Origin of the sequence: Staphylococcus sp. GDY8P120P (assembly GCF_017892065.1) — a bacterium.
Taxonomy (GTDB): Bacteria; Bacillota; Bacilli; order Staphylococcales; family Staphylococcaceae; genus Staphylococcus; species Staphylococcus nepalensis.
In genome coordinates, this window is record NZ_JAESKI010000030.1 from 1 (window position 1) to 46,155 (window position 46,155).

Consider the following 46,155-nt stretch of genomic DNA (forward strand, 5'->3'; position numbering starts at 1 on the left):
CAAGAGTAGGACGTTGCCAGGTAATTATTTAATGGAGGATTAGCTCAGCTGGGAGAGCATCTGCCTTACAAGCAGGGGGTCGGCGGTTCGAACCCGTCATCCTCCACCATTTCAAATAAGCCGGCCTAGCTCAACTGGTAGAGCAACTGACTTGTAATCAGTAGGTTGGGGGTTCAAGTCCTCTGGCCGGCACCATCTTTAGAGCCATTAGCTCAGTTGGTAGAGCATCTGACTTTTAATCAGAGGGTCAGTGGTTCGAGACCACTATGGCTCACCATTCAAGAATAACGCGGGTGTGGCGGAATTGGCAGACGCACTAGACTTAGGATCTAGCGCCTTACGGCGTGGGGGTTCGACTCCCTTCACCCGCATATGCAGAAGTAGTTCAGCGGTAGAATACGACCTTGCCAAGGTCGGGGTCGCGGGTTCGAATCCCGTCTTCTGCTCCATTATATTGCCGGGGTGGCGGAACTGGCAGACGCACAGGACTTAAAATCCTGCGATGAGAGATCATCGTACCGGTTCGATTCCGGTCCTCGGCACCATGTTTTAATTAAGCGCCCGTAGCTCAACTGGATAGAGTGCTTGACTACGGATCAAGAGGTTATGGGTTCGACTCCTATCGGGCGCGTAATTTGGAATACTTCATCCTATGAAAACGGGAAGTAGCTCAGCTTGGTAGAGCACTTGGTTTGGGACCAAGGGGTCGTAGGTTCGAATCCTGTCTTCCCGATACTTACTAAATTTAACATGGGGGCTTAGCTCAGATGGGAGAGCGCCTGCTTTGCACGCAGGAGGTCAGCGGTTCGATCCCGCTAGTCTCCACCATATATTAATACAAACTAAATTACAACGGCGGTGTAGCTCAGCTGGCTAGAGCGTACGGTTCATACCCGTGAGGTCGTGGGTTCGATTCCCTCCACCGCCACTATTATTAGTTGTAAATTATACTTAGGACCTTTAGCTCAGTTGGTCAGAGCTAACGGCTCATAACCGTTCGGTCGCAGGTTCGAATCCTGCAAGGTCCATATAATTTTGGAGGAATACCCAAGTCCGGCTGAAGGGATCGGTCTTGAAAACCGACAGGGGCTTAACGGCCCGCGGGGGTTCGAATCCCTCTTCCTCCGCCATTTTTATAACAATTTAATAAGTTTAATTTACGCATATTTTTGGAGGAATACCCAAGTTCGGCTGAAGGGATCGGTCTTGAAAACCGACAGGAGCTTAACGGCTCGCGGGGGTTCGAATCCCTCTTCCTCCGCCATTAATATCATTACCGCGGGATGGAGCAGTTCGGTAGCTCGTCGGGCTCATAACCCGAAGGTCGGTGGTTCGAATCCGCCTCCCGCAATTTACATTTAAAATGGTCTCGTAGTGTAGCGGTTAACACGCCTGCCTGTCACGCAGGAGATCGCGGGTTCGATTCCCGTCGAGACCGCCATTAATATTTATTATGGTTCAGTAGCTCAGTTGGTAGAGCAATGGATTGAAGCTCCATGTGTCGGCAGTTCGATTCTGTCCTGAACCATTTTATACAAGCCGGCCTAGCTCAACTGGTAGAGCAACTGACTTGTAATCAGTAGGTTGGGGGTTCAAGTCCTCTGGCCGGCACCATCTTTATGGAGGGGTAGCGAAGTGGCTAAACGCGGCGGACTGTAAATCCGCTCCTTCGGGTTCGGCAGTTCGAATCTGCCCCCCTCCACCATGTAATTTAATAGGGGTATAGTTCAACGGTAGAATAAAGGTCTCCAAAACCTTCGATGTGGGTTCGATTCCTACTACCCCTGCCATGGCGGTTGTGGCGAAGTGGTTAACGCATCGGATTGTGGTTCCGACACGCGTGGGTTCGATTCCCATCAACCGCCCTTATTATTAATGGGCTATAGCCAAGCGGTAAGGCAACGGACTTTGACTCCGTCATTCGTTGGTTCGAATCCAGCTAGCCCAGTTTCTATTGGCGGCATAGCCAAGTGGTAAGGCAGAGGTCTGCAAAACCTTTATCACCGGTTCAAATCCGGTTGCCGCCTCCATGAATATGCGGGAGTAGTTCAACTCTTAGAACACATTCCTTCCCGGAATGAGATATAGGTGCAAGTCCTATCTTCCGCTCCATTTAATTTAATATTCTTGCGGGAGTAGTTCAACTCTTAGAATACATTCCTTCCCGGAATGAGATATAGGTGCAAGTCCTATCTTCCGCTCCATTTAATTTAATTTTTTGCGGGAGTAGTTCAACTCTTAGAATACATTCCTTCCCGGAATGAGATATAGGTGCAAGTCCTATCTTCCGCTCCATTTTCACTTCCGTGTTTGGAAGTTTTTTGTCTATAATATTGAGCCAGCGTGGCGGAATTGGCAGACGCGCGGGACTCAAAATCCCGTTCCTTTTTTGGAGTGTCGGTTCGATCCCGACCGCTGGTATACTGATATTTAAATAAATATTTTGAACCCTAGTTATACTAGGGTTCTTTTTTTACTTCAAATTGTTTAAATTTAACATGAACTGGTTTCTCTTAATAATTATGCTTTTGGTGAAGGTTAAAGTTTTTAACGTGGTTTTTATACTTCGTAATACTCATTTATTCCAACATTTTATTATACTTATAGCTAATTAAATATTTATATTGAAAGCTTATTAAACTATAATTTATTATTTTTTGTTATTTAACTACTCACCGTAAGTATATTATAAAAACGAGGTATTTCTTCGTATTATATATAGCTTCAAGATTGTGATGATGTAACATTTGCTATTGTTAGCTATATATTTTATAAAGTGGCATCCCGGTATTTCTTTTAGCTAATTTGATTCATGTTTAAATTATTTTAATTTCTGATGTGGGTGTTAGTGGATATTATTTGTAGTTTATATTGTAGTTTTGTCTGAAATATAATATTATTAGTCTAATGTTATATATGGAGGATACATAAATGGTACAATCAAAGACAATTAAGCCTACAGGAAAAGCTTTTATTGGTAATATTTTGCAAGCTGTTGGTGCTGGGGTAGTCATAGCGTTAATACCTAATGCACTTTTAGGTGAATTATTAAAGTTTTTTAAGGAAGAAAATCAACTATTAGAAATGATATATCAATTGGTTGTTTTAATACAATCATTTATGGCATTTATTATAGGTGTTTTAGCAGCGCATCAATTTAAATTTAATGGCGCTGGTGCGACTATGATTGGTGTTTCTGCAATGTTGGGCAGTGGAGCAGTGAAAATGACAACGGAGGGGTTCACACTCAACGGGATAGGAGATATTATAAATACTATTTTAGTTGTTATTATTGCCTGCTCATTGTATTTATTGTTACAAAATAAATTGGGTTCTCTTGAAATGATTTTACTTCCTGTTATTATACCAGTTATAAGTGGCGTTATAGGGTTATTTACGTTAGACTATGTTTCCAATGTCACTAAGGGGATTGGTCATATTGTCAGTGCTTTTACAGAATTTAATCCATTAATAATGTCAATTTTAATATGTGTTACATATGCTTTATTGATGGTTACACCAATATCTGTCGTTGCCATAGCAACAGCAATAAGCTTATCAGGTTTAGGTAGCGGAGCAGCAAATATGGGTATCGTAGCAGCATGTGTGACATTCTTATTTGGTTCAATTAGAGTGAATGGCGCAGGTGTGAACTTAGTATTAATTATTGGAGCAGCTAAAATGATGATTCCTGTATATTTCAAACATCTAATTATTGCAATACCATTAGCCATTAATGGTGTCATCGGAGGATTCATTGCTTATTTTATTGGAATTAAAGGTACGCCAATGTCTGCTGGTTTTGGTTATACTGGTTTAGTTGGACCAATCAATGCTTTTAACCGTATGGATGGAGATCCAACGATGAATATTATATTATTAGTGTTTGGTTATTTTATAATTCCATTTGTTGCTGCATTTTTTGTACATGAAATATGCAAAAAAATGATTCGTAAATATACAGATGAAATATATAAGTTTGAAATACCTAAACAATAAGTTAAGAGTGAAAATCATAAAGCGTGAAAGTTAATATATGAGTGTTTTGATTAGTATTTATAAATAGTAGTGTGAGTCATCGAATTGATATATTCGGTGACTCACATTTTTAATATGCAATATTTATGCATATATTAGAGGTTAATCATTTGGATTATAACTTTATATGGAAGGAATGAAATAATGTATTGAATATTTTTACGTAATTATGTATAATAATTAATGTTATGGAAAGGAGATCACTAGATGAAACAACTACTGAAAGTGCTTATTATATTTTCTTTACTTATAAGTACATTAATTATTTACATAAATCCTGAAATAAATGCTGAAGCAAACGACCAATGGGAAAAGATTAAAGAACGCGGTGAATTACGTGTCGGGTTATCAGCTGATTATGCACCGTATGAATTTGAGCATAATGTAAACGGCAAAACAAAATACGCTGGTATTGATATTGATATTGCCAAAAAAATTGCGAAAGATAATAACTTAAAATTGAAAATTGTAAATATGCAATTTGATAGTTTGTTAGGTGCTATTAAGACAGGAAAAATTGACATTATTATATCAGGTATGACACCTACACCAGAGCGGTTAAAAGAAGTTGATTTTTCTAATGCTTATATGACGGTAGATCAAAAAATGATTATTAAAAAATCAGAAGCTGATCGTTTTAAAACGATAAGTGATTTTGCTAATAAAAAAATTGGTGTCCAAAAACAAACACAACAAGAAAAAATAGCACAAAACGAAATTGAAAATGCACAAATTCAATCATTAACTAGAGTTCCTGAAGTTATCATGTCATTAAAAAGCGGTAAAGTAAATGGAATGGTTATTGAAGGACCTGTAGCAGAAGCTTATTTAAAACAAAATAAAGATTTAACATTTGCAGATGATGTTAAATTTGAAGAAGGGAGAAAAAATACAGCAATTGCGCTACCCAAAAATTCTCCAGTCTTAATGGATAAATTAAATAGTTCTATCAAAGATGTAAAAGATAAAAATTTATTAGACGATTATAAAGATTCAGCTGCTGAAGCTATGCAAAAAGATGAAGGTAACTTCTTTACGAAATATGGTAATTTTTTCTTGAAAGGTATTAAAAATACAATCCTAATTTCGATAGTAGGTGTAGTTCTAGGTGCTGTATTTGGAGCGTTTATCGCATTATTGAAATTAAGTAAAATTAAAATATTAAGATGGATTTCATCGGCGTACATTGAATTTTTAAGAGGTACACCATTATTAGTACAAGTCTTCCTAGTTTATTTTGGTACTACAGCAGTACTCGGGTTAGATATATCTGCTTTAATATGTGGTATGATAGCGCTCGTTATAAACTGTTCAGCTTATATTGCTGAAATAATAAGAGCAGGGATCAATGCAGTTGATAAAGGGCAAACTGAAGCAGCTAGAAGCTTAGGACTAACTTATGGTCAAACGATGAAATCAGTTATTTTACCACAAGCTGTGAAAAATATATTACCAGCTTTAGGTAATGAATTTGTGACTGTAATTAAAGAATCTTCAATTGTATCTGTAATAGGCGTTAGTGAAATTATGTTTAATGCACAAGTTGTGCAAGGTGCTTCATTTGATCCATTCACTCCACTTATTGTAGCTGCAGTATTATACTTTATACTTACATTTACTTTATCAAGAGTGATGAATTTCTTCGAAGGGAGATTGAAAGTTAGTGATTAATATTAAAAATTTATATAAAGCATTTGGGAAGAATGAAGTATTAAAAGGCATAGATTTGAAAGTGGAAAAGGGAGAAGTTGTTGCAATTATTGGCCCGTCTGGAAGTGGTAAAAGTACACTTTTGCGTTGTATGAATTTATTAGAAACACCTTCAAGTGGTGAAGTAATATTTAAAGATAATCATTTAACAAATGAAAAAACAAAATTAGAAACCTTAAGACAACAAATGGGAATGGTTTTTCAGAACTTTAATTTGTTTCCTCATAAAAAAGTAATTGATAACATTATGCTAGCACCTAGTTTATTGAAAAAAGGTAGTCAAAGTAAATTAAGAAAAGAAGCGAATATTTTATTAAAAAAAGTAGGCTTAGAAGATAAAGCTGATGCTTATCCGTCACAACTATCTGGAGGACAAAAGCAAAGAGTGGCAATTGCAAGGGCGCTTGCGATGAATCCAGAAGTTTTACTATTTGATGAACCTACGTCAGCACTTGACCCAGAAGTGGTCGGTGATGTATTAAAAGTAATGAAAGATTTAGCAAAAGAAGGCATGACTATGGCGGTAGTAACACATGAAATGAATTTTGCTAAAGATGTAAGTGATAAAGTCGTTTTCATGGCTGATGGTGTAATCGTAGAAGCTGGTAAGCCACAAGATATTTTTGAACAACCCAAGCACGATAGAACCAAAAATTTCTTAGCACGTGTCTTGTAAATATATTGTATTTAAGCAAGTTGATTATGAACGTAGTACACTACAATTCATTTAAATCAGCTTGTTTTTTTAATAAAAATTTGAAATTTGTTTCAGTGAATTCTCTTAATAACACTGAATGTGTTAAACTATAGAATGTATGTTTTTAAGGTGGGGTGTATTAAATGAATATAGATCAATTGAAACAAGATGTCATAGACTATGCCCATTCAATTGGAATTGATAGTATAGGCTTTACAACTGCTGATCCATTTGATGAATTAAAGCAAAAATTAGTGGATTATCATGCAAAGGGTTACGCATCAGGCTTTGAAGAATCAGATATTGGTTTACGAACTGAACCCAAATTATCGTTACCAACGGCAAGATCAATTATTGCTATTGCTGTTGGTTATCCTAATAAATTGAAAGGTGCACCTAGGAGTGTACGTGGAGATAGAAGAGGCATGTTTGCGAGGGCTTCATGGGGTCAAGATTATCATACAATCATGAGAAAACGTTTGGACCAATTGGCTGAATATTTAGAAGCTAGAGTACCTAATGTAGAAATAAAATCTATGGTTGATACAGGAGTATTGTCTGACCGCGCTGTTGCTGAACGCGCAGGATTAGGTTACGTAGGGAGAAACGGTTTTGTTATAAATCCAGATCTTGGTACATGGACATATTTAGGTGAAATGTTAGTAAGTGTTCCTTTCCCGCCAGATGACCCACTTATCGATAGTTGTGGTGATTGTACTATATGTGTGGACCGTTGTCCTACTGGAGCACTTGTTGGTGATGGACAGTTAAATAGTCAAAAGTGTATTAGTTTTTTAACTCAAACAAAAGGTTACTTAGCCGATGAATACCGATATAAAATTGGTAATCGTCTTTATGGGTGCGATACCTGCCAACAAGTTTGTCCAAGAAACCGTGGAATTAATACCCAACATGATGATATTGTTTTAGAACCTGAGGTTTTAAAACCAAGATTAGTGCCATTATTACAAATGAGTAATAAAGAATTTAAAAATACTTATGGCCATTTGGCTGGTGCTTGGAGAGGTAAAAAACCAATTCAAAGAAATGCAATATTGGCGTTAGCGCACTTTAAAGAAGAAACAGCTATACCTGAATTACAGGAAGTGGCTTTGAATGATCCTAGGCCGATGATTAGAGGAACAGCTTATTGGGCTATTGGACAAATTCAAGGAGAAGTTGCAAGACCTTTTATAGATGCACACTATGATAATGAATTAGAAGAAGTCCAACACGAGATGTTAAAAGGGCTAGATATGAGGAGAGAATAAAAGAATGACGAACCACATCGTATTATTTCAACCACAAATCCCTGGCAATACAGGAAGTATTGCCAGAACATGCGCTGGCACATATACACATTTACATCTAATAAAACCATTAGGATTTAGTACAGATGATAAAATGTTGAAGAGAGCAGGCCTAGATTATTGGAATTCTGTAAATATCAATTATTATGAAAATATAGAAGAATTTTTTGCAACAACAAATGGTAATTATTATCTATTGACGAAGTTTGGTAAAAAAACATATTCTGATTTTGACTTTACTGATGAAGCACAAGATCACTATTTTATCTTCGGTAGAGAAACAACGGGGTTACCAGATTGGGTGAAAGATAAATATCAAGACACAGCGCTAAGAATCCCGATGAACGATAATATTAGGTCATTAAATCTCTCTAATACAGCTTCTTTGCTTATATACGAAGCTTTGAGACAACAAAATTTTCCTAGCTTATATTAAATTACATATTAATCAATGAAAATCTAGCTAAACATTTGTATAATATTGGTAAGACTTATAGTCAAGCTTTGAAATTTTGGTTGGTTTTTTAAAAGTTATATAGTTTATGAGAATTGCTTCAGGGGTATTATTATAAATAATGCTAGAACGCGTGTTAAAAGAAAAAGAGGAGTGTAATTACTATGGCAATGAACTTTAAAGTTTTAGAAAATGAAAGAATCGTAGCAGAATATGCTGCTGATATTTTAAGAAAACAATTTAACAATAATCCAACAACTATTGCTGGTGTGCACCTTTCTAATGATAATGCACCAGTATTAGATGAACTAAAGAAAAATATAGATAATAATGCTGTAGATTTTAGTCAAATTAATATATTAGACTATGACAGTAATAAGTCATATTTTGAAGCATTAGGTGTACCAGAAGGCCAAATTTACGGTATTTCTTATGGCGAAGACACAGAATCATTTATAAGTGACAAGATTAAAACTAAAGAAAATAAAGGTAAATTGATTACGCAAATACTTTCTATTGATACAAATAGTCGACTTAATGTAAGTATTAATCATGGTCTGTTTTCTGCAAGAGAAGTTATATTGGTCATTACTGGTAGTGAGAAAAAAGATATTGTTCATAAATTATACGAAGAAAATGGTAAGACTTCATTTGAACCCGCTGATTTAAAAGCGCATCGCATGGTTAATGTTATTTTGGATGAAGCAGCTGCAGAAGGTCTGCCAGAAGATGTTCGTCACTATTTCACTGCACGTTTTGCATAAAATAAAAATGTGAGGTGTGTATAATGAGAAATGATAGTACTAAAAACCAATTAAATCATGATACTGAAGTAGAAAATGAAATGGTTGATGGTTTTGAAGATGTTGTAGAGTTAGGTAAAGAAATGGAACAAATTTCTGAAGAAAACGACGAAGATAAGCTAGATAAAGCACATGATGCAAGCGTGCGTTCAGATTTAGATGATTAATGATTAATCTGAAAATTGGATTATTGAAGCGAGCATACAAAATCAAAGTTTAGTTTTTGATTTTTATCTCGTTTCTTTTTTATTATATACTCGTTTGAGTTCTATTTAAGCATAATTAAAAGAAAACTGTTAAAAACAATGCCACGTGAAAAATGATTATGTTATTATTAAGTCATTATTTGATTTAAGGAGCAATTATACATATGTTAAGTAACTATTGGAAATATCTTATGATTAGTGCAATCATTGTAAATTTAATTTCTATTAAAGGTTTTCCGATGGCTATAGGAGCCATTTATCTACCTATATTATTTAAGATTATTCAATTACAGATAAATTTATCGCGTGGTCTTGTGGATAAAGTGAATGCCTCAACTTTTGTAAAAAGCAACCAGACAGGAATCATTATTAGTGTATTATGTTGTGTTGTTGTAACCGTGTTACTATTCAAACCTTTAGGTGACTTTTATAATAGTCTAACTGGCTTTTTAGGTTTTCTTATAACTATAAGTCCAGTCACAATGGTTATTGGAACAATTCTGTTGATCCTGACTGCTATAGGTATTATACAAGCAGCAAAAATTAAATTTAAAAATATAAATATTACAAAAGAATAATAATATAATACGTGAAATGCGACCAGAAATTATTTTTGAATTTCTGGTTTTTTATATCGATTAAAATGATAATTCATTCTTTTTTAATTTTTAAATCAATAACTACACGCTTATTTTACAGTAATGAAAACGCTATATTAAAGAGATTGCCCAGTTAAATTGATTAATGCTATACTAAAGTCAAATACACATTGAAGGGGAGAATTTTAAATGTCAGTTAGAATTGAACATGATACATTTGGTGAAATTGAAGTACCTGCAGATAAATACTGGGGCGCCCAAACAGAAAGAAGTAAACGAAACTTCCCAGTTGGCAAAGAACGTATGCCAATTGAAGTTGTTTATGGTTTTGCGCAATTAAAAAGAGGTGCAGCTTTAGCCAATCACGAATTAGGAAAGCTAAGTGACGCAAAAAAAGATGCCATTACATATGCATGTGACCGTATTTTAAATAAAGAATTAGATGAGCATTTTCCATTAGTTGTTTGGCAAACAGGAAGCGGCACTCAAAGTAATATGAATGTTAATGAAGTTGTTAGCTATGTAGCTAACGAATATCTAAAAGAACAAGGAAGCGATGAATCAATCCATCCTAATGATGATGTGAATAAATCACAAAGTTCAAATGATACATTCCCGACTGCTATGCATTTTGCTTTATATAATGAAATTGAGAAGAAACTTGAACCTGCTTTAAAAATATTACGTAATACATTCAAAGAAAAAGAAGAAAAATTTAATGACGTTATTAAAATAGGCCGTACGCATTTACAAGATGCTACACCGATACGTTTAGGACAAGAAATAAGCGGTTGGCGCTATATGTTAGATAAATGTGAAACATTGTTGAATGAATCCAAAGCACATATTTTAAATTTAGCTATTGGTGGCACTACGGTAGGTACAGGCATCAACGCTCATCCAGATTTTGGCGATAAAGTTGCTAAATTCATTTCAAAAAATACAGGATATCCATTTGTATCGTCTGAAAATAAATTTCACGCATTAACTGCTCATGATGAAGTAGTTCAATTACATGGTTCTCTTAAAGCGCTTGCAACTGACTTAATGAAAATTGCCAACGATGTTAGATGGTTAGCGTCAGGCCCACGTGCAGGACTTGCAGAAATTTCAATACCTGAAAATGAACCAGGCTCTTCTATCATGCCAGGTAAAGTAAACCCGACACAATGTGAAATGCTAACTATGGTAGCTGTACAAGTCATGGGCAATGACACTGCAGTAGGCATAGGTAGTTCGCAAGGGAACTTTGAGTTGAATGTGTATAAACCTGTCATCTTGCATAACACATTACAGTCTATTTATTTATTAGCTGATGGTATGCAAACATTTAATGATAATTGCGCAATAGGTATTGAACCAATTGAAGCCAATATCGATAACTATTTAAATCAATCATTAATGCTAGTAACAGCGTTAAACCCTCATATTGGATATGAAAAAGCTGCAAGTATTGCAAAAAAGGCACATCGTGAGGGCTTAACCTTAAAAGAATCTGCAATTCAATCAGGTTATCTAACAGAAGCACAATTTGATGAGTGGATTAAACCTGAAGATATGGTTGAACCTAAATAATATCGAGTAATAAAAGAGTGAATAAAAAATCAACTTTTAAAGGACGCTGTTTTTAGAAGGGGCTGGAAGACTAGGAAAATGAATCTAGTTAAGTGCATGACATGGGCTAAAGTTTATATACACATATTACTAAATTGATCAATTGAAAAATAATACTTTTATAGCTTGTTATTATTTTATTTTATGTCTAATCATTTATTGTGAATATTATGTACGAGGCTGAAACGTATTTACGTTTCAGCCTCGCTTTAAATACTATTTAAATGTCGTCATCTAAGCTGACGGAAATCATTTTTTGTGTTAATGGATGAATAAATTCAATTTTATAACTGTTTAACTGAAGTTGTCTTAAAGTTGAATCACCATATAGTGGGTCACCGATAACAGGGTGGCCCATTTCTGCTAAATGGACACGAATTTGATGTGTTCTTCCAGTGTCTAATTTTAAATCTACTTCACAGACATTTTCTTTTATCATCTTCGACGATAAAATATGCGTAATAGCTGTTTGACCTGTAGAAGAGACCCGACGTTTATTTGAATGAAATTTATCTTTGCCTATAGGCATGTCGATGGTTTGAGACTTAATAGGTAATAAACTATGTACGTGTGCTTTATAAATTCGATCAATTTGATTTTCTTCTAGCATACGGTCTAGTATCTTTTTCATCAATGGGTTTTTTGCAACAATTAACAAGCCAACTGTCTCTTGGTCTAAGCGATGTATTGGTTCAACATAATCGCTTTTTATTGTATATATGACATGATTCATTAATGTATTGCTTTCTTTTAAATCGTTAGGATGTGTTTTGACACCCTTAGGCTTCATAACAATTGCTAAATCATTATCCTCATAATAAATTTGTGCGAATCGATAACTTGGTAAATAATTGCTTTTTTCATCAGGCGTAGGGATATAAATATCGTCATCTGTTTTTACTTGTGACATGAGTTTGGCTTCTAAGCCATTAATTGTGATGTCTTTTGACATATTTAAATTGTGTAAGTCTTTTTTAGGTAATTGTAATTGCTGGAATATTTCTTTTAATGTTAATTGATTATATTTTTCTGGGATTTGAAATTTCATAATATCCTCCTCTATGATCAATTATTATCATACCATAAACATTACACTAAACATATGAGTCGTTGAGATTGATTTAATCATTTTTATTGTTAATTATCTAAAATGAAACACAATTGTTTACCTATTTTTAAATTTCTTAACAAGATTGTATAATGTATGTAAACAGGGTTGTTAAAGTTAAAGAATGGACTGGTTAAATGGAAAAACCGACTAGATTAGCATTATTGAAAGAAATTGCTGAGTTTTTAAATGAAGAAACAGAAACATATAGTATGTTACAAGGTGCTTTAAAATCATTAATTGATGGCAGTGAATTTACGACAGGATGGATTTTCTTCATTGATGAAGTAGGTCAACATGAGCTTGTATCATATATCAATTTGCCTGGTGCGTTAGAAAAAAATAATTGTCAGTATATGCGTGAAGGTACTTGTTGGTGCGTACAGGCTTATCAGAATAAAAAGTTAACAAAGGCTTCAAATATTATTAATTGCTCCCGTATTAATTTAGCAAATCGCGCTTATCATGAAGAAACAGATGGAGTTACACATCATGCTACAGTGCCATTGAGATCAGGTGAAGAACAATTTGGTTTACTCAATGTAGCAACACCACATACCAAAAGATATAGTGAAGAAAATTTGGAATTACTAGAGTCTGTTGCGTTACAAATTGGTTCTGCTATAAAAAGAATCCTTTTAACGAATCAAGAAAAAGAAGCTGCACGCATAAGCGAACGTAATAGGTTAGCTAGAGACTTACATGATTCAGTTAATCAGATGCTTTTTTCTGTGAAATTGACAGCCCATGCTGCTCTAGGAATGACGCAAGAAGAAGTGTCGCGTAAAGCTTTTCAAGTTATTGAAGATACGAGTCAACAAGCTGTCAACGAAATGCGAGCGTTAATTTGGCAATTAAAACCTGTTGGGTTAGAACAAGGTTTAGTTAATGCACTAAAACAATATAGTGAATTGTTACAATTAGAGCTATTGGTTAAAGTAGAGGGTTTAATTAAATTGCCTAATTTAATTGAAGAAAATGTTTACAGGATTGTCCAAGAAGCAATCAATAACACTAAAAAACATGGTGACACTACTCAAGTTAAATTAAACTTAATTCAAAAATTAGATTATCTGTACGTTACCATTGTTGATTTTGGGAAAGGTTTTGACGCTACTCATCCAAATTCATATCATTCTCATGGCATAAATAATATGAAGCAACGCTCAAAGCAGATAAATGGTAAATTAATGATTGAATCCCAACCCAGCAAAGGTACGCAAATTTATATAACAATACCATTATAAAGTTTCGAAAGGAAGGTCAAGATGCATCGAATCATTTTAGTAGACGATCACCATATAGTAAGACAAGGCTTAGAATTTCTACTATCTACAGTAGAAGATATAGAAGTTGTGAAAGGCTTCTCAGATGGTAAGTCTTTTTTAAGATATATTGAAGCGCATGATTTGCCTGATATTGTCTTGTTAGATTTAGTTATGCCAGTTATGAATGGTATTGAAATTACAGAAATAATGAAAGAAAAATATCCTGATGTGAAAATACTAGTATTAACGAGCTATGTAGATGACGAACACGTCATTTCTGCTATTGATAAGGGCGCTGATGGTTATGAAATGAAAGATGTTGAGCCAGAACAATTGATCAAAACAATTAAAAGCGTATTAGCAGGCGAAAAAATTATTCATCCCCAAGCACAAAGTGTCATTGAATCTATGAGCGATAAACCACATTACACCAATAAGCTATCAAAACGAGAGTCTGAAGTCCTTACTGAAATGGCAAAGGGAAAAACAAATAAAGAAATTGCTGAAACATTATTTGTGTCTGAAAAAACAGTTAAAACACATGTTAGTCATATTTTTGCTAAATTACAAGTGAGTGATCGGACGCAAGCTGCGATTTATGCAATGCAAAACAACCTTATATGAACTCATTGAGTAAGGAAGCCAGAACGCTATGCTTTTAAATGTTGTTATCCACTAGATAGAGGGGTTAGGCTTGAAAACGAATGATATAATCCTATTGTTATATCTTATTAAATCGCAATAGGACTATATTTAGGGCTAATACATAAGTTGGGCGTAAATTTCTAAAGTAATAGTCTAATCAAAACACAAGGCGCTCTAATCTTTTTAAACATTCCTATTTACTTTTGTTTTAAAATGTATAATTTTACTATATAATATAGCTAATAAACAATAAGGGGATGTTGTTATGAAAACCAAAAACTTGTCGTTAAAAATCGTGATAGCGCTTATTTTAGGCATAACCATTGGCTCAATTTTTAATATGTTTGCGCAATCAGGATTTGTTGTCAATGTTGATAAGTATGTCTTTAATGTCATTGGTCAAATATTTTTAAATTTAATATTCATGCTAGTCGTACCTGTTGTATTTGTTTCGATCGTATTAGGTGTAGTCGGTGTAGGGGACCCAAAATTACTTGGTGGTATAGGGTTAAAGACAATTACTTTCTTTTTAACTACGACAGCTATCGCTATTATTATTGGTATTGTTTTAGCTTCAGTTTTACAACCCGGTGAAGGGAAATCAGATCTATTAAATAGTGATGATGTATCAAGTTATCAAAAAACATTAGATAAAGAAGATAATGCTCAAAGCTCTGCAGCTAATCAAACATTTGATCAAACATTGATTAACCTTTTTCCTAAAAATCCATTACAAGCCATGAGTGAAGAAAATATGTTGCAAATTATAACATTTGCAATATTTATAGGGATTGGTTTAATTATGGTCGGTTCCAAAGCTCAAGCGGTACACCGGCTATTTGAACAAACTAATGAAGTTTTAATGTATATTGTGACTATGATTATGAGTGTATTTGCGCCAATCGGTACATTTGGGCTTGTTGCACATGCATTTACGGGAGCTGGGTTTGGTGCGATTCAACAACTTGGCATGTATTTCTTTATTGTGCTCCTGGCACTATTTATACATTTCTTCGTTGTATATGGATCAGCAGTTAAGTTTATCGCCAAAACTAGTCCACTGAGATTCTTTAAAGGGTTTTTACCAGCTATTACATTAGGTTTTAGTGCATCTAGCTCTACCGCCACTTTACCAGTATCACTAAAATGTACTAAAAACATGGGTGTTCGACCAGAAGTAGCTTCTTTTGTTCAACCGTTAGGAGCAACAATCAATATGGACGGTACGGCCATTATGCAAGGTGTAGCAACCATATTCATTGCACAAATTTCAGGTGTAGATTTGTCGTTGATGCAAATTATAACAGTTGTTGTTATTGCAGTGGTTGCGTCCATTGGTACTGCAGGTGTGCCAGGCGTTGGATTGATTATGTTAGCTATGGTATTAAATGCAGTGGGCTTAAATCCAGCAGCAATTGGTATTATCTTAGGTATTGATAGATTATTAGATATGACAAGAACTTCAGTCAATATTACGGGTGATGCAGCTTGCGCCCTTATCATTTCAAAATCAGAAGATAAGAAATTAGCTGCAAAACGTGACAATTAATATAGGACCTTTAATAGGGATAGAAAGAGCAATTACGTTTTATGTTATTTAAATTTAATATGTCAACAACCAATGATTCAATTTGTATTTTTACTATAATTATTTTGTTTGTGAATATCACATCATGTATATATAATTTTAAAGAGATTAATCGTAATGTCTGAAATACCCCTCTTATCGATCCCAATTAGTCGATGAGAGGGGTATTTATGGTTATTATAGTTATTCGATAGTAGTGTCGTTATAATTAATAGTAAGATGTCATTTGGCATGCGAACTAATTGGCTACCATCTATACATACGAATAATTGAAAATATAGAAAATCATAAATGATAATATGGAAATTTAAAAATTTTCATAAGAATTCTTTTACAAGAAAGATGTCATAAACAGATTTTTAGTTAATGAGAAGTAAGTACGTTATACAATTCTGCAAACTTTTTACCATCTTTTCTTGGGACTTGATCAAATATCCACGGCTCGCCATATGACTCCACAATCGTTAGCCTAAACGGTGTTAAAGATAAACCAAATTTAACATTTTGGATTTCTTCAAAGGAAAACAAGCTTTTGATTTCATGATTTTCTAGAATACCGTTAGCTTTAAAAGTGATCTTATCATTATATAATGTCAAAATTCCTGGAATTATTTGAGCTTGAATAAATTTCATTGACGCATATGTAGAAATCAGTTTTGTTGAAGATGGATTGTTCAAAATGATGCCTCCTCAAATCCTTTTTAAACAATATATCATTATACATAACAAGAGACAATTCTATTTAGATTTGTATGTTTTAGACGTTATAAAAAGAGCAGAGAACGAAATCAAAGTAATTAAGATGATTTTGTTCTCTACTGTTCAAATAGTATGTTTTTATATCATTATCATTTTGAGTAACTTTATATAGGTGTGTTAGTTTTGCAGTTAAATTTATATGTTTAGCATTATCCATGTGTTTGATATCTAATAAAACTAAATCAGTATACGCTAATAAATACGTCAAGATGTTTATTAAAAGCCACTGTATCATTTGCTGTACCAGCTGATGTATCGATACATGTATGAATATCTTGTTCTTTTAATAACTAGAATAGGGTGGTTAAGAATTTTTATTTGCAATAATGGTTCGCCACCACTAACTGTAACGCCGCCTCCATATGCATCAAAGTATGGTTTGAATGGCGTTATTTCATTAACCATTTCATCTACGGTGACTTCTCTAGTGAAATTTTTTTATGTCCAAGTATCTGGATTATGACTGTATAAACATCTAAGTAAACACCCTTGCGTGAATAAAATATATCGCAGTCCCAGGCCATCAACCGTGCCTAGACTTTCAATTGAACGTAAATGTGCTTTAACCATACGAATGCCACCCTTTGGTGGCATTCGTATGGTTTCTCAGTTTGGACACCGACAATAGTCTCTAAACCTTTATTTAGATAGCCGGCATCATGAACGATAATTGTTGATGGTACTTTTGTATCTATACCCCACATTCCACCGCGTTCACGCACTTCTCTTGATAATTGCATGACTTGATCCCAGAGTTTCATTGTTGCTTCAGTAGGACCTTCTAAAAATTGGTCACCACCTGTATATAATGTCTAATTTAGTTAGATATATTCTGTAACATTCACTTGGCACTTGCAGCGACCTTGTTTATAATTATATCATGCAGTTGATTTTGTGTAGTTTTTTTTAACATGCGACTATCTCCATATTATATGTTAAATACTTCACAATAATTATATCATTTAGTTTGTTGAAAAAATTACAATATTTTTGAATAATTTTAATCTGAAATTGAAAGCTTTAGGAATCTGTATTGAAAAATAACGCACATATGGTGTAATTTAACCCTGTTATATAACAGAGGCAAAGCAAATAATAAAAAGAGATACTGAATTTTTGGGATCCATCAATTCAGCATCTCTTTCTTGATTATGAAAGGCATTGATTTATATTGAAGCTAACAGCGTTAAATGATTAAGTGAAAACAACCGTCTTATGATTTGCTGTTACGATGACCTTGTGTAATACATGATATTCTACAGCTTGTGCTAATACGCTAGATTCAACATGACGGCCAATTTTTCTTAAATCTTGTACGTTATAGCGATGATTAATACGTATTACATCTTGGTCAATAATAGGGCCTTCATCTAAATCAGAAGTGACATAATGACTTGTTGCGCCTACAAGTTTAACACCGCGATGCCATGCTTGTTTATAAGGATTTGCGCCTATAAATGAAGGCAAGAAAGAATGGTGTATATTAATAATCTGATTTGGATAATGATTGACAAAATGATCGGATAGAATCTGCATATATTTTGCTAATACAATAAGTTCTACATGATTTTCAGAACAAATTTTTAATATCTTATTTTCTACAACCTCTTTGTCTTCAGTGTTTGGTACGTAATAAAAAGGTATATTTAATGTCTCTGCAAATTGTCTGTTATTTTCGTGATTACTAACCACACAAACAATTTCTGCTGGTAGCTCATTCCTATTGACCCTCAATAGTATTTCATTAAAGGCATGATCTTCCTTTGAAACGAAAAGGCCAATTTTTGTTTTATGTTGGTTATCAAATAAATTATAATTTATTTGATGTTTAGTTAAAGTGTTTTCTAAATCATCTTTTAATGATTCTATTTTTTCAAATTCTAATCTCAAATATAATTGACCTTCAGCATTCTGTGAATCATCATATTCTGTAAAGTGATCTAAATGCAAAATATTAGATTGGTGTTGAGCAATTACATCTGTAATTAATGCAGTAATGCCCACTTTATCTGAACAGGTTGCGAGTAGTATATATTTATCTGTCATCTTTAAGCACCTCGATTTTTTAAGTAACCCAGATTATAATGAAAATTCTGAATAATGTAAATGAATTTTGTTAAAGAAAATTTTCAAGACAAAGTATATGCTAAAAAGAGAAAAATAAGATATAATTGTAAATAGTGTTTTTATATCAAAAGGGTAATAAGTAAAAAAAATAATCACATTTCCTACTTATTATGCGCTTACAACTAAAGTGATATAAGTGTTTAAATTTATTATAGGATATAAGATTGATTATTTTGATAATTGCGCAAATAACAAAAAACAATGAAAATATCATTTCACTCTTTTATTTTTTTGAGAATTGTATTAAGATGTAATTTGTGTTTCAAGAAGCGTGTATTATTGCAATTTCTTGTGTCCGGATAAAATATTCTTTTATGAAAGGTAGATTAAAGTAATGGATAGACAAAGTTTTACAGATTTAATTCAAACAAAATTTAAAATGGTGCGTATTGAAGCGGGTTACACGCAAGATACAATGGCACAGACAATCGGTCTTTCAAAAAAGACATTAGTACAAATTGAAAAAGAGAGAGTATTGCCAAACTGGACAACATGCGTGTCAATTTGTGCATTGTTTAGAGATTCAGATGTACTAAATAGTACTTTTGGATGCGATCCATTAGAAATGGTTCAAACAATTTCCCGTAATCATTGTGCATACCCTAACCATTCTACAACGAGTGATATTTACTGGAGTACAGTTGATACTCGTAACGGATATATTTTACAAAGTAATAAAGTAAGTGATATCTACCGCGTGCTAAACCAAGAAACTCAACCTATATTTGGAACTTCTAAATTAAGAGAAGCGGAGACATATTTCGGTAGAGTATCTAAAGAAGAATTAATGCACGTATAAGTGAATCTATTTTGTGATAGGAGAATCATTATTTATATAATTATGTAACATGGTTTAATTGTATATGAATGGTTTAGTCACTAAAATTGATAAAAACTGGTACATCAATTGATTTTAGAATTATTTATTATATTTACAGTAGGGAACTAGAGATATTACCCACTTATTTTAAGTTTTTATAAACGATGTCTTCGTTTATAAAGGCTGATATAGTGCTTATACAAGCGTTTTAACGTTTATATCCTTTTTATAGTCATTCATAATGAGATGAAATAAAAAATTTTCAAAGTGGTGCTTTGTCCCACTCGGGAAATCAACAACTGTTCACTAAATTGCTTCGTACCAAGTTTAAAAAATATACAGCAACGCCAGAGCGATAAATTGGGATCAATAAAATTTTTGATTTCTAAATCGCTCTTTTTTATTTTTAAATTTAATATAAACAAAATGGAACTATAACTTAGTGTTTTAATGAAATAAATGGTTATGGACAATAAAATTTCATTTGAGAAATTAACGCATATGCTACACATATGTACTATTTATGTTATACAATATAAAAATGACTGATATATAATTACCTTCAGTTTTTAAACTAATTGTATATGAAGGAGAATGAACTATGCACGCTTTTTTAATAATTATATTTATGATGATTATTGGCGCATTGATAGGTGGAGTTACCAATATGATTGCGGTAAGGATGCTATTCCATCCATTTAAAACGTATTATATATTTAATAAACGTGTACCTTTTACGCCTGGGTTAATACCCAAGAGAAGGGGAGAAATAGCTGATAAAATAGGTCAAGTTATTGAAGAACATTTATTAACTGAAACATTAATTAAGTCAAAATTAAACGCACCGAAATCAAGAGAAGCTATCGAAGAATTATTTTTAAAACAAATACACAAATTAAAATATGATGGCGTAACAATCCAATCATTAGCTAAGCATTTTGATATTGATGCAGCTCAATTAACGAATAGCCAGATGGACACAGTTATATCTAATCAATTAAATCAATACTATAATGACCATAAGGAAACACCAATTAAACAAATAATTCCCGATGATATCGAATTAAACATGGACCAAAAAATAGAACTTGTACCCGATTTACTATTTGAACGTGCACGCATTTACTTAAAATCTGAAAAAGGTGCTTCAGATATATCATCAATGCTAGATACTTTTTTTAATGAAAAGGGAAAAATTGTTGGATTATTACAAATGTTTATGACGAAAGAAAGCATCGCAGATCGTATACAACACGAGTTGATTAGGCTCACAAATCATCCTAAAGCAAAAGCAATTGCAAAGCAGATTATTGACAATGAATATGAAACTTTTAAAACAAAAAAGTTAACTGAAATAGTAAATGAAGAACAATTTAATTCATTTAAGTCAACAGTCGTTGACTTAGTGATTAGTTATGCAAACATAAATAATAAAGTGAACCAACCCCTTCATCATTTAATGCCTGATTTTATTGTATTTTTAGAGAAAAAAGTTTCACAAACGCTTACAGACCTTATTATTGAAAAAGGTTCTAAATATATTTCTCCAATTATGAAAAAAATTAATCTTAGACAAATGGTAGAAGAACAAATCAATTCATTTGATCTAGCTTACATCGAAAGGTTAATTATTGATATCGCTAACAAAGAATTAAAATTAATTATGCTATTAGGATTTTTATTAGGTGGTATTATCGGTTTACTTCAAGGGGTAATTGCAATTTTTGTATAACATATTAAATTATGTTATTGTAATATCGATGTGGTTATAACACATATACAAATAAAGGAGTGAAGCACAGTGGCAGTAAATTTATACGATCATGCAAACCAATTAGAGCAAGCATTAAGAGAAAGTGATGAATACCAAGCTATCCAAAATGCTTACGCAAAAGTTAAAGAAAATCAAGAATCAAAGGATTTATTTGATGAGTTCCGTGAAACACAATTAAATTTCCAACAAAAACAAATGCAAGGTGAAGAAATCGGTGAAGAAGAGCTGCAAAAAGCACAAGAACAGGCTCAAAAAATCGAAAACGATTCTAATATTTCAGAATTAATGGCCGCTGAGCAAAATATGAGCCAAGTATTCCAAGAAATCAACCAAATTATTGTTAAACCTTTAGATGAAATCTACGCTGATTAATATTTTTTAATCAGAAAATTAATTTGGGCGTGGGACAGAAATCCTCATATTTTATAGATTTTGTTGTTCTGCTTCTGGCATTAACGATAGATAAGCATTGAAACAAGCTTGATTAAGTGTGATTTCAATTCAACTAACTTTTGCCAATAATATATTCAAGGCTGAGGCATATATTTGTGCCTCAGCCTCTTTCGTTTTATCGACTGTGCAATAGACTCTGTGGTAAAATATAAAGATACAAGATATTGGCATGCATAGATTTTTAATCATGAGTTTGTTATCTCAAAATTAATACATAGTCTTACATGCATTTTATAATAAAACCTTTAAATAAAGGAGAACTTTAATTTATGGTTAAATTTATTCATTGTGCAGATTTACATTTAGATAGTCCATTTAAATCAAGAAGCTATTTAAGTCAATCAATATTTGAAGATATGCAAAAAAGTGCTTACGAAAGTTTTAAAAAAATAGTGGATTTAGCATTAAACGAAGAAGTAGATTTTATAGTTATTGCTGGTGATTTGTTTGATCACCATAACAGAACGCTACGTGCAGAAGTATTCCTGAAAGAACAATTTAACCGGTTAGCTAAAGAGCAAATCTTTGTTTATGTATGTCATGGTAATCATGATCCACTTTCCTCATCCATAGGTACTGAATGGCCGGAGAATGTTTCGATATTTTCCGAAAATGTGGAAACTTATCAAACGATTACTAAAAATGGCGAAGAAATTTATTTACATGGGTTTAGCTATCAAAATGAAGCTAGTTATGAAAATAAATTAGATGCTTACCCTTCAAGTCAAGGTCAAAAAGGTATTCATATTGGAATATTACATGGCACATATAGTAAAACGAATACAAATAATCGTTATACTGAATTTAGATTAGAAGATTTAAACAATAAACTCTATCACTATTGGGCACTCGGCCATATACATGAACGCCAGCAATTAAGTGATATGCCTCCAATCCATTATCCTGGTAATATACAAGGCCGTCATTTTAAAGAAACTGGAGAAAAAGGTTGTCTTTTAGTGGAGGGAGACGATTTAAATCTCAATGCTCAATTTGTATCAACACAATTTATTCGTTTTGAAAAAGCTGAAATAGATACTGATATGACTACGAAGCAAGGTTTGTTTGATGCCATACAAGATTTTAAATCACAAGTTAGAACAAAAGGCAAAGCGATTTATCAATTAGTGGTAAATGTGAATTCAGATGAAATTATTTCAGATCAAGATAAATTACAAGTACAAGAAATGATTAGTGATTACGAAGAAAACGAACACCATTTTGTATTTATAGAAGATTTAAAGATAAAAAATAAAGATGATAATAAAACAACGCTTTTAAAGGAATTTTCACCTGATTTAATTGATGACCATGCTGTTTATGAAGCGGCTATGAATGATTTGTATCTCAATCCAAAAGCTTCAAAATACCTAGAAAATTATGATAACTTTGATCGCCGTGAATTAATAGCGCGCGCTGAACTGTTATTAAAGTCAGATATGAGGGGTGAATAATGTGAAGATTAAATCATTAGAGATTTATGGTTATGGTAGATTTATTCAAAGAACCATTGAATTTGATGAGTATTTTACTGAAATTTATGGAGAAAATGAATCAGGTAAATCTACTATTCAAGCATTTATACATTCCATCCTGTTTGGTTTTCCAACAAAAAAAGAAAATGAACCGAGATTAGAGCCGCGCTTAGGTAATCAATATGGTGGCAAGCTTACGTTAATTCAAGAGGATGGTTCATTAGTTGAGGTTGAACGTGTAAAAGGTACAGCGACTGGGGATGTAAAAGTTTATCTGCCAAATGGCGCTATCAAAGATGAACACTGGTTGAAAAAAGCATTGAATTTTATTTCTAAACGTACATACCAAGGTATATTTTCATTTGATGTATTAGGCCTTCAAGATATCCATAAAAATATGGATGAAAAACAATTACAAAATTACTTATTACAAGCTGGTGCTTTAGGGTCTACAGAATTTACCAGTATGTGTGAAATTTTGAGCGATAAAAAAGAATTGTTGTATAAGAAAAATGGTCGTAATCCGATTATTAATCAACAATTAGAAGAATTGAAATCTTTGGAGCGTCAAATTCGTGAAGAAGAAGAAAAATTATCAACATATAAACGTCTCGTAGATGATAAAGATAAAGCTGATAGACGCTTAGAAAATATAAAACAAAATTTAAACCAATTATCAAAGATGCATGACCGCAAACAAAAGGAATTAGCCTTACACGAGCAAACACAAGAGTGGAAGGCACTAGAGAAACAGTTGAATATTGAACCAATTGTGTTTCCTGAACAAGGTATTGATCGATATGAATCTGCTAAAATTCAAACACAAAATTTAAAAAGAGATATCGGTTTAAGAGAAGAAAGGTTAACACATTTAAAAGACGAAAATGAAAAAATTAATGTGCCTAAACAAAATGATTTGGATGCCTTTAATCATATATATCAGCAAGAAAATGAAATTAAGCAAAAAGAATATGAATTGAAATCTATTAAAAAAGAAATTCAAGATAAAGAACGCGAACAAACAGGTTTGAAATCTAATATTGGTTGGCAAGAGGTGCATCATGAAGTAGATAGTTCAGAAGCGATGAAAAGTCATGTTAGTAACCAAATTAAGCATAAACAAGAACAAACAGCATTCATTCAACAATTAGAGCGTAATATTGAAGAAAATAAAATCGATAAAGAAACAAACCAAGCAGAGATGGATGCTTTAGAAACAGATATAGTTTCTGATGAAAATTATGAAAAGAAAAAGCAATATAATAACCGTGTTTTCGAATTACAGGAGAAAAATAATCTTTATCAAAAAATGAAAGAAGCATTTGATAAAGAACAACAAGAAAATGAACAGAAACAAAATATGTTCCGTTTGGCATTAATTATGTTGACAGTTATTGGTATTGGATTAACCATATTTTCATTTATTTCAGCTAATCTCATTTTTGGTATTGTGTTTGCAGTATTATCCGTTGTGTTTATTATTGGTATATTCCTGGTTAAATCTAAAGAAATAGGGCACAGTGAAACGTTCTCAAATGAAATCGAAGATTTACAACATCAAATTAATGATTTAGAAGCAAAGTATGATTTGGATTTTGACCTAGATGATCAACATAGAATACGTGAACAATTTCATAGTTCAATTAAAATGAAAGAGGCTTTAGCCAAAAAATCGGACTATTTAACTGCTACTTTAGAACAAGCACAAAAACAATATTCAAACGCACAAAATGCAATCAATCAGGTTAAATCTGATTTATACCTCTCGGATAAAATCTCAGATGAACTTATCATTGATAGTATTGCAACGATGAATAAAATAAAAGATTACGCCAATCATATTGCGGAACTTATTGAACAAAAATACCAATTACAACAAGATTTAGATGCATTTTATGCGCATGCAAAAGAAGTGACTCAAAATCAATTTACTTATTTTAATGAATTATCTTTATTCCATGATATAAATCAATGGTTGAAAGAAGAAACTAATAATTTAGAGAAATGGAATAGAAATAAAGAGAAAATTGATTTACTAGAGAGCGAATTAACTCAGCTGAATCATCGCTTAAATGAAAATAATAAGGTTATCACACAATTATTTGATTTTGTAAATGCATATGATGAAGAATCTTATTATAATCATCATGCTCAATATCAAGCATATCATCAACGATTAAATCGTTTTAATGATTTGACGAAATATCTAGAAAACCAAAATTACAATTACGATGTAAGTTCTAGATTGAGCCAAAAAACATTTGCTCAATTATCTGATGAAGACGAAGTATTAGAAACTCAAGTCAATGATTATAATGACCAATATTTAGAAAGGCAAGCGGAAGTTAGTGATTTAAATGCTAAAATTACGGAGATGGAAACAGATAAAACATTAGCGGATTTACGTCATAAGTTCTATATTCTTAAAAATAAAGTGAATGATGAAGCGAAAGATTGGGCAAGTCTTAGCTACTTACAATCTTTAGTGAATGGTCACATTAAACAAATTAAAGATAAACGTTTACCACAAGTAATAAATGAAGCGACAGAGATCTTTGCACATTTAACAAATAGAAATTATGTACAAGTCACATATGCGAATGAAAATTTAATGGTAAAACAGGTAAACGGTCAAATGTATGAACCAATCGAATTAAGTCAATCTACTAAAGAAATACTATATATCGCATTGCGTTTAAGTTTAATTAAAACCTTAAAACCTTATTATCCATTCCCAATAATTATAGATGATGCCTTTGTACATTTTGATAAATCTAGAAAAGAAACAATGATGAACTATTTAAGACAAATGCCAAAAAGTTATCAAATTTTATTCTTTACATGTGTGAAAGATACAAGTGTGCCTTCAAAACAAATTATTACATTGAATAAACTCGAGGAAGGCGGTAAATAATGAGAAATGTAGAAAAATTAAACCCTGGAGATTCAGTTGATCACTATTTCTTGATTCATAAGGCGACACAAGGTGTGACAGCCCAAGGAAAAGATTATATGACCATATATTTACAAGATAAAAGTGGGGATATTGAAGCAAAATTATGGACAGCAACTAAAGAAGATATGCGTGTTTTAGAACCAGAAAAAATTGTGCATGTTATTGGTGATGTCATAAATTATCGTGGACGCAAACAAATGAAAATAAATAAAATTAAGTTAGCTTCAGAAGAAGAGGACTTAAAAATACACGATTTTGTTGATGGTGCGCCATTAACGCCAGATGAGATTAAAGAAGAAATATCGCATTATATGTTAGAAATTGAAAATGCTAATTTACAACGTATAACGCGTCATTTGTTACGTAAATACCAAAGTGAATTCTTCACATTTCCAGCAGCAAGTTCACATCACCATAACTTTTCAAGTGGTTTAAGCTACCATGTATTAACTATGTTGCGTGTTGCAAAATCTATTTGTGACATATATCCTCTTCTAAATCGTAGCTTATTATATAGTTCAATTATTTTACATGATTTGGGTAAAGTTAAAGAATTGAGTGGGCCAGTAGCGACAACATATACAGTAGAAGGTAATTTACTTGGTCATATATCAATTGCTAGTGATGAAGTAGCAGACGCAGCTAGAGAGTTAGATATAAACGGCGAGGAAGTATTGTTACTGCGACATATGATATTAGCTCATCATGGTAAAATGGAATTTGGATCACCGAAGCTACCTCATATGAAAGAAGCTGAAATATTATTCTTTATTGATAACATTGATGCTAAAATGAATATGTTTGAAAAAGCTTATAAGAAAACACCTAAAGGGCAATTCACTGAGCGTATCTTTGGGCTAGAAGGTAGACAATTTTACAATCCAACTTCTTTGGATTAGAACACAAGAAACTTAATACAGTATATAAGTGTTTGTGAAATAAGTGTCTCAGATATTTAATAAAACGTATGGTTTTATGTAAACAAAGTAAAACCATACATTTTTCTATTAGAAAATAGCGATTGGGTAGAATCATATAAAATGGCTTCTAGTGTCAATTTGAATGACAAACTAACACCAGATATAAGCATTACTATCTCAATAAGTTGTGAAGTCATTTCTTAAAGAAATTGAACTTATGGCTTCAATATACAAATGTTTAAGAAGTTAGTATGAGAGGATCTATAAGACTAGACCATATACTTCTAGACAAGCATGCACGTTTAAAATTAAGAAGTTTAAACATAAAAATGCACTTTCATNNNATGAAAGTGCATTTTTATGTTGAGCGTAGACACTGATAGCATCAACGCCTTGTTTGTATATTTTATTGTCCAACGGACATGCCAGCGCCACCTTGTTGCATAGCTTGTTGTTGCTGCTGTTGTTGTTGCTGTTGCTTAATTTTTTCTGGATCTAGAATTGAATCTTCAATTGCTTTTTTAATATCTCTATCTTTATAGTCTACTTTATATTCATCTAATAATTCTTTATAAGCATCTGTTAAAAGTTTAGGATCTTTTTGTACTTTTTGTTGAATTAATTGTGATTTGAGTTTACCTTTTTCTTCATCAAAATCGTCTTCTTTATCTGCTTTGATAACATGATAACCGTAATCTGTTTTCACTACTTTAGAAACGTCGCCTTCTTTAAGTTTAAAGAGCGCTTTTTCAAATTTTTCTTCCATTTGTCCTTTGATTACATATCCTAAACTACCATCTTTTTTAGCAGAAGATTTGTCCATAGATTCTTTTTTAGCGATTTCTCCAAATTTATCAGGATTTTCGGATACTTGTTTTTGAAGTTTTTCAGCTTTTGCTTTAGCATCTTTGTCTGATAACCCTTCTTTATCGTCTTTATTTTCTTTGACTTTAATTAAAATATGAGATCCTTTTTTAGTATCTTCTTTGATCTCTTTATCAGAAATATTCACTTTATCATTTAATAAAGCTTTTTGGTAAGCTTGTAATTTTTTTTGTTCTTTATAGTCACTTAGAGACATTTTTTGTTGTTTTAACATACTTTCAAATTGGTCTTTGCCACCATATTGTTTTTGTTCTTTTTCAACTTCTTTATCAATGTCTTTTGTATCGACTTTATCTTTATACTTATCTGCTAACAATTTATTAAGTAATATAGAAAAAGATGAATTAGCTATTTGTTCGTCACCCATCTTATTCATGACATCTTCAACTTTCACGTCACCAGCCTTTGATGAGATGATTGTATCTTCTTTTGAATCTGTAGCACTATTACCACAAGCACCTAATAATAACGCACTAGCTGTAACAGGAATTATAACTTTTTTGAATGTTTTCATTATTGGGAACTCCTTTTGTAAGAATAACAACGTAAATATAACATATAATATTGTTTTCACCAATTAGAAACCTAATATATGGGACTTTAGTTGTAACCAAATGAGGCTTTACATTATTTGTATAGAAGAAAAGGTTAAAAATACAAATATAAATGATTTAAATAGGACTATGCTTTATCTAAATTGAAATTGTTAAGAGTGAGTAATTGATACAAGTATCATATTTAATTTGAATATTTGGCGCTCATATCAAAACACGAGGTTGGGCGTTAGTGGTACGTACCTCAACCTCGTTTAAGACGATTATTATATTGCGGTGTAACTTTATTTAAGATGTTGATACCTGTTTGATGTTCTTCTACATAAGCCCCTTCATTTGAAAATAGTATGATTTTCAAATAAAGAAAATCCAAAACGGAATATCCTAAATTTAGGGCAATTAAAAACATCAAGTAGTGCCCATATTGTGGAATTAACATACTAAAATAAGCGCATAAAGTTGTAATAAATAAGGCAGGTGTGATGAGGCCAAAACAAAAATAATATTTGTTGACTGGTGTGTTTATATAAACATTATAAAAAGGTATAGATTTATGTTTCACTAATTTATATTTTTTAAAAGACTTGCGGTAGGGGTATAAAAATAATAAATGTATTATTTTGTGTAATGGGTATAAAAGTACAACTAACATTAAAAATATTAAAAAATGTTTATCAGTTAATTTTGTGTCTGAAAAGAAGTATAAAATCTCATACGCAATTAAAAACGTAATAATTGTAGTAACAAAACTAAGAAAAGCAATTCTAGGAATGCCAAAACGGGCATTGATATCTATTTGGCGTGTACATAAATACATTACGCAATCATACTCCTTTTTAAATAACTTGAATATACTTCAGTATTATCTAACGTAATAGTTTACGCGTCAAGGCTATTTTAAATCTATATTTAAAGGGCTAGTGACATTATAAAAATATCAATTTAGGTTATTAAATATAGAAAGACTTGTGCATATATATCGATTATTTTATATTTAGAAATATAAGTTCTACATTTTTATACATGGGTAGCAAAGTTAAAATTTAGAGTGCTAATTGGCAGTGCTAAGTTGTAAACGAGCCATGTCAACGATTAAATAAAAAAGCTACAAACCGATTGTTTAAATGGGTTGTAGCTCATATATTTAAGTTATGATTTATCTTTTTCAAAACCGTTTGTAATTTCTTCGCCACGGTTTTGTAAATTTTCAATATGAGATTGTAATTTTTCAATATTAGGATTAATATCAGACTTAAAGTCACCAATCATTGTTTTTACTTCATCGCCAATCGTGCTGCCAAACTCTGTACTTTCTGATTTGACTTGAGCGATATAATTTACGATATCATTAACGCTTTGTTTAATTGTATTGATTTCTCTATCGAATTCAGATTCGGCACCTGTAGGTTTTGGTCCTTGAGTTATAGAGTGGTTTGAATTTTTTTTCTCACGATTCATTAATGCAACACCGAGTCCTGTTGCAACACCAGCACCAAGTCCTAATAATAATTGAGCTGTTTTCATAAAAATTCTCCTTATTTCTAAAATTTCTTAGCCATTAATAATTTTATTATACCCTTTATGATTGCAGATAAGCATAATTAATTAAATTGTGCTGCTATTTCTTGAGCGATTTTGACTTTTTGGTCATCGTCAATATTTTCTTCATGTGTTTCCCATTTATATCCAAAACCATCAATATCATTTTCATATCTTGGTAATAAATGGAAGTGTAAATGGAACACGGATTGATCAGCAAATTCACCATTATTTTGAATGATATTTAAACCGTCCGGATTAAATGCTTTTTTGATAGCATTTGCTACTTTTGGTAAAGCTGTACCGATATGTTGCATTGTTTCACTATCTGTTTCAAAGATATTAGCAGATATTTTTTTAGGAACGAGTAGCGTATGACCTTTTGTTACTTGAGAAAGGTCTAAAAATGCATATACAAACTCATCTTCGTATACTTTATAACTTGGGATTTCACCATCGATAATTTTGCTAAAAATTGTTTCAGACATAAATCTTCACTCCTTGTAAGATTGTTAATAACTATTATAGCATTACTATATTATTTCCGTCATTTTTCACAGTAACTTTATGAACAACGATTGATTTTTGATACAATAATATTTGTGGAGGTGCCTTATGACAGTAAAAGTAGAACATTTGACAGGCGGTTATGGGAAAAGGCCTGTGATTAAAGATATAAATTTTGAATTACGAAAAGGAGAAATTGTAGGACTCATAGGTTTAAATGGTGCTGGAAAAAGCACTACAATTAAACATATGCTAGGTCTGTTAACGCCGATGGAAGGGCAGTTGACCATTTCTGGTATTGATATAAAACAAGATGTAGAATCCTATCGAAGAAAACTTTCGTATATCCCTGAGTCGCCAGTGATTTACGATGAATTAACATTACAAGAACACATTAATATGACAGCAATGGCATACAATATTAATAAAGAAGAAGCTATGAAAAGAGCGCGCCCATTGTTAAAAATATTTAGATTAGAAAATGAATTAGATATATTTCCAAGTCATTTTTCTAAAGGGATGAAACAGAAAGTGATGATTATTTGCGCTTTTATTGTGGACCCAGATTTGTATATTATTGATGAACCATTTTTAGGTTTAGACCCTTTGGGGATCCAATCTATGCTTGATTTAATGGTGGAGAAAAAAGAAGAAGAAAGAACTGTGTTAATGAGTACACATATATTAGCAACTGCAGAAAAATATTGTGACAGATTTTTAATTATGGATAAAGGCCAAATCGTTGCATTTGGGGATATAGACGAATTAAGAGACCAAACTGGTTTAAGTGGGAAAACTTTAGATGAAATATATATACATGTTACTCAAGGCGGCCAGCATTCATGAAACAGGGAGCTAAACAATTATTTAACCTAAGAAAAAAAGAAATTGCAAAAGAAAAAAGCTATTATAATAAGTTTATATTTAACGGTCATTTTTCTGTTTTTCTTGTTATATTATTAGGTGCGTTTATTCTAGGTTATGGCGATTGGTTAAAGTCAATTCCCAAACGTATAAATTATGCTTTGATTGCAAGTATAATTGTAGCTATTACGTCTATATTTCCTATTAGAACCTTATTAAAAGATGCTGATAAACTATTCTTGTTACCATTTGAAAAGCATATGTCTGAATACATGAAAAGCAGTTTAATATATAGCTATTTTTCACGTTTGCCATTACAAGTATTGATAATTATTATATTTTTCCCTTTATTTTATGTACTTAATAATCAAACGTTTGGATTTTATATCACATTTGCAATCCTTGCAATCATTTTTCCATTTTTAGGTTTGTTATTAAAATGGCAGTGGTATAAATTCCGACTTGAACGTTGGTCCTTGTTTACTGTGCTGTTTATTATATTTACATCAGGGTTTTATATTACGCTAGATGCTAAAAATATATCGAGTATACTATCAATCATTATACTCATTGCACTTATATTATTCATAAAATATTTAAATAAAAGTAATTTATTCCCTTGGGAGCGTATGGTGGCCATTGAACAACAACACCATATGAACTATTATAAATTTGTTAATATGTTTACTGATGTGAAGCAAATCGAAGAAAGAGCAGTAAGAAGAAGTTATTTAGACCCATTTTTACGGACACCGAAAAATAATAAGTTTAATGACAATTCTATGTATTTGTATTTATTTACACGGAGCTTTGCGAGAGGAAAAGATGCATTTAACATCATCTTGCGCTTGGTTATTATTGCTTTAATACTAATGATCTGGTTGCACCAAGTGATTGTGGTATTAATCATTGGTAGTTTATTCATGTATATTATTCTATTACAAATGGCTCAATTTTATACACAACAAGCTTATGGTTTATGGCCACAAGTATGGCCAGTTTCAGATAAAATGGTAATTAAAGGGTACGAACAGTTTTTAATGAGATTAATGTGTTTCATTGGCGTCGTATTTATAATCATATTTGCTATTGCTTTTCCACAGTATGGTTATTTTGGAGCAATCTACTTTTTAGTAGGTTGGTTAACGATTAGAAACGTAATTAAAAAATTAAAATATCAAGAAACATTACTAAGAGATTAAAAAAACGCTACTCAGTATTTTAGATTAATTCTAAAAGATGAGTAGCGTTTTTATTTTAATTAATAATCATCAATTGGGAATAAATATCTTTCAAAGTAGCTTGAATGCTGGCCACTTGAACCAAAGAATTGGCTCAATGCGAGCTTATCAAAGTTATTTTGAAACGTAGTGGATGCTTTGAAATCTTCGTAATCAGTACGACTTTCGAAACCAAAATAGATTTTGTAAGTTAAACCTTGGGTAGGTTTTAAAAAACGATAACTTCTATAACCAGCAAATTGATGGAAATCAGTTGTTACAGATTCCAGCTTTTTTTCTAATTGATAAGCATGATCTTCAGATGTAGGTATAAATATGACTGAATAGAAGTAATTTTCATCTAAGTTCCCTTCGGATTTAATGATGTCATATTCTAACGGATGTTTTAAAACAGTTTCACTTTCAGTTTCTTCTATAATAACTGAAGAATCAGAAGCAGAAAATTGTAATAAATTATGATCAGGATTATTAAGTCTAATCTGATTTAAATAACCGAACGTACCATAAGATGCGTAGATTTTCATAAGTTTTCCCCCTTGAATTGTTTAAGAAACTTTAAATAACTATTATAATTTACTATATATACTTCTAATATTTCAAATAAATATAAAATAGACTTTAACAGTATTATAATTGATTTCTGTTAGAAAACAATAGTCAAATAATTAAGTGGGCAAAACAACACAGTTTGTCTTTTTTATGACATTTCAATACATTGAAATACGAGAGATAAGTCGATATGGTAATATTAATAAGAATGATTATAATGTAGGAGGATTACAAGGTGCATAATAAAAATAATACTATCCTAGATATGATTAAGGGAAAGGAAGTTAATCACACGCCAGTGTGGTTTATGCGTCAAGCTGGTAGATCTCAGCCTGAATATAGAAAATTAAAAGAAAAGTATTCTTTATTTGAGATTACCCATCAACCAGAGTTATGTGCGTATGTTACACATTTACCAGTAGATAATTATAATACAGACGCAGCTGTTTTATATAAAGATATCATGACACCACTGCAACCAATAGGTGTAGATGTAGAAATCAAATCGGGGATAGGTCCAGTGATTCATAACACAATTAAAAATGTACAAGACGTTGAAAAATTAGGAACAATAGATCCTAAACGTGATGTGCCCTATGTGTTAGACACAATCAAGTTGTTAACTGAAGAAAAATTGAACGTCCCTCTAATTGGTTTTACAGGAGCACCTTTTACATTAGCGAGCTATATGATTGAAGGAGGACCATCTAAGAATTATAATTTTACAAAGGCGATGATGTATAGTGATGAAGCTACTTGGTTTGCACTAATGGATCATTTGGTTGAAATGTCTATTACTTATACGACTGCACAAATTGAAGCGGGCGCTGAAATTATACAAGTTTTTGATTCTTGGGTTGGCGCATTAAATGTACAAGATTATAGATATTATATAAAACCTGCAATGGAAAAATTAATTAAGGGTATTAAAGCAATATACGATGTACCAGTTATTTTGTTTGGTGTAGGTGCAAGTCACCTAGTTAACGAATGGAATGAGCTACCTATAGATGTACTAGGTTTAGATTGGAGATTATCTATTAAAGAGGCTGAAGATTTAAATATAACTAAAACTTTACAAGGTAATTTAGATCCTTCCTTGCTATTAGCACCTTGGGATGTTATAGAAAAACGATTAAAACCAATATTAGATCAAGGTATGGACCATGGCAAGCATATTTTCAATTTAGGTCATGGTGTTTTCCCACAAGTAAAACCAGAAACATTAAAAAGAATCACTACATTTGTTCATGACTATACACAAAGATAGTAAGACATAAAGAATAGCGAACAAGATTTACAATTAATTATGTCATCTACATCTAAAAATTATTATACAAAAGGATGATTTTAAATTGACAAAAACAGTAGGCCTATTAGTAATGGCTTATGGCACACCATATAAAGAAAGTGACATTGAAGCTTATTATACTGATATTAGACATGGTAAAAAGCCGACAGAAGCGGAATTACAAGATTTAAAAGATAGATATAAATTTATTGGTGGTTTATCACCACTTGCAGGTACTACCAATCGACAAGCTGAAGCTTTATGTGAGACGCTTAATCATAGTTATACTGATGTTGAATTTAAGTTATATATTGGTCTGAAACATATCCATCCATTTATCGAAGACGCTGTTAAAGCTATGAACGAAGATGGTATTGAAGAAGCGGTTACTGTAGTATTAGCCCCACACTATTCAAGTTTCTCAGTCGGATCTTATAACAAGCGTGCTAAAGAAGAAGCTGATCAATATGGCATCGCATTAACACATGTTGAACACTATTATCAACAGCCCAAATTTATCCAATATTGGACAGAAAAAATAAATGAAACATTAGCACAAATACCAGAAAATGAACATGATGAAACAGTATTAGTTGTTTCAGCACATAGTTTACCTAAAGGCCTGATTGAGCAAAATAATGACCCTTACCCTAATGAATTACACGATACTGCTGAATTATTAAAAGCTAAATCTAACATCATCCATGTTGCAGAAGGTTGGCAGTCAGAAGGTAACACCGGCACGCCTTGGTTAGGACCTGATGTTCAAGATTTAACACGAGCTTTATATGAAGATTATAATTATAAAAATTTCATTTATACGCCAGTAGGTTTTGTGTGTGAACATTTGGAAGTGCTTTATGATAACGATTATGAATGTAAAATCGTTTGTGATGAATTAGGTGTCAATTACTTCCGTCCAAAAATGCCTAATACAGATCCATTATTTATTGGCGCAATCGTTGATGAAATCAAAAATGTTTATTAAAGGAAGTGTGATTGATATTGACTAAGCGTATCGCAATCGTTGGAGCAGGGGTAACAGGATTATCTAGTGCCTATTTTATTAAAAAAGCACGTCCAGATATAGAGGTTACTATATATGAAGCATCTAATAGAGTTGGTGGAAAAATTCAAACATATAGAACAGAAGGCTATACAATTGAATTAGGTCCAGAATCTTATTTGGGTCGTAAACAAATTATGACTGATATTGCTAAAGATATTGGTCTAGAAGAACAACTTGTTACAAATAAAACAGGCCAATCTTATATATATGCTAAAAATAAACTCTATCCCATCCCTGGTGGTTCAATCCTAGGCGTACCAACTGACATTAAACCATTTTTAAAAACAAAATTAATCTCGCCTTTAGGTAAAGTTAGAGCAAGTTTTGATTTATTTAAAAAACCTCTGCAAATAGATGGGGACATTTCAGTCGGCTCATTTTTTAGAGCACGCTTAGGTGATGAAATTTTAGAAAATTTAATAGAACCATTAATGGGTGGCATTTATGGTACCAATATCGATGATTTAAGCTTGATGACTACATTCCCTGAATTTAAAGAAAGAGAAGAACAATTTGGCAGTCTGATAAAGGGAATGAGATATGAAAAAGAACAACGAAAAAAACAACGTCAGTTATATCCAGGCGCACCTAAAGGCCAATTCAAACAATTTCGACATGGTTTAAGTTCATTTATAGAACATTTAAGAGATTATATTATCGAGCAAGGTGTGACGATTAAATATAATACTTCTGTTCAAGATATTGCAATCGAACAAAAGAAATATGTAATAAAAACTGAAAATGAAGCACATAGTTATGATAGTGTTCTTGTTACAACACCACACCAAAAATTCTTGGAATGGTTTGGAAATGACCCTGCGTTTGATTATTTTAAAAAAATGGATTCTACTACGGTGGCTACAGTTGTGCTTGCGTTTGATGAATCGAACATTATTAATAATTATGATGGTACAGGTTTCGTAATCGCACGTACAAGCGATACTAAGATTACCGCATGTACTTGGACAAGTAAGAAATGGCCATTTACTACACCAAAAGGTAAAGTATTGATTAGAGCATATGTAGGTAAGCCTGGTGATACAGTCGTTGATGATCATACAGATGAAGAAATCGTTAATATTGTCAAAAAAGATTTAAGTCAAATGATGACTTTTAAAGGCTCACCCGATTTTAGCATTGTTAATCGCTTGCCAAAAAGCATGCCCCAATTTCATATAGGGCATATTGAACAAATTAAATCAATACAATCACATATTAGAAATAATTATCCGAGACTACGTATTACCGGTGCGTCATTTGAAGCCGTTGGTTTACCAGATTGTATTCAACAAGGTAAAGATGCAGTCGAAGAAATATTAAATGAAATTTAATTAAGTATTAAAAGGGCCACTTTCTACAGATAGGCGAATCTTCTAGTAGAAATGGCCTTTTTCTATAAATATGACAATGCAATCCTGTTTCAATTTATGAGATACTTAATTTTTAACGTTGACATAGTGTTATAGGTTTTAATACTGATATGTCGTAATTTTAGAAAAATGGGGGAGTCATTTATGACAGATATAATTATTGTACATTCAAAATTTGGTGATTCAACTAACCATTGGTATAAATGGTTAGCAAACAATTTAATATTAGAAGGTTATGATGTGACGCTTTTTAATGTACCTCAAGAAAAAAATGGAGATATAAGTAAATGGGTAAGTGAAATGAAAAAACAGATATATATTGATAAAAAGGATACTTATTTTGTGACACATGGGTTTGGAACAATTGCGTCACTCGAATTTATAGAAAGTTTAGAAATTAAAAAAATAGAAGGTTTATTTAGTATTTCTGGGTTTAAAGAAGATGCCCAAGAAATCGATGTCCCATTACAAATGCAGCATGAGACAATTAATTACGATAAAATTAAGGAAAAAGTAAATGCATTCTATGGATTGTGTGCAAAAGACGATCAGCATGTTTCTTATAAAGAAACCAAACGTTTAATGGATGCATTAGACGGTAAATGTAAGATTACTGATTTTGGAGGTCATTTCCTAGAAGATGATGGTTTCACAACATTTACAATTTTACAAAGTAAAATGATGGGTATTATGAGTAAATAATCAAGCTTATCATATAAGCATTTATATGTTTAAGATAGGGGAGAGCGAGACATCAATAGTGTCTCGCTCTTAGGATTAAAGTTCCATATTAAGATAAAATCAATATATGTTTTTAACTTTTTTCTCAATACTTATGCAATTAAATAAAAGTTAAATGACTCAATTATTGAGCATAGAAACAGAAGGTAACGTCATTTAAAAAAGAAAAATGTATCATTAAGAAACTAAACTTAAAATATTATATTTATATGCCATTTTTACACAAAATACTTTATAGAAAGCATTGACGAAAATACTAAAACTTAATATACTATATAAGTATTCAGAAATGAGCAATGCACAAACGCCCATTATGGCATATAATTTTAAAAATATAATTAAAACAATGTAAATTAATTTTAAAAACGTGTTGACTTTGTTAATAGTATTATGTTATATTAAATAGGTAGGCGTCATTAATAATATTAACGCGGGATGGAGCAGTTCGGTAGCTCGTCGGGCTCATAACCCGAAGGTCGGTGGTTCGAATCCGCCTCCCGCAATTACATACTTTGGTCTCGTAGTGTAGCGGTTAACACGCCTGCCTGTCACGCAGGAGATCGCGGGTTCGATTCCCGTCGAGACCGCCATTATTTCGCATTAAGGTTCAGTAGCTCAGTTGGTAGAGCAATGGATTGAAGCTCCATGTGTCGGCAGTTCGACTCTGTCCTGAACCATTTTATTTCTTTGGCGGTTGTGGCGAAGTGGTTAACGCATCGGATTGTGGTTCCGACATTCGTGGGTTCGATTCCCATCAACCGCCCCATAATCGTTAATAAGCGGGTGTAGTTTAATGGCAAAACCTCAGCCTTCCAAGCTGATGTTGTGGGTTCGATTCCCATCACCCGCTCCATTTAAATTGATCCACAGTAGCTCAGTGGTAGAGCTATCGGCTGTTAACCGATCGGTCGTAGGTTCGAGTCCTACCTGTGGAGCCATGGCCCCGTGGTCAAGCGGTTAAGACACCGCCCTTTCACGGCGGTAACACGGGTTCGAGTCCCGTCGGGGTCATACAAACAGAAGTGAAATATCGCTTCTGTTTTTTTAATTTCATATTGGAGAGTTGTCCGAGTTGGCCGAAGGAGCATGCCTGGAAAGTGTGTAGGCGCCACAAGCGTCTCGAGGGTTCGAATCCCTCACTCTCCGTTAATGACATAATTTGAGCTTTCCTGAGACACCGAAATCCTTGATACAATAGGATTTCGGTGTCTTTATTTTGTATCACTTAATATAATAAATACTACGCTCATTTCAAGATCAAAATTTTGAAATGAAATCTCTATATCACATGCGGCGCAAGGCTTTTAGTGTTTTAATTTCTGCTTGTTTTTAACTGTCTTTTAATAAATGACGAGATGTCGATAGGGGAGTAGTTATATCTGCATGCCCTAAACGTTTTGAAATATAATATATTGATATACCTTCATAAATTTACATGAACAGTGTGTATGATGTATGAAGTGCAATGGGGTAATGACCTAGCTTATTATTCAAATAAAAGCACTGTATTACGTTAAAAACTGCATTGTTTGTAATTAAGAATACGGTAGTCCTGTATATATATCCATCTAAATTAAATGGTCTGGTTTAATTATGGATATGAGTGCTGACAAGTTGGCTTTACAATCAACAGAAACAATTGATGTTATCAATTTAAAAGTTAGAAAAGAACTTATTGGCCCTTTAAGAAAAAAAGAAGGAATTTATCCTGCTTACCATATGGATAAATCTAATTGGATAACAATTAACTTAAAAGAGACGAATACGATGAATCAAATTAAAGATTTAATAGCAGAAAGTTATGAATTAACGACATGATTTTTGGTTTTTAGAAAAGTATTTTTATTTAGTATTCTAAACTAATTGAATAAAGAGAGTGTTATGATTTGTTTTTATTTATTAGCGCATGAATCAAATATTATTTTTCGTCAATTTTATTTGCAATGTATTCTAATTTGTCTCTAACTTCTTTTAAGGTATGGCTCTCTGAAAATGTGAAATGAAACGGCGTATCTTTATTTGTTTTTGCGAATACTGTTATTAAGTCGTAGTAAAGACCTTTTTCAATTTCATAATTTAAAAATTTCATTTGTACATACCCCTTTATTAATTTTTAGGTGTTGAATAAGGGTTAAGTAATCACTTATTCAACAAACATAGAGTGCATGGTTTGGCCCACATACTATACTGTAATAGAATCAAATATAAACCCATTTCAAAAAGTGATATATTTAATATTCAATTTCTCGTAAAAAATGAAATATCTTAACTTTAAATAAGCATAACATCAAAAAACTGCGGTGTACAACTTAAATTAGCACAAATGGGTTTTAAAAATAAATAATCGGGGTTACTATTTTGAAAATGATATAGAAAAAAACTGCTAATATCAAAAAATTAATGATGTTAGCAGTTTTTCCTACTTATTATACAATTTTCAATTTATAAATAGTTGAATTAATCATCTTGTTCATTATTTAACACTTTGCCATTTTTAGCATCTACAGTGATTTCATGTTTCGTATTATCTTTTTGTAGATCCATATCATAGACTAATTTACCTTCATCTTTAGCCAATGACCATTCTTTGATATCGCCGTCAAATTCTTTTTGTCCATTTTTAATGGCTTTTTTATAGTCAATGGCGTCATCATATTTGAAAGATTCGTTTTGATCAATTGAATCTTCATTTTCAGTTTCTTTGTTAATTACTTTCTTATCTTGATCTGCGATGATAACTTCGGATTCTTTACCTTCAGTTTGCTGCTCAATTTTATATGACCAATCACCGTTACTCTTTTCATATGAAATACCTTTTAAGTCTTGTCCATCATAGACTTCTTGCGCTTTTTTAACAGCGTCTTCTGGACTTGTTTTAATTTTATCTAACGCAATGACTTGCTCTGTACTTTCTTTACTTTGCTTATCATTTGAACTTTCAGATTTTGAGCCGTTATCTTCTGAATTACTTGAGTCATTCCCGCATGAAGCCAGTAAAAGGCCAGATAAAGCCATAGTACCTATCACTTTTAATTTCATAAACCTCACTCCTAATACGTTTTACATTATAGAGTACCCATAGCTATATTAATTTAAACTATAAATAGGGAGTAATGTAAGTTGTTGCGAGTCTATATTTAACTTTTATAACTATTAACATTTTTTATGGGTTAAAACGAATTTTGAATCATATAAGGGTTTATGCTTGGTCACTGTTAAATCAGATTAAAAACGTTATAATAGTTAATGAGATGGAGGAATGACAAAGTGGAATTTTGGTTGAAAACACAAGCAAAACAAAATGGAGATAAAGTATTTATAGATGACGGAACAGTTCAAGTTACTTTTGCCTCCATGTATAAATATGCTTCACGATTGGCACAGCAGTTGAAAAAATTAGATAGAAGACGTATAGGTTTATACATTGAAAACAATATTGAATCAATTACATTGATAAATGCAATGTGGTTAGCAGGAATTGAAATTGCAATGTTAAACACACGTTTAACTAAAGATGAGATGCAAAACCAATTGTCGTCTATCGAAGTAGATACGGTCGTTGCTACCAGCCAAATCAATTTAAAAGCTATATCCGTAATTAAAATATCAACATTGCAACAAGGATGCAATGATATGACATATGAAAGCTTATTTGACATGAACCAAATCGCTTCGATTATGTTTACTTCTGGGACTACTGGTCCACAAAAAGCAGTCCCTCAAACATTTGATAACCATTACGCAAGTGCAATAGGCTGCAAAGAGAGTCTTGGTTTTGACCAAGAAACGAAATGGTTATCTGTTTTGCCGATTTATCATATTTCAGGATTAAGTGTTATTTTAAGAGCATTAATTGAAGGATTTACTGTTCGTATAGATACGAAATTTAATGCCCATACAATGTTAAATATTATACAAACAGAACTGCCAACGCATGTTTCATTAGTACCACAGACGCTTAAATGGTTGATGGATGAAGGGTTAAACCAACCTTACCATATTGAAAAAATATTGCTAGGCGGGGCAAAACTATCAAGTTCATTAATTGAAACAGCATTAGCTTCAAAACTACCTATTTATAATTCTTTTGGTATGACTGAAACATGTTCTCAATTTTTAACAGCATCACCTGAAATGTTATCCAAACGCTATGATACTGTAGGGAAGCCAAGTGCGAATGTAGCTGTCAAAATAAAAGACCCTAACGCTGAAGGACATGGAGAATTATTAATTAGAGGCGCTAATGTAATGGATGGTTATTTATACCCTGAAAATTTATTAGACACATTTGAGAATGGTTATTTTAAAACAGGAGACATTGCTGAAATTGATAAAGATGGCTATGTTATGATTTATGATAGACGTAAAGATTTAATCATTAGCGGTGGTGAGAATATATATCCGTATCAATTAGAATCTGTGGCCAAAGATCATGAAGCAATTTTAGATGCAATGTGTATTGGTGTTGAAGATAATACATGGGGAGAAGTCCCTTATTTATACTATGTTTCTAACACTTCATTATCGTATGAAACGTTAATGAATCATTTCAAAGCACATGTAGCTAAATATAAGATTCCTAAATACTTTGAACAAGTAACTGAATTACCATATACTTCTACAGGGAAACTTCAAAGAAAACATATAGAAAAATAGGTGTGAATAATATATGAAAATATGCGAAATGAACCTTTATATTTGTAATAATCATTTCAAGCATTTAATTGTTACACCAAAGGTGAAATTGGAAAAACGTAAAGCGCTTATTATTGAATTTATAACAGATAGACAGGTGCGTTATTTTGGAGAATGCAATGCTTTTGAAACGGATTGGTATGATGATGAAACGATTGAAATTGCGCGTGAACAAGCAATTAAATGGTTTGAGTCTTTTAAAAATTATGAGTTCTATCATTTCGAAGAGATACAACATGCATTACAAAACCTAGAAAAATTTCCAGCGACACGTAGTATGATTGTTATGGCATGTTACCAAGCATTTTATAAATTAGAAGCGTTTCACGTTCCTTATGGTGCAACTGTGAGTGGTGTAACTGATGAAAATGTTAGGAATTTAATTAACACGAAACCACAGCGAGTTAAAGTAAAATGGTCTGAAACTATTTTAAAAGATGTGAAACAGTTGCAACAGTTACCCTTTAAAACTGAAATTGTGGTAGATGCAAATGAATCAATTCAAGAGGATGAAGCTAAGAAATTAAAACTGCTTTCGGAAAATGACATCCTTTATATTGAAGAACCATTTAAAAATATTGAAAAAATAAAAAATTTTAAGTATGACGAAATACCGCCAATCGCTATTGATGAAAAAGCAACCTCTTTAGAAAAGATTTTGAACTATGTTAAAAATGATGACGTGGACGTTGTGGTATTAAAGCCATTTAGACTTGGTGGTATTGATAAAGTAATTCAAATTATTGATATATTAAGCGATAGAAATGTGAAATTTGTTATTGGTGGTATGTATGAGTATGGACTGAGTCGTTATTTTACTGCGTTGTTAGCTCAATATGCAACGTACCCGAGCGATATTACACCTCAAGGTTTTTATTTTGAAAATGATATTGTAGCGTGTTCAGGCATATTAAAAAGAGGTTCGATTTATTTTGAACCTCCTCATGTTAATAAGCTTGAATTAGATCAAATTGATTAATGTTTATGGGTTTTATCTTTTTTTAAAGGTACTGGATCAAACCCACCTTTATGGAGTGGATGGCATTTGGAAATACGTTTTATACCAAGCCAAGTGCCTTTAATTGGTCCATATACTTGTATTGCTTCTCTAGTATACTCTGAACACGTAGGATAGAAGCGACATGTAGCCGGAGTCATAGGTGAAATCAAGTGTTGATATATATAGATGAGTCCTAGAAACAGTTTTTTCATAAAATCTTTGCCTCCAACAATTTACATAGCATGGATAGTTTAACATATTTAAAGGGAGTTTGATGTGCGTGAAGTTTAAAGATAGAGAAAATGACGACGTTTTTTTATCATTTAAAGATGATAATGCTGTCCCAAACGGTGATCACGTTCTGGTCATCCCGGTTTATCACAATCAATTGCTTTTTACCAAACATAAAATAAGAGGGGTTGAATTTCCTGGAGGCAAAAGAGAAAAAGGGGAATCTAGCGAAGCAGCTTGTGAAAGAGAACTGTTTGAAGAGACAGGAGCGCTTATAAAAACTAAAGAGAAACATTATATTGCTCAATATCGTGTTGCAAGACAAAATGGTAAACCATTTACTAAAGATGTATTCATGGTTGACGTAGACAAATTACCGATACAAGAAGATTATTTAGAAACTGAAGGTCCACGCCTTTTTGATAGACTTTCAGATATTCCTGAACTAGACAAAAGTTATTTATTGAAAGATGCTGCTATCTTACAATGTTTAGAGAGAGTGATTGAACTTGGATTTTATCAATAAAAAAAGAATGCCAGTAGAGGTTCCTGAACATGTATTTGAAGAAGTTACTTACAAAGTAGATGGGATAAATGTAAGGGGCTTATTGATGACACCTCAAAAAAGTGTTGAAAGAATCGTTATTTATTTGCGTGGTGGCAAAGGCCAAGTTGGGAAAGTGAGAGCAGCTCGTTTAATGCAGTTTTCAGACCCAAACACGCTTGTATTCGGACCTTATTACAGAGGTAATAATGGAAGTGAAGGTAAAGATGAATTTTATGGGAGAGACCTAAATGACGTGGCAGTTGCAATTCGTATATTAAATATGATGTATCCTAAGGCGTATATTCATATGGTCGGTTTTTCTAGAGGGGGATTACAAGGATTGCTCACATACCAAGATTTACCTGTGTCGAGTTATATTATTTGGGGCGGCGTTTCCGATATTAAGCTAATGTATGAAGAACGTGTCGATTTACGAGGGATGTTAAAAAGAATGATAGGTCACCCTAGAAAAAATGAAATGGCATACAAAGAAAGGGATGCGGTTGTAACTATTCATGCGGATAGTCCGCCTATACTGATTGTGCATGGTGGAAAAGATGTTCAAGTTGGTATCCATCAAGCTTATTATTTAGAAAAACAATTAAAGCGTATTGGTACTTTTTTTAAGACATTTTATCAAATGGATGAGGGACACGTACCTAGACCATACGCAATGAAAGAAGCATTATCCACGGTTAAGCAATGGATGACTGATATTGAACGGCAAAACTTAAAAGCAGAATATAATAAATAAAAAGAGGCCGGGACATAAAGTTCTTGGACAAGTGAGAAAAGGCAATTTCTATTGAAATAATATAGAAATTGCCTTTTTCATTATTGTTTTGATTATAGTTAGCTCGTTGAGCTACTACTTTTCTTATATTAAGTGCCATTAATACAAAGCCAAGTTCGCTTTTGACTTTATTTGTGCCTCTAACCGATATTCGAGTGAAACCCAAAATAGCCTTCATAAACCCAAAAACAGGTTCTACATTCCATTTTTCTTTGATTGTAGATTTCTTTTGTTTCTGGTTCCGAAAGCTTTTGATTAATCTGGGCTTTGAAATATTCCCAGTTATAATTTCTCATTATTTTTTTATTCGATTTTGAATTTGATTTCATACAATGGTTCTTCAGTGGACATTCTGAACAATCATCGCATTCATATAATTTAAAATCTCTCCTAAATCCATATTTATCATGGCGATAGGCATATCTTTTAAAACCAAGCCTTTTATGATTCGGGCAAATAAATTCATCATTGATTTCATCATATTCCCAATTGTGAGTATTAAAAATGTCACTTTTATATTTGTTAGTTTTATCTTTAATAAACATGCCATAAGTTATGAGCGGTGTTCGATTAAATTCATTTATAATTGCCATATAATTAGGTTCACTACCATAACCAGCGTCAGCTACAATATATTCAGGTAAATGACCGTAGGTCTCTTTAATTAAAGTTAAAAAAGGAATCATTGTTCTTGTGTCTGTCGGATTTTGATACACATCATATGATAAAACAAATTGAGAATTTGTCGCTATTTGTAAATGATATCCTGGCTTAAGTTGTCCATTTTTCATATGGTTTTCTTTCATTCTCATGAAAGTCGCATCATGGTCTGTCTTAGAATAACTATTTCTATCTTGGAGTATGGCTTTTTGTGTTTTATATTTATACTTTCGTTCTGAATAAGCAGCGAATTTCTTTTTATATCTTTTGATTTCAGTTCGCTTTTGACGTGTTT

The 46,155-nt window shown here is 32.4% G+C and carries 40 protein-coding genes, 34 tRNA genes and 3 pseudogenes; 63 read left to right on the forward strand and 14 right to left on the reverse strand.

Annotated elements, in window-relative coordinates:
• Window positions 1–33 precede the first annotated feature (33 nt).
• The 35 genes from KA900_RS13710 to fumC all read left to right on the forward strand — a co-directional run bounded on the left by KA900_RS13710 (window position 34) and on the right by fumC (window position 11,392).
• Window positions 34–109 (forward strand) — tRNA-Val (locus KA900_RS13710).
• 10 nt (window positions 110–119) lie between these two features.
• Window positions 120–195 (forward strand) — tRNA-Thr (locus KA900_RS13715).
• Between the two features lie 6 nt (window positions 196–201).
• Window positions 202–277: transfer RNA gene (locus tag KA900_RS13720), tRNA-Lys, on the forward strand.
• Window positions 278–289: 12 nt separating this feature from the next.
• Window positions 290–371, forward strand: a tRNA-Leu gene (locus tag KA900_RS13725).
• 3 nt (window positions 372–374) lie between these two features.
• Window positions 375–449: transfer RNA gene (locus KA900_RS13730), tRNA-Gly, on the forward strand.
• A gap of 7 nt (window positions 450–456) precedes the next feature.
• Window positions 457–545: transfer RNA gene (locus KA900_RS13735), tRNA-Leu, on the forward strand.
• A gap of 12 nt (window positions 546–557) precedes the next feature.
• A tRNA-Arg gene (locus KA900_RS13740) sits at window positions 558–631 on the forward strand.
• 28 nt (window positions 632–659) lie between these two features.
• A tRNA-Pro gene (locus KA900_RS13745) sits at window positions 660–733 on the forward strand.
• Between the two features lie 19 nt (window positions 734–752).
• Window positions 753–828 (forward strand) — tRNA-Ala (locus KA900_RS13750).
• A 26-nt stretch (window positions 829–854) separates the two neighbouring features.
• A tRNA-Met gene (locus KA900_RS13755) sits at window positions 855–928 on the forward strand.
• 26 nt (window positions 929–954) lie between these two features.
• Window positions 955–1,028: transfer RNA gene (locus KA900_RS13760), tRNA-Ile, on the forward strand.
• 9 nt (window positions 1,029–1,037) lie between these two features.
• A tRNA-Ser gene (locus tag KA900_RS13765) sits at window positions 1,038–1,130 on the forward strand.
• 41 nt (window positions 1,131–1,171) lie between these two features.
• Window positions 1,172–1,264 (forward strand) — tRNA-Ser (locus tag KA900_RS13770).
• A gap of 13 nt (window positions 1,265–1,277) precedes the next feature.
• Window positions 1,278–1,351, forward strand: a tRNA-Met gene (locus tag KA900_RS13775).
• A gap of 14 nt (window positions 1,352–1,365) precedes the next feature.
• Window positions 1,366–1,441: transfer RNA gene (locus tag KA900_RS13780), tRNA-Asp, on the forward strand.
• A 14-nt stretch (window positions 1,442–1,455) separates the two neighbouring features.
• Window positions 1,456–1,528 (forward strand) — tRNA-Phe (locus tag KA900_RS13785).
• Between the two features lie 10 nt (window positions 1,529–1,538).
• Window positions 1,539–1,614 (forward strand) — tRNA-Thr (locus KA900_RS13790).
• Between the two features lie 7 nt (window positions 1,615–1,621).
• Window positions 1,622–1,705: transfer RNA gene (locus KA900_RS13795), tRNA-Tyr, on the forward strand.
• 11 nt (window positions 1,706–1,716) lie between these two features.
• Window positions 1,717–1,790: transfer RNA gene (locus KA900_RS13800), tRNA-Trp, on the forward strand.
• Window positions 1,791–1,792: 2 nt separating this feature from the next.
• Window positions 1,793–1,865: transfer RNA gene (locus KA900_RS13805), tRNA-His, on the forward strand.
• 11 nt (window positions 1,866–1,876) lie between these two features.
• A tRNA-Gln gene (locus KA900_RS13810) sits at window positions 1,877–1,948 on the forward strand.
• An 8-nt stretch (window positions 1,949–1,956) separates the two neighbouring features.
• A tRNA-Cys gene (locus tag KA900_RS13815) sits at window positions 1,957–2,030 on the forward strand.
• Window positions 2,031–2,037: 7 nt separating this feature from the next.
• Window positions 2,038–2,112, forward strand: a tRNA-Gly gene (locus KA900_RS13820).
• Window positions 2,113–2,129: 17 nt separating this feature from the next.
• Window positions 2,130–2,204 (forward strand) — tRNA-Gly (locus KA900_RS13825).
• A 16-nt stretch (window positions 2,205–2,220) separates the two neighbouring features.
• Window positions 2,221–2,295: transfer RNA gene (locus KA900_RS13830), tRNA-Gly, on the forward strand.
• Between the two features lie 42 nt (window positions 2,296–2,337).
• A tRNA-Leu gene (locus KA900_RS13835) sits at window positions 2,338–2,421 on the forward strand.
• A gap of 510 nt (window positions 2,422–2,931) precedes the next feature.
• Window positions 2,932–3,999 (forward strand): PTS sugar transporter subunit IIC, encoded by a 1,068-nt coding sequence (locus KA900_RS13840; RefSeq protein WP_103373214.1) that lies wholly within the window; start codon window positions 2,932–2,934, stop codon window positions 3,997–3,999.
• Between the two features lie 246 nt (window positions 4,000–4,245).
• The gene (locus KA900_RS13845; protein WP_115342083.1) at window positions 4,246–5,709 is read left to right on the forward strand and encodes an ABC transporter substrate-binding protein/permease; all 1,464 of its coding nucleotides are present in this window, start codon (window positions 4,246–4,248) and stop codon (window positions 5,707–5,709) included.
• Window positions 5,702–6,424, forward strand: coding sequence for an amino acid ABC transporter ATP-binding protein (locus KA900_RS13850; RefSeq protein ID WP_096808984.1), 723 nt, complete (start codon window positions 5,702–5,704; stop codon window positions 6,422–6,424). Before KA900_RS13845 ends, KA900_RS13850 begins: the two co-directional genes overlap by 8 nt.
• Before the next feature lie 164 nt (window positions 6,425–6,588).
• Complete coding sequence (queG, locus tag KA900_RS13855) at window positions 6,589–7,716, forward strand: tRNA epoxyqueuosine(34) reductase QueG (RefSeq protein ID WP_096808986.1); 1,128 nt, start codon at window positions 6,589–6,591, stop codon at window positions 7,714–7,716.
• A gap of 4 nt (window positions 7,717–7,720) precedes the next feature.
• Window positions 7,721–8,191 (forward strand): tRNA (uridine(34)/cytosine(34)/5-carboxymethylaminomethyluridine(34)-2'-O)-methyltransferase TrmL, encoded by a 471-nt coding sequence (gene trmL, locus KA900_RS13860; protein WP_103373212.1) that lies wholly within the window; start codon window positions 7,721–7,723, stop codon window positions 8,189–8,191.
• Between the two features lie 182 nt (window positions 8,192–8,373).
• Window positions 8,374–8,973, forward strand: a complete 600-nt coding sequence (locus tag KA900_RS13865; RefSeq protein WP_103373211.1) for a sugar phosphate isomerase family — start codon at window positions 8,374–8,376, stop codon at window positions 8,971–8,973.
• A gap of 23 nt (window positions 8,974–8,996) precedes the next feature.
• Window positions 8,997–9,179, forward strand: coding sequence for an SAS053 family DNA gyrase inhibitor (locus tag KA900_RS13870; RefSeq protein ID WP_096808992.1), 183 nt, complete (start codon window positions 8,997–8,999; stop codon window positions 9,177–9,179).
• A gap of 203 nt (window positions 9,180–9,382) precedes the next feature.
• Window positions 9,383–9,796 (forward strand): hypothetical protein, encoded by a 414-nt coding sequence (locus KA900_RS13875; protein ID WP_096808994.1) that lies wholly within the window; start codon window positions 9,383–9,385, stop codon window positions 9,794–9,796.
• Window positions 9,797–10,006: 210 nt separating this feature from the next.
• Window positions 10,007–11,392, forward strand: coding sequence for a class II fumarate hydratase (gene fumC / locus KA900_RS13880; protein ID WP_210139767.1), 1,386 nt, complete (start codon window positions 10,007–10,009; stop codon window positions 11,390–11,392).
• A 259-nt stretch (window positions 11,393–11,651) separates the two neighbouring features.
• On the opposite strand, the gene KA900_RS13885 is transcribed toward fumC, so the two are convergent.
• Window positions 11,652–12,479 (reverse strand): RluA family pseudouridine synthase, encoded by an 828-nt coding sequence (locus KA900_RS13885; RefSeq protein ID WP_115342085.1) that lies wholly within the window; start codon window positions 12,477–12,479, stop codon window positions 11,652–11,654.
• 197 nt (window positions 12,480–12,676) lie between these two features.
• Between KA900_RS13885 and KA900_RS13890 the strand changes: the two genes are divergently transcribed.
• From KA900_RS13890 to KA900_RS13900, 3 genes are all read left to right on the forward strand, one after another.
• Window positions 12,677–13,786 (forward strand): GAF domain-containing sensor histidine kinase, encoded by a 1,110-nt coding sequence (locus KA900_RS13890; RefSeq protein ID WP_103373121.1) that lies wholly within the window; start codon window positions 12,677–12,679, stop codon window positions 13,784–13,786.
• A gap of 21 nt (window positions 13,787–13,807) precedes the next feature.
• The gene (locus tag KA900_RS13895) at window positions 13,808–14,431 is read left to right on the forward strand and encodes a response regulator (RefSeq protein WP_103373120.1); all 624 of its coding nucleotides are present in this window, start codon (window positions 13,808–13,810) and stop codon (window positions 14,429–14,431) included.
• Between the two features lie 286 nt (window positions 14,432–14,717).
• Window positions 14,718–16,001 carry a dicarboxylate/amino acid:cation symporter gene (locus KA900_RS13900; RefSeq protein ID WP_103373119.1) on the forward strand — a complete coding sequence of 428 codons (1,284 nt, stop codon included), beginning with the start codon at window positions 14,718–14,720 and terminating at the stop codon, window positions 15,999–16,001.
• A gap of 402 nt (window positions 16,002–16,403) precedes the next feature.
• On the opposite strand, the gene KA900_RS13905 is transcribed toward KA900_RS13900, so the two are convergent.
• The 4 genes and pseudogenes from KA900_RS13905 to purU form a co-directional block, all read right to left on the reverse strand.
• Window positions 16,404–16,718 (reverse strand): hypothetical protein, encoded by a 315-nt coding sequence (locus KA900_RS13905; RefSeq protein ID WP_232165146.1) that lies wholly within the window; start codon window positions 16,716–16,718, stop codon window positions 16,404–16,406.
• 202 nt (window positions 16,719–16,920) lie between these two features.
• Window positions 16,921–17,369 (reverse strand): annotated as a pseudogene (locus KA900_RS13910) (4Fe-4S cluster-binding domain-containing protein); the annotation flags it as partial.
• Window positions 17,358–17,611: pseudogene (locus KA900_RS13915) on the reverse strand (pyruvate formate lyase family protein); the annotation flags it as partial. The pseudogenes KA900_RS13915 and KA900_RS13910, both read right to left, overlap by 12 nt.
• Before the next feature lie 382 nt (window positions 17,612–17,993).
• Entirely contained in the window at window positions 17,994–18,845 is an 852-nt protein-coding gene (gene purU, locus KA900_RS13920; RefSeq protein WP_096809007.1) for a formyltetrahydrofolate deformylase, read from the reverse strand.
• A gap of 415 nt (window positions 18,846–19,260) precedes the next feature.
• Between purU and xdrA the strand changes: the two genes are divergently transcribed.
• From xdrA to yhaM, 6 genes are all read left to right on the forward strand, one after another.
• The gene (gene xdrA, locus KA900_RS13925; protein WP_096809009.1) at window positions 19,261–19,725 is read left to right on the forward strand and encodes an XRE family transcriptional regulator XdrA; all 465 of its coding nucleotides are present in this window, start codon (window positions 19,261–19,263) and stop codon (window positions 19,723–19,725) included.
• A 622-nt stretch (window positions 19,726–20,347) separates the two neighbouring features.
• The gene (locus KA900_RS13930) at window positions 20,348–21,478 is read left to right on the forward strand and encodes a DUF445 domain-containing protein (RefSeq protein WP_096809011.1); all 1,131 of its coding nucleotides are present in this window, start codon (window positions 20,348–20,350) and stop codon (window positions 21,476–21,478) included.
• A 69-nt stretch (window positions 21,479–21,547) separates the two neighbouring features.
• Window positions 21,548–21,892, forward strand: a complete 345-nt coding sequence (locus tag KA900_RS13935; RefSeq protein ID WP_017723169.1) for a YlbF/YmcA family competence regulator — start codon at window positions 21,548–21,550, stop codon at window positions 21,890–21,892.
• A gap of 350 nt (window positions 21,893–22,242) precedes the next feature.
• Entirely contained in the window at window positions 22,243–23,427 is a 1,185-nt protein-coding gene (locus KA900_RS13940) for a metallophosphoesterase family protein (protein ID WP_210139768.1), read from the forward strand.
• Window position 23,428: 1 nt separating this feature from the next.
• A complete protein-coding gene (locus KA900_RS13945; protein WP_210139769.1) occupies window positions 23,429–26,362 on the forward strand; it encodes an ATP-binding protein in 2,934 nt (977 codons plus the stop codon).
• Window positions 26,362–27,303 carry a 3'-5' exoribonuclease YhaM gene (yhaM, locus tag KA900_RS13950; RefSeq protein ID WP_096809016.1) on the forward strand — a complete coding sequence of 314 codons (942 nt, stop codon included), beginning with the start codon at window positions 26,362–26,364 and terminating at the stop codon, window positions 27,301–27,303. Before KA900_RS13945 ends, yhaM begins: the two co-directional genes overlap by 1 nt.
• Before the next feature lie 427 nt (window positions 27,304–27,730).
• Here yhaM and prsA read toward each other — a convergent pair whose 3' ends face one another.
• From prsA to KA900_RS13970, 4 genes are all read right to left on the reverse strand, one after another.
• Window positions 27,731–28,723 (reverse strand): peptidylprolyl isomerase PrsA, encoded by a 993-nt coding sequence (prsA, locus tag KA900_RS13955; RefSeq protein ID WP_096809018.1) that lies wholly within the window; start codon window positions 28,721–28,723, stop codon window positions 27,731–27,733.
• A 284-nt stretch (window positions 28,724–29,007) separates the two neighbouring features.
• Window positions 29,008–29,580, reverse strand: a complete 573-nt coding sequence (locus KA900_RS13960) for a DUF3267 domain-containing protein (protein WP_096823778.1) — start codon at window positions 29,578–29,580, stop codon at window positions 29,008–29,010.
• Between the two features lie 332 nt (window positions 29,581–29,912).
• Complete coding sequence (locus KA900_RS13965; protein ID WP_096809022.1) at window positions 29,913–30,287, reverse strand: YtxH domain-containing protein; 375 nt, start codon at window positions 30,285–30,287, stop codon at window positions 29,913–29,915.
• A 77-nt stretch (window positions 30,288–30,364) separates the two neighbouring features.
• Window positions 30,365–30,790, reverse strand: a complete 426-nt coding sequence (locus tag KA900_RS13970) for an HIT family protein (RefSeq protein WP_115342087.1) — start codon at window positions 30,788–30,790, stop codon at window positions 30,365–30,367.
• Between the two features lie 127 nt (window positions 30,791–30,917).
• Between KA900_RS13970 and ecsA the strand changes: the two genes are divergently transcribed.
• Together ecsA and ecsB are read left to right on the forward strand one after the other, a co-directional pair.
• Window positions 30,918–31,655, forward strand: a complete 738-nt coding sequence (gene ecsA, locus KA900_RS13975) for an ABC transporter ATP-binding protein EcsA (RefSeq protein ID WP_096809026.1) — start codon at window positions 30,918–30,920, stop codon at window positions 31,653–31,655.
• On the forward strand, window positions 31,652–32,875 hold the full coding sequence (gene ecsB / locus KA900_RS13980; RefSeq protein WP_115342088.1) for an ABC transporter permease EcsB: 1,224 nt from the start codon (window positions 31,652–31,654) through the stop codon (window positions 32,873–32,875). The genes ecsA and ecsB overlap by 4 nt, the downstream gene beginning before the upstream one ends.
• A 59-nt stretch (window positions 32,876–32,934) precedes the next feature.
• On the opposite strand, the gene KA900_RS13985 is transcribed toward ecsB, so the two are convergent.
• Window positions 32,935–33,438 carry a signal transduction protein TRAP gene (locus KA900_RS13985; RefSeq protein WP_096809030.1) on the reverse strand — a complete coding sequence of 168 codons (504 nt, stop codon included), beginning with the start codon at window positions 33,436–33,438 and terminating at the stop codon, window positions 32,935–32,937.
• A 260-nt stretch (window positions 33,439–33,698) separates the two neighbouring features.
• On the opposite strand from KA900_RS13985, the gene hemE reads away from it, so the two are divergent.
• The 13 genes from hemE (at window position 33,699) to KA900_RS14050 (ending at window position 39,752) form a co-directional block, all read left to right on the forward strand.
• Window positions 33,699–34,733, forward strand: coding sequence for a uroporphyrinogen decarboxylase (gene hemE / locus KA900_RS13990; RefSeq protein WP_096809032.1), 1,035 nt, complete (start codon window positions 33,699–33,701; stop codon window positions 34,731–34,733).
• A gap of 85 nt (window positions 34,734–34,818) precedes the next feature.
• On the forward strand, window positions 34,819–35,742 hold the full coding sequence (hemH, locus tag KA900_RS13995; RefSeq protein ID WP_115342089.1) for a ferrochelatase: 924 nt from the start codon (window positions 34,819–34,821) through the stop codon (window positions 35,740–35,742).
• A gap of 17 nt (window positions 35,743–35,759) precedes the next feature.
• Window positions 35,760–37,154, forward strand: coding sequence for a protoporphyrinogen oxidase (gene hemY, locus KA900_RS14000; protein WP_115342090.1), 1,395 nt, complete (start codon window positions 35,760–35,762; stop codon window positions 37,152–37,154).
• A gap of 183 nt (window positions 37,155–37,337) precedes the next feature.
• A complete protein-coding gene (locus KA900_RS14005) occupies window positions 37,338–37,895 on the forward strand; it encodes an alpha/beta hydrolase (protein ID WP_103373477.1) in 558 nt (185 codons plus the stop codon).
• 468 nt (window positions 37,896–38,363) lie between these two features.
• Window positions 38,364–38,437: transfer RNA gene (locus tag KA900_RS14010), tRNA-Met, on the forward strand.
• Window positions 38,438–38,448: 11 nt separating this feature from the next.
• Window positions 38,449–38,524 (forward strand) — tRNA-Asp (locus KA900_RS14015).
• A 14-nt stretch (window positions 38,525–38,538) separates the two neighbouring features.
• Window positions 38,539–38,611, forward strand: a tRNA-Phe gene (locus KA900_RS14020).
• Window positions 38,612–38,624: 13 nt separating this feature from the next.
• Window positions 38,625–38,700, forward strand: a tRNA-His gene (locus KA900_RS14025).
• A 13-nt stretch (window positions 38,701–38,713) separates the two neighbouring features.
• Window positions 38,714–38,787 (forward strand) — tRNA-Gly (locus tag KA900_RS14030).
• Between the two features lie 10 nt (window positions 38,788–38,797).
• A tRNA-Asn gene (locus KA900_RS14035) sits at window positions 38,798–38,872 on the forward strand.
• Between the two features lies 1 nt (window position 38,873).
• Window positions 38,874–38,945 (forward strand) — tRNA-Glu (locus tag KA900_RS14040).
• A 46-nt stretch (window positions 38,946–38,991) separates the two neighbouring features.
• A tRNA-Ser gene (locus KA900_RS14045) sits at window positions 38,992–39,080 on the forward strand.
• A gap of 468 nt (window positions 39,081–39,548) precedes the next feature.
• Entirely contained in the window at window positions 39,549–39,752 is a 204-nt protein-coding gene (locus KA900_RS14050) for an MmcQ/YjbR family DNA-binding protein (RefSeq protein ID WP_232164834.1), read from the forward strand.
• Window positions 39,753–39,852: 100 nt separating this feature from the next.
• Here KA900_RS14050 and KA900_RS14055 read toward each other — a convergent pair whose 3' ends face one another.
• On the reverse strand, window positions 39,853–40,023 hold the full coding sequence (locus KA900_RS14055; protein WP_170006926.1) for a hypothetical protein: 171 nt from the start codon (window positions 40,021–40,023) through the stop codon (window positions 39,853–39,855).
• A 368-nt stretch (window positions 40,024–40,391) separates the two neighbouring features.
• Window positions 40,392–40,973, reverse strand: a complete 582-nt coding sequence (locus tag KA900_RS14060) for a PepSY domain-containing protein (protein WP_147641410.1) — start codon at window positions 40,971–40,973, stop codon at window positions 40,392–40,394.
• Between the two features lie 228 nt (window positions 40,974–41,201).
• On the opposite strand from KA900_RS14060, the gene menE reads away from it, so the two are divergent.
• Window positions 41,202–42,590, forward strand: a complete 1,389-nt coding sequence (menE, locus tag KA900_RS14065) for an o-succinylbenzoate--CoA ligase (RefSeq protein WP_107644037.1) — start codon at window positions 41,202–41,204, stop codon at window positions 42,588–42,590.
• A gap of 13 nt (window positions 42,591–42,603) precedes the next feature.
• Window positions 42,604–43,608, forward strand: a complete 1,005-nt coding sequence (gene menC / locus KA900_RS14070) for an o-succinylbenzoate synthase (protein ID WP_115342093.1) — start codon at window positions 42,604–42,606, stop codon at window positions 43,606–43,608.
• On the opposite strand, the gene yidD is transcribed toward menC, so the two are convergent.
• Entirely contained in the window at window positions 43,605–43,841 is a 237-nt protein-coding gene (gene yidD, locus KA900_RS14075; RefSeq protein WP_103373748.1) for a membrane protein insertion efficiency factor YidD, read from the reverse strand. The genes menC and yidD overlap by 4 nt on opposite strands.
• A gap of 62 nt (window positions 43,842–43,903) precedes the next feature.
• Between yidD and ytkD the strand changes: the two genes are divergently transcribed.
• Complete coding sequence (ytkD, locus tag KA900_RS14080) at window positions 43,904–44,386, forward strand: RNA deprotection pyrophosphohydrolase (protein ID WP_096809051.1); 483 nt, start codon at window positions 43,904–43,906, stop codon at window positions 44,384–44,386.
• Window positions 44,370–45,161: an alpha/beta hydrolase family protein gene (locus KA900_RS14085; RefSeq protein WP_186330049.1), complete on the forward strand. Its 792-nt coding sequence runs from the start codon at window positions 44,370–44,372 to the stop codon at window positions 45,159–45,161. Before ytkD ends, KA900_RS14085 begins: the two co-directional genes overlap by 17 nt.
• A 35-nt stretch (window positions 45,162–45,196) precedes the next feature.
• On the opposite strand, the pseudogene KA900_RS14090 reads toward KA900_RS14085, so the two are convergent.
• Window positions 45,197–46,155: pseudogene (locus tag KA900_RS14090) on the reverse strand (transposase); the annotation flags it as partial.

Coding starts and splice junctions, on each gene's coding strand:
- KA900_RS13840 (WP_103373214.1), top strand. CDS start 2,932: ATGGTACAATCAAAGACAATTAAGCCTACAGGAAAAGCTTTTATTGGT.
- KA900_RS13845 (WP_115342083.1), top strand. CDS start 4,246: ATGAAACAACTACTGAAAGTGCTTATTATATTTTCTTTACTTATAAGT.
- queG (WP_096808986.1), top strand. CDS start 6,589: ATGAATATAGATCAATTGAAACAAGATGTCATAGACTATGCCCATTCA.
- trmL (WP_103373212.1), top strand. CDS start 7,721: ATGACGAACCACATCGTATTATTTCAACCACAAATCCCTGGCAATACA.
- KA900_RS13865 (WP_103373211.1), top strand. CDS start 8,374: ATGGCAATGAACTTTAAAGTTTTAGAAAATGAAAGAATCGTAGCAGAA.
- KA900_RS13870 (WP_096808992.1), top strand. CDS start 8,997: ATGAGAAATGATAGTACTAAAAACCAATTAAATCATGATACTGAAGTA.
- KA900_RS13875 (WP_096808994.1), top strand. CDS start 9,383: ATGTTAAGTAACTATTGGAAATATCTTATGATTAGTGCAATCATTGTA.
- fumC (WP_210139767.1), top strand. CDS start 10,007: ATGTCAGTTAGAATTGAACATGATACATTTGGTGAAATTGAAGTACCT.
- KA900_RS13885 (WP_115342085.1), bottom strand. CDS start 12,479: ATGAAATTTCAAATCCCAGAAAAATATAATCAATTAACATTAAAAGAA.
- KA900_RS13890 (WP_103373121.1), top strand. CDS start 12,677: ATGGAAAAACCGACTAGATTAGCATTATTGAAAGAAATTGCTGAGTTT.
- KA900_RS13895 (WP_103373120.1), top strand. CDS start 13,808: ATGCATCGAATCATTTTAGTAGACGATCACCATATAGTAAGACAAGGC.
- KA900_RS13900 (WP_103373119.1), top strand. CDS start 14,718: ATGAAAACCAAAAACTTGTCGTTAAAAATCGTGATAGCGCTTATTTTA.
- purU (WP_096809007.1), bottom strand. CDS start 18,845: ATGACAGATAAATATATACTACTCGCAACCTGTTCAGATAAAGTGGGC.
- xdrA (WP_096809009.1), top strand. CDS start 19,261: ATGGATAGACAAAGTTTTACAGATTTAATTCAAACAAAATTTAAAATG.
- KA900_RS13930 (WP_096809011.1), top strand. CDS start 20,348: ATGCACGCTTTTTTAATAATTATATTTATGATGATTATTGGCGCATTG.
- KA900_RS13940 (WP_210139768.1), top strand. CDS start 22,243: ATGGTTAAATTTATTCATTGTGCAGATTTACATTTAGATAGTCCATTT.
- yhaM (WP_096809016.1), top strand. CDS start 26,362: ATGAGAAATGTAGAAAAATTAAACCCTGGAGATTCAGTTGATCACTAT.
- prsA (WP_096809018.1), bottom strand. CDS start 28,723: ATGAAAACATTCAAAAAAGTTATAATTCCTGTTACAGCTAGTGCGTTA.
- KA900_RS13960 (WP_096823778.1), bottom strand. CDS start 29,580: ATGTATTTATGTACACGCCAAATAGATATCAATGCCCGTTTTGGCATT.
- KA900_RS13965 (WP_096809022.1), bottom strand. CDS start 30,287: ATGAAAACAGCTCAATTATTATTAGGACTTGGTGCTGGTGTTGCAACA.
- KA900_RS13970 (WP_115342087.1), bottom strand. CDS start 30,790: ATGTCTGAAACAATTTTTAGCAAAATTATCGATGGTGAAATCCCAAGT.
- ecsA (WP_096809026.1), top strand. CDS start 30,918: ATGACAGTAAAAGTAGAACATTTGACAGGCGGTTATGGGAAAAGGCCT.
- ecsB (WP_115342088.1), top strand. CDS start 31,652: ATGAAACAGGGAGCTAAACAATTATTTAACCTAAGAAAAAAAGAAATT.
- KA900_RS13985 (WP_096809030.1), bottom strand. CDS start 33,438: ATGAAAATCTACGCATCTTATGGTACGTTCGGTTATTTAAATCAGATT.
- KA900_RS14005 (WP_103373477.1), top strand. CDS start 37,338: ATGACAGATATAATTATTGTACATTCAAAATTTGGTGATTCAACTAAC.
- KA900_RS14055 (WP_170006926.1), bottom strand. CDS start 40,023: ATGAAATTTTTAAATTATGAAATTGAAAAAGGTCTTTACTACGACTTA.
- KA900_RS14060 (WP_147641410.1), bottom strand. CDS start 40,973: ATGAAATTAAAAGTGATAGGTACTATGGCTTTATCTGGCCTTTTACTG.
- menC (WP_115342093.1), top strand. CDS start 42,604: ATGAAAATATGCGAAATGAACCTTTATATTTGTAATAATCATTTCAAG.
- yidD (WP_103373748.1), bottom strand. CDS start 43,841: ATGAAAAAACTGTTTCTAGGACTCATCTATATATATCAACACTTGATT.
- ytkD (WP_096809051.1), top strand. CDS start 43,904: ATGTGCGTGAAGTTTAAAGATAGAGAAAATGACGACGTTTTTTTATCA.